This window comes from Nitrospira moscoviensis, from assembly GCF_001273775.1.
Taxonomy (GTDB): Bacteria; Nitrospirota; Nitrospiria; order Nitrospirales; family Nitrospiraceae; genus Nitrospira_D; species Nitrospira_D moscoviensis.
Map to the genome: position 1 here is coordinate 4,215,730 of NZ_CP011801.1, position 56,169 is coordinate 4,271,898.

The 56,169-nt window shown below is 62.8% G+C and carries 55 protein-coding genes (2 of these 55 cut by a window edge); 17 read left to right on the forward strand and 38 right to left on the reverse strand.

The window, feature by feature from the left end; all coding sequences use genetic code 11:
* Positions 1-35, forward strand: partial view of a DNA mismatch repair protein MutS gene (gene mutS, locus NITMOv2_RS20565; protein WP_053381637.1) — the end only. It extends 2,620 nt beyond the left edge of the window; only the last 35 of its 2,655 coding nucleotides appear in the window; its start codon lies beyond the left edge, outside the window; the stop codon is at positions 33-35.
* Between the two features lie 58 nt (positions 36-93).
* Here mutS and NITMOv2_RS20570 read toward each other — a convergent pair whose 3' ends face one another.
* The 15 genes from NITMOv2_RS20570 to NITMOv2_RS20640 all read right to left on the reverse strand — a co-directional run bounded on the left by NITMOv2_RS20570 (position 94) and on the right by NITMOv2_RS20640 (position 13,563).
* Complete coding sequence (locus tag NITMOv2_RS20570) at positions 94-750, reverse strand: hypothetical protein (protein ID WP_053381638.1); 657 nt, start codon at positions 748-750, stop codon at positions 94-96.
* A gap of 51 nt (positions 751-801) precedes the next feature.
* Positions 802-1,311, reverse strand: coding sequence for a hypothetical protein (locus NITMOv2_RS20575; protein ID WP_053381639.1), 510 nt, complete (start codon positions 1,309-1,311; stop codon positions 802-804).
* 333 nt (positions 1,312-1,644) lie between these two features.
* Complete coding sequence (locus NITMOv2_RS20580; RefSeq protein WP_053381640.1) at positions 1,645-2,898, reverse strand: M16 family metallopeptidase; 1,254 nt, start codon at positions 2,896-2,898, stop codon at positions 1,645-1,647.
* A gap of 5 nt (positions 2,899-2,903) precedes the next feature.
* Positions 2,904-5,021, reverse strand: a complete 2,118-nt coding sequence (pnp, locus tag NITMOv2_RS20585) for a polyribonucleotide nucleotidyltransferase (RefSeq protein WP_053381641.1) — start codon at positions 5,019-5,021, stop codon at positions 2,904-2,906.
* A 142-nt stretch (positions 5,022-5,163) separates the two neighbouring features.
* Positions 5,164-5,433, reverse strand: coding sequence for a 30S ribosomal protein S15 (gene rpsO, locus NITMOv2_RS20590; RefSeq protein ID WP_053381642.1), 270 nt, complete (start codon positions 5,431-5,433; stop codon positions 5,164-5,166).
* Between the two features lie 14 nt (positions 5,434-5,447).
* A complete protein-coding gene (gene truB / locus NITMOv2_RS20595) occupies positions 5,448-6,425 on the reverse strand; it encodes a tRNA pseudouridine(55) synthase TruB (protein WP_053381643.1) in 978 nt (325 codons plus the stop codon).
* A complete protein-coding gene (rbfA, locus tag NITMOv2_RS20600; RefSeq protein WP_053382183.1) occupies positions 6,422-6,817 on the reverse strand; it encodes a 30S ribosome-binding factor RbfA in 396 nt (131 codons plus the stop codon). The genes truB and rbfA overlap by 4 nt, the downstream gene beginning before the upstream one ends.
* 53 nt (positions 6,818-6,870) lie before the next feature.
* Positions 6,871-7,161, reverse strand: a complete 291-nt coding sequence (locus NITMOv2_RS20605; RefSeq protein WP_238590410.1) for a DUF503 domain-containing protein — start codon at positions 7,159-7,161, stop codon at positions 6,871-6,873.
* 18 nt (positions 7,162-7,179) lie between these two features.
* The gene (gene infB, locus NITMOv2_RS20610; protein WP_053381644.1) at positions 7,180-9,696 is read right to left on the reverse strand and encodes a translation initiation factor IF-2; all 2,517 of its coding nucleotides are present in this window, start codon (positions 9,694-9,696) and stop codon (positions 7,180-7,182) included.
* Between the two features lie 10 nt (positions 9,697-9,706).
* Positions 9,707-10,876: a transcription termination factor NusA gene (gene nusA / locus NITMOv2_RS20615; RefSeq protein ID WP_053381645.1), complete on the reverse strand. Its 1,170-nt coding sequence runs from the start codon at positions 10,874-10,876 to the stop codon at positions 9,707-9,709.
* A gap of 40 nt (positions 10,877-10,916) precedes the next feature.
* Positions 10,917-11,408: a ribosome maturation factor RimP gene (locus NITMOv2_RS20620; RefSeq protein ID WP_053381646.1), complete on the reverse strand. Its 492-nt coding sequence runs from the start codon at positions 11,406-11,408 to the stop codon at positions 10,917-10,919.
* A gap of 101 nt (positions 11,409-11,509) precedes the next feature.
* Positions 11,510-12,376 carry a D-amino-acid transaminase gene (gene dat, locus NITMOv2_RS20625; RefSeq protein ID WP_053381647.1) on the reverse strand — a complete coding sequence of 289 codons (867 nt, stop codon included), beginning with the start codon at positions 12,374-12,376 and terminating at the stop codon, positions 11,510-11,512.
* On the reverse strand, positions 12,351-12,695 hold the full coding sequence (locus tag NITMOv2_RS20630) for a protease inhibitor I42 family protein (protein WP_053381648.1): 345 nt from the start codon (positions 12,693-12,695) through the stop codon (positions 12,351-12,353). The genes dat and NITMOv2_RS20630 overlap by 26 nt, the downstream gene beginning before the upstream one ends.
* 4 nt (positions 12,696-12,699) lie before the next feature.
* Entirely contained in the window at positions 12,700-13,017 is a 318-nt protein-coding gene (locus NITMOv2_RS20635) for a Rieske (2Fe-2S) protein (RefSeq protein WP_053381649.1), read from the reverse strand.
* A gap of 33 nt (positions 13,018-13,050) precedes the next feature.
* The gene (locus NITMOv2_RS20640; protein WP_145976459.1) at positions 13,051-13,563 is read right to left on the reverse strand and encodes a DUF192 domain-containing protein; all 513 of its coding nucleotides are present in this window, start codon (positions 13,561-13,563) and stop codon (positions 13,051-13,053) included.
* A 181-nt stretch (positions 13,564-13,744) separates the two neighbouring features.
* Between NITMOv2_RS20640 and NITMOv2_RS20645 the strand changes: the two genes are divergently transcribed.
* Positions 13,745-14,092: a 4Fe-4S dicluster domain-containing protein gene (locus NITMOv2_RS20645; protein WP_053381651.1), complete on the forward strand. Its 348-nt coding sequence runs from the start codon at positions 13,745-13,747 to the stop codon at positions 14,090-14,092.
* Between the two features lie 179 nt (positions 14,093-14,271).
* Positions 14,272-14,607 (forward strand): hypothetical protein, encoded by a 336-nt coding sequence (locus NITMOv2_RS20650; protein WP_053381652.1) that lies wholly within the window; start codon positions 14,272-14,274, stop codon positions 14,605-14,607.
* A gap of 88 nt (positions 14,608-14,695) precedes the next feature.
* On the opposite strand, the gene NITMOv2_RS20655 is transcribed toward NITMOv2_RS20650, so the two are convergent.
* Both NITMOv2_RS20655 and NITMOv2_RS20660 read right to left on the reverse strand, forming a co-directional pair.
* Positions 14,696-15,175 (reverse strand): hypothetical protein, encoded by a 480-nt coding sequence (locus NITMOv2_RS20655; protein ID WP_053381653.1) that lies wholly within the window; start codon positions 15,173-15,175, stop codon positions 14,696-14,698.
* Positions 15,176-15,432: 257 nt separating this feature from the next.
* Positions 15,433-16,983, reverse strand: a complete 1,551-nt coding sequence (locus NITMOv2_RS20660) for a fused MFS/spermidine synthase (protein WP_053381654.1) — start codon at positions 16,981-16,983, stop codon at positions 15,433-15,435.
* Between the two features lie 214 nt (positions 16,984-17,197).
* Between NITMOv2_RS20660 and NITMOv2_RS20665 the strand changes: the two genes are divergently transcribed.
* Positions 17,198-18,514: a UDP-glucose dehydrogenase family protein gene (locus tag NITMOv2_RS20665; RefSeq protein ID WP_053381655.1), complete on the forward strand. Its 1,317-nt coding sequence runs from the start codon at positions 17,198-17,200 to the stop codon at positions 18,512-18,514.
* 9 nt (positions 18,515-18,523) lie between these two features.
* Here NITMOv2_RS20665 and NITMOv2_RS20670 read toward each other — a convergent pair whose 3' ends face one another.
* The 4 genes from NITMOv2_RS20670 to NITMOv2_RS20685 are packed head-to-tail and all read right to left on the reverse strand — an operon-like array spanning position 18,524 to position 22,243.
* Positions 18,524-19,231, reverse strand: coding sequence for a HEAT repeat domain-containing protein (locus NITMOv2_RS20670; RefSeq protein ID WP_053381656.1), 708 nt, complete (start codon positions 19,229-19,231; stop codon positions 18,524-18,526).
* A 29-nt stretch (positions 19,232-19,260) separates the two neighbouring features.
* A complete protein-coding gene (locus tag NITMOv2_RS20675) occupies positions 19,261-20,025 on the reverse strand; it encodes a HEAT repeat domain-containing protein (RefSeq protein WP_053381657.1) in 765 nt (254 codons plus the stop codon).
* Positions 20,022-21,119, reverse strand: coding sequence for a HEAT repeat domain-containing protein (locus NITMOv2_RS20680; RefSeq protein WP_053381658.1), 1,098 nt, complete (start codon positions 21,117-21,119; stop codon positions 20,022-20,024). Before NITMOv2_RS20680 ends, NITMOv2_RS20675 begins: the two co-directional genes overlap by 4 nt.
* Before the next feature lie 41 nt (positions 21,120-21,160).
* Complete coding sequence (locus tag NITMOv2_RS20685) at positions 21,161-22,243, reverse strand: HEAT repeat domain-containing protein (RefSeq protein WP_053381659.1); 1,083 nt, start codon at positions 22,241-22,243, stop codon at positions 21,161-21,163.
* 142 nt (positions 22,244-22,385) lie between these two features.
* Here NITMOv2_RS20685 and NITMOv2_RS20690 point away from each other — a divergent pair, with 142 nt between their 5' ends.
* Positions 22,386-23,624, forward strand: coding sequence for an LVIVD repeat-containing protein (locus tag NITMOv2_RS20690; RefSeq protein ID WP_053381660.1), 1,239 nt, complete (start codon positions 22,386-22,388; stop codon positions 23,622-23,624).
* Positions 23,625-23,824: 200 nt separating this feature from the next.
* On the opposite strand, the gene NITMOv2_RS20695 is transcribed toward NITMOv2_RS20690, so the two are convergent.
* Genes NITMOv2_RS20695 through NITMOv2_RS20705 form a run of 3 tightly spaced genes read right to left on the reverse strand, consistent with a single transcriptional unit; the run spans position 23,825 to position 26,669 of the window.
* Positions 23,825-25,189: a HEAT repeat domain-containing protein gene (locus tag NITMOv2_RS20695; protein WP_053381661.1), complete on the reverse strand. Its 1,365-nt coding sequence runs from the start codon at positions 25,187-25,189 to the stop codon at positions 23,825-23,827.
* 23 nt (positions 25,190-25,212) lie between these two features.
* On the reverse strand, positions 25,213-25,650 hold the full coding sequence (locus tag NITMOv2_RS20700; RefSeq protein ID WP_053381662.1) for a hypothetical protein: 438 nt from the start codon (positions 25,648-25,650) through the stop codon (positions 25,213-25,215).
* 5 nt (positions 25,651-25,655) lie between these two features.
* Entirely contained in the window at positions 25,656-26,669 is a 1,014-nt protein-coding gene (locus NITMOv2_RS20705; RefSeq protein ID WP_238590411.1) for an alkaline phosphatase family protein, read from the reverse strand.
* Positions 26,670-26,865: 196 nt separating this feature from the next.
* On the opposite strand from NITMOv2_RS20705, the gene NITMOv2_RS24140 reads away from it, so the two are divergent.
* The 4 genes from NITMOv2_RS24140 to NITMOv2_RS20725 all read left to right on the forward strand — a co-directional run bounded on the left by NITMOv2_RS24140 (position 26,866) and on the right by NITMOv2_RS20725 (position 31,377).
* Positions 26,866-28,110: a hypothetical protein gene (locus NITMOv2_RS24140; protein ID WP_187299295.1), complete on the forward strand. Its 1,245-nt coding sequence runs from the start codon at positions 26,866-26,868 to the stop codon at positions 28,108-28,110.
* Between the two features lie 4 nt (positions 28,111-28,114).
* On the forward strand, positions 28,115-28,681 hold the full coding sequence (locus NITMOv2_RS20715) for a hypothetical protein (protein ID WP_145976460.1): 567 nt from the start codon (positions 28,115-28,117) through the stop codon (positions 28,679-28,681).
* Positions 28,682-28,752: 71 nt separating this feature from the next.
* Positions 28,753-30,018, forward strand: a complete 1,266-nt coding sequence (locus NITMOv2_RS20720) for a hypothetical protein (RefSeq protein ID WP_053381666.1) — start codon at positions 28,753-28,755, stop codon at positions 30,016-30,018.
* A 234-nt stretch (positions 30,019-30,252) separates the two neighbouring features.
* Entirely contained in the window at positions 30,253-31,377 is a 1,125-nt protein-coding gene (locus tag NITMOv2_RS20725) for a glycosyltransferase family 4 protein (protein ID WP_083448264.1), read from the forward strand.
* 349 nt (positions 31,378-31,726) lie between these two features.
* Here NITMOv2_RS20725 and polA read toward each other — a convergent pair whose 3' ends face one another.
* Together polA and NITMOv2_RS20735 are read right to left on the reverse strand one after the other, a co-directional pair.
* Complete coding sequence (gene polA, locus NITMOv2_RS20730) at positions 31,727-34,363, reverse strand: DNA polymerase I (protein WP_145976461.1); 2,637 nt, start codon at positions 34,361-34,363, stop codon at positions 31,727-31,729.
* A 45-nt stretch (positions 34,364-34,408) separates the two neighbouring features.
* Positions 34,409-34,840: a PGPGW domain-containing protein gene (locus NITMOv2_RS20735; RefSeq protein ID WP_053381668.1), complete on the reverse strand. Its 432-nt coding sequence runs from the start codon at positions 34,838-34,840 to the stop codon at positions 34,409-34,411.
* A gap of 111 nt (positions 34,841-34,951) precedes the next feature.
* Between NITMOv2_RS20735 and NITMOv2_RS20740 the strand changes: the two genes are divergently transcribed.
* Positions 34,952-35,302 carry a hypothetical protein gene (locus NITMOv2_RS20740; RefSeq protein ID WP_053381669.1) on the forward strand — a complete coding sequence of 117 codons (351 nt, stop codon included), beginning with the start codon at positions 34,952-34,954 and terminating at the stop codon, positions 35,300-35,302.
* Between the two features lie 5 nt (positions 35,303-35,307).
* Positions 35,308-35,724, forward strand: a complete 417-nt coding sequence (locus NITMOv2_RS20745; RefSeq protein WP_053381670.1) for a hypothetical protein — start codon at positions 35,308-35,310, stop codon at positions 35,722-35,724.
* Positions 35,725-35,792: 68 nt separating this feature from the next.
* Here NITMOv2_RS20745 and NITMOv2_RS20750 read toward each other — a convergent pair whose 3' ends face one another.
* The 5 genes from NITMOv2_RS20750 to NITMOv2_RS20770 all read right to left on the reverse strand — a co-directional run bounded on the left by NITMOv2_RS20750 (position 35,793) and on the right by NITMOv2_RS20770 (position 39,208).
* Complete coding sequence (locus tag NITMOv2_RS20750) at positions 35,793-36,452, reverse strand: endonuclease III domain-containing protein (protein WP_053381671.1); 660 nt, start codon at positions 36,450-36,452, stop codon at positions 35,793-35,795.
* 65 nt (positions 36,453-36,517) lie between these two features.
* Positions 36,518-36,712, reverse strand: a complete 195-nt coding sequence (gene rpsU, locus NITMOv2_RS20755) for a 30S ribosomal protein S21 (RefSeq protein ID WP_053381672.1) — start codon at positions 36,710-36,712, stop codon at positions 36,518-36,520.
* Between the two features lie 57 nt (positions 36,713-36,769).
* A complete protein-coding gene (gene ftcD, locus NITMOv2_RS23100) occupies positions 36,770-38,245 on the reverse strand; it encodes a glutamate formimidoyltransferase (protein ID WP_083448265.1) in 1,476 nt (491 codons plus the stop codon).
* 98 nt (positions 38,246-38,343) lie between these two features.
* Complete coding sequence (locus tag NITMOv2_RS20765; RefSeq protein ID WP_053381673.1) at positions 38,344-38,589, reverse strand: sulfurtransferase TusA family protein; 246 nt, start codon at positions 38,587-38,589, stop codon at positions 38,344-38,346.
* An 88-nt stretch (positions 38,590-38,677) separates the two neighbouring features.
* Complete coding sequence (locus NITMOv2_RS20770; RefSeq protein ID WP_083448266.1) at positions 38,678-39,208, reverse strand: DsrE/DsrF/DrsH-like family protein; 531 nt, start codon at positions 39,206-39,208, stop codon at positions 38,678-38,680.
* Positions 39,209-39,469: 261 nt separating this feature from the next.
* Here NITMOv2_RS20770 and NITMOv2_RS20775 point away from each other — a divergent pair, with 261 nt between their 5' ends.
* Positions 39,470-40,480 (forward strand): Rieske 2Fe-2S domain-containing protein, encoded by a 1,011-nt coding sequence (locus NITMOv2_RS20775; RefSeq protein ID WP_238590412.1) that lies wholly within the window; start codon positions 39,470-39,472, stop codon positions 40,478-40,480.
* 40 nt (positions 40,481-40,520) lie between these two features.
* Here the strand turns inward: NITMOv2_RS20775 and NITMOv2_RS20780 are convergent, their stop codons facing one another.
* The gene (locus NITMOv2_RS20780; protein ID WP_053381675.1) at positions 40,521-42,521 is read right to left on the reverse strand and encodes a monovalent cation:proton antiporter family protein; all 2,001 of its coding nucleotides are present in this window, start codon (positions 42,519-42,521) and stop codon (positions 40,521-40,523) included.
* Positions 42,522-42,711: 190 nt separating this feature from the next.
* On the opposite strand from NITMOv2_RS20780, the gene NITMOv2_RS20785 reads away from it, so the two are divergent.
* Positions 42,712-43,428, forward strand: a complete 717-nt coding sequence (locus NITMOv2_RS20785; RefSeq protein WP_053381676.1) for an HAD family hydrolase — start codon at positions 42,712-42,714, stop codon at positions 43,426-43,428.
* Positions 43,429-43,579: 151 nt separating this feature from the next.
* A complete protein-coding gene (locus NITMOv2_RS20790) occupies positions 43,580-44,146 on the forward strand; it encodes a hypothetical protein (RefSeq protein ID WP_053381677.1) in 567 nt (188 codons plus the stop codon).
* 8 nt (positions 44,147-44,154) lie between these two features.
* Here NITMOv2_RS20790 and NITMOv2_RS20795 read toward each other — a convergent pair whose 3' ends face one another.
* The 3 genes from NITMOv2_RS20795 to NITMOv2_RS20805 form a co-directional block, all read right to left on the reverse strand.
* On the reverse strand, positions 44,155-45,177 hold the full coding sequence (locus NITMOv2_RS20795; RefSeq protein ID WP_053381678.1) for an NAD-dependent epimerase: 1,023 nt from the start codon (positions 45,175-45,177) through the stop codon (positions 44,155-44,157).
* A gap of 26 nt (positions 45,178-45,203) precedes the next feature.
* Positions 45,204-46,832 carry an MBL fold metallo-hydrolase gene (locus NITMOv2_RS20800; RefSeq protein ID WP_053381679.1) on the reverse strand — a complete coding sequence of 543 codons (1,629 nt, stop codon included), beginning with the start codon at positions 46,830-46,832 and terminating at the stop codon, positions 45,204-45,206.
* Between the two features lie 87 nt (positions 46,833-46,919).
* Entirely contained in the window at positions 46,920-47,348 is a 429-nt protein-coding gene (locus NITMOv2_RS20805; RefSeq protein WP_053381680.1) for a VOC family protein, read from the reverse strand.
* Between the two features lie 139 nt (positions 47,349-47,487).
* Between NITMOv2_RS20805 and NITMOv2_RS20810 the strand changes: the two genes are divergently transcribed.
* The 3 genes from NITMOv2_RS20810 to NITMOv2_RS20815 all read left to right on the forward strand — a co-directional run bounded on the left by NITMOv2_RS20810 (position 47,488) and on the right by NITMOv2_RS20815 (position 49,561).
* Positions 47,488-48,315, forward strand: coding sequence for a formylglycine-generating enzyme family protein (locus tag NITMOv2_RS20810; RefSeq protein WP_053381681.1), 828 nt, complete (start codon positions 47,488-47,490; stop codon positions 48,313-48,315).
* 2 nt (positions 48,316-48,317) lie between these two features.
* Positions 48,318-48,566 (forward strand): four helix bundle protein, encoded by a 249-nt coding sequence (locus tag NITMOv2_RS25225; RefSeq protein ID WP_202967279.1) that lies wholly within the window; start codon positions 48,318-48,320, stop codon positions 48,564-48,566.
* 221 nt (positions 48,567-48,787) lie between these two features.
* Positions 48,788-49,561, forward strand: a complete 774-nt coding sequence (locus NITMOv2_RS20815; RefSeq protein WP_187299296.1) for a uroporphyrinogen-III synthase — start codon at positions 48,788-48,790, stop codon at positions 49,559-49,561.
* A gap of 73 nt (positions 49,562-49,634) precedes the next feature.
* Here NITMOv2_RS20815 and NITMOv2_RS20820 read toward each other — a convergent pair whose 3' ends face one another.
* The 3 genes from NITMOv2_RS20820 to NITMOv2_RS20830 all read right to left on the reverse strand — a co-directional run.
* Positions 49,635-54,467: a multicopper oxidase domain-containing protein gene (locus NITMOv2_RS20820; RefSeq protein ID WP_083448268.1), complete on the reverse strand. Its 4,833-nt coding sequence runs from the start codon at positions 54,465-54,467 to the stop codon at positions 49,635-49,637.
* A 46-nt stretch (positions 54,468-54,513) separates the two neighbouring features.
* On the reverse strand, positions 54,514-55,503 hold the full coding sequence (locus NITMOv2_RS20825; RefSeq protein ID WP_202967280.1) for a multicopper oxidase domain-containing protein: 990 nt from the start codon (positions 55,501-55,503) through the stop codon (positions 54,514-54,516).
* Positions 55,504-55,718: 215 nt separating this feature from the next.
* Positions 55,719-56,169: the 3' portion of a sigma-54-dependent Fis family transcriptional regulator gene (locus NITMOv2_RS20830; protein WP_083448269.1), read on the reverse strand. The gene runs 1,187 nt beyond the window's last position; the window shows 451 of its 1,638 coding nt (coding positions 1,188-1,638); the start codon falls outside the window, past its right edge — the gene reads right to left on this strand; it ends in the stop codon at positions 55,719-55,721.

Genomic DNA, 56,169 nt, shown 5'->3' on the forward strand with positions numbered 1-56,169 from the left:
TTCTGCCGGACACCCGCACATCGACAGACAAATAAAAAGCGGCCGCCCCGTGAGGAGCGGCCGCTCTTGGTTCATCCGACTCTCGGACTTAGCTCAATGTCCCTGATTGTAGGATGCGGTCCAGGGAATCAACCCACCGACCGGCTTTCCTCCCGGGATCATCACGTCATACTGCATGCGGACGTTGTCGGCACCCTTGGGCGAAGTAGTGAGGCTCTGCTTGGCGCTTGCGCAAGCCGAGTCAAAGTCGCTTTTCCCCGCACATTCCTTGAGGCGAAGAGCGGAGATGCTCAGCGGCTTCCCTTGCGCACCCGCGACTTCCGGGAGCTTCTTCACCGACGTGATCACGCGGTGATTCTGCTCCGTCTCCTGGGCGACAAATTCGATCAGATCCGTCGTGCTGCTGGGCGGCACTTCTTTCGCCGCAGCGGGGCCCGCATGGACGCGACCCATCTTCTTCAGCTCTTCCCAGGCGCCCTTGTCGGCATAGAACTTCAGGGTCTTGCCCGGGTGGATCTTCTGCCAGAACAGGCCGCTCTCGGCGTTGCCGCCGAACACGGCGATATTGATCCACACCGCTTCATCGTACGGATCCAGCACGATCACGCGGCCCTGCAGCGTGGTCGGCTTGCTCATATCGCCCCATTCAAACCGCTCTTGGAACGCTTCGATGGCCAATGCGGTGGAAGCCATGCCGACTACCAGCGCAACGGCAGCCAGAACAGCTCCGCCTTGCTTCTGAAGCTTCATAATCGCGTCCTCCTTCAACAACATAAAAGAATGAAAGCTTGACGATATCGATTACTTAAGAACCTTGAAGCCGGTGATCGTCCGACCATCCAAGGTCACTTCCATCGCGACGAGGTCCTGGGAAGCCTTGATGATCTGGTCCATCAGCGCCTTGTCCTTCACGGCCAAGCGGACGGTCGTGGCGGCATGGTACCAACCGGAGTACGGGTTATTCTTTTCCGTCCCTCCGACGAAGCCCCACGCGCAGCAGCTGAACAAAGGATCCGGCGGCTTCACATCCAACTGCGTCGAGGAGCGGCCGGCCGGAGTGCCGGAGGCGGGCTCGCCGGAATTCCAATACTGGATCCCGAACAAGAGTTCGCCGTCGGGATTATCGGCCCACTGAGACCAGACACGGCCTTGGAGCGTCTTGGTGGCTTCTGCCTTGAGCGGCTTGCCGCCTACGATGGCGTCCGCTACTCCACCTCCGCCCGGGGCATCGGCTGCCACGGCAAATTCGGCCGATAGCAAGCCGAGGACAGAGAACACTGCGACAGCGGCTAGAACTACGACCCTCTTCATACCTAGTCCCTCCTTCATAAAAATGAAACTCACAACGGATGAACGCTCGCTTAAAGACGATAAATCAGAAAAACAATATCCGAAGCGCCGCTCGGCGAGAGAAAGTGTTAGATCCCCCTTTCTCTTGTTTCTCCTCCGCCGCGTCGCCTCGCCTGGATCTCTCTGTACCGGAAAACGTTGGCAATGGTACTTAAACCGCTAATTTGTGTCAAGCGATTGTTTGGCGAAACATCCACTTCTCAATTCACAGACTTTGTTCAATGTTTACATTTACTTACTAAAAGTCATCTGAACTGAGCGCCTTCGGGGAATCGAGATCGGATTAAAGATTTCTCATCTAAGAGACGCCAATTGCTTCGACGACAGCGGCCCCAATCCCGTGATCGCCATCGTACCAGGCGCCAATAGTTCTTGCGCCACGCGGAACACTTGCTCTTCCATCACGGCGTCAATCTCCGTCAGCATGTCCTCCAAGCTCGTATGGCATCCCGTGATGAGCTCGTCCTTCGCCAATTTGTTCATGCGACTGTGAGAACTCTCCAGGCTGAGCATCAGGCTGCCCTTCATCTGATCTTTCGTCCGCCTGAGTTCTTCGCGTCCGATGCCCTCCGTCGAAATACGCCTGATCTCGCGCCTGATCAGATCGAGCACTCGTTCCGCTTCCGTCGGTCGCGTGCCCGCATACACCGTCAACGTGCCGGCGTCCGAATAGCCGGACAAGAACGAATAGATCGAATAGGCCAATCCCCGCTTTTCGCGCACCTCCTGAAACAACCGCGAGCTGACGCTGCCCCCCAGCACACTGTTGACGACATACGCGGCATAGCGGTCCTTATGGCCTGCGGGCACGCCCTTGAGCCCGACGCAGAGATGCACCTGTTCGAGCCGCTTGCGCTTCATCAACCGGCCGCCGAACAGTTCCGGCGGCCATCGCGCGCTCATGGCCGCGGCCGCGCCCAGCCGGTGCTTTCCGAATTGACGCGCGATCGTTTTCTCCAGGCGGGACTGATCGAAATTTCCTGCGGCCGCAATGACGATGTCCTGCGGCCGGTAGTGCGTCTCGATATACGCGAGCAGATCGTGTCGCCGGATCGCAGACACCGTGGCGGCTTGTCCCAGGATCGGGCGACTGAGGGGATGGCGCCCCATGACCTGTCCGCTGTGAAGCTCCTGCACCAGGTCTTCGGGATCATCGAGGACCATGCGGATCTCTTCCAGCACCACGCGCTTTTCTTTTTCGATTTCCTTCCGGCCGAACCGGGACCGATGAAACAGATCGGAGAGCAGGTCCAGAGCTTGGAGCAGATGCTGGTCGAGCACCTTCACGTAGAAGGTGGTGGTTTCGCGGGTGGTAAAGGCGTTCATCTCGCCGCCCAGAGCGTCGATGTCCCGCGAAATCTGCGCAGCCGACCTCGTGGCCGTCCCTTTAAAGAACATGTGTTCGATGAAATGGGAGTAGCCGGCTTGCGCCGGCTCTTCGTCGCGGGAGCCGGTATTGACCCAGATGCCGACCGTGACGGATTTCAAGGTCGGGATCCGCTCGGTGACGAGGCGGATCCCGTTATCCAGGATGAGTTTGCGGTACAAGGCTGTTACCCGGCCGTGGGTTCCTTCGCGCCGCTCCCGGAGGGAGCCGGCATCGTCTCTTTCCGGCTGAGGCGGATTTTGCCCTGCTTGTCGATTTCGAGCACCTTCACCAGGATTTGATCCCCTTCCGCCACTTCATCGGAGACCGCCTTCACCCGATGATGGGCCAACTGGGAAATATGGACCAAGCCGTCCGTCCCCGGCAGCACTTCGACGAAGGCGCCGAAGTCCATGATCTTCCGCACCGTCCCGAGGTAGGTCTTCCCGACTTCGACCTCTTCCGTCAGCCGGCCGATCATGTCCTTGGCTTTTTGCGCCGAGGCTTCGTCGACGGACGCGATCGTGACGATGCCCGTGTCCTCGACATTGATCTTCACGCCGCACTCCGCGATGATCCCGCGGATGGTTTTTCCGCCCGGACCGATCACGTCCCGGATCTTGTCCTGTTTGACCTTCAGCGTGAAAATCCGCGGCGCGAACGGCGACAGATTGGCGCGAGGCGCGCCGAGGGCCTTCGCCATGTGACTCAGAATGTGGAGCCGGCCGGTGCGGGCCTGCTCCAGCGCTTGTTGCATCAACGCCGTCGTGATCCCCCCGATCTTGATGTCCATCTGAAGCGCCGTCACACCGTTCTTGGTCCCGCAGACTTTGAAGTCCATGTCTCCCAGATGGTCTTCGAGGCCGAGGATGTCGGAGAGGATCATGACGGCGTCCCCTTCCTTGATCAGGCCCATCGCGATGCCCGCCACCGGCTCTTTGATGGGCACCCCGGCGTCCATCATCGCGAGCGTGCCGCCGCAGACGGTCGCCATGGACGACGAGCCGTTCGACTCGAGAATTTCGGAGACGATGCGGAGCGTGTAGGGGAAACTCTCCTTGCCGGGAATGACGGGCTTCAGCGCCCGCTCGGCCAACGCCCCGTGCCCGACTTCGCGCCGGCCCGGCGACCGCAGCGGCCGCGCCTCGCCCACGCTGAACGGCGGAAAATTGTAATGGAGCATGAAGGTGCGCGTGTACTCGCCTTCCAGCGCGTCGATCCGCTGCTCATCCTCGGTCGTGCCCAGCGTCACCACGGCGAGGCTCTGGGTTTCGCCGCGCGTGAAGAGCGCCGACCCATGCGTGCGCGGCAGGACGCCGACCTCGATGGTGATGGGACGGATATCCGCGGGACCGCGGCCGTCCGCGCGCGAGCCTTTTTCGAGGATCATGTTCCGGACTTCCGTATACTCCAATCCATGGAAGACGATCTTGATGTGCCGCTCGCTGCTCGGTTCGTCCGGATTCTTGAGTTTCTCAACGGCATCGGACAGGATCGCATCGAGCCGCTCCTGCCGCGCCGTCTTGTTCGGGATCATGATCGCGTCCCTGATGGGCTGCGCCACGAGTTCCTTCACCTTGGCCGCCAGGGCGGGATCGATCGATTCGACCGCCACCTCGCGCTTCTTGTTGCCGACTTTCTTCGCCAGCTCCGAAATTTTCGCGACGATCTTCTTGATCTCGGCATGCGCGAGTTCCAGCGCCTCCAGCATCGTCGCTTCGGGCAGTTCGTCCGCGCCCGCCTCGACCATCATCACGGCGTCGGCCGTCCCGGCCACGACAAGGTTCAGCTCACTCTTCTCCATCGTGTCCAGATCGGGATTCACGATAAACTGGCCATTGACACGGCCGATCTTCACGCCGGCGACCGGTCCATTGAACGGGATATTGGAAATGGCCAGCGCGGCCGACGCGGCCGTAATGCCGATCACGTCGGACGAACCGGTCTTGTCGGCGGACAGGACCGAGGCGATGACCTGCGTTTCGAAGTAGTAGCCTTCGGGGAAGAGCGGACGGAGGGGGCGGTCGATCAACCGGCTGGTGAGCACTTCCTTCTCGGACGGCCGGCCTTCCCGCTTGAAGTAGCCGCCGGGAATCTTGCCGGCGGCGTAGGTCTTTTCCTGGTAGTCGACGGTCAAGGGGAGAAAGTCGACCCCCGGTTTCGCCGTCTGGGAGGCGACCGCGGTCGCCAGCACGACCGTATCGCCGTACGACGCCCAGATCGATCCGTCGGCTTGCTTGGCCACGCGGCCGGTTTCGAGCCGGAGCGTCCGGCCCGCCACATCGAGTTCAACAACATGTACCATCTATGGTCTCCTCATGTTAGGTCCCACAGATGCCCACAGAGATAGGCTCAGGCTTCGCCTGAGCCTATGTCCGTGTTCACCTGTGCGACATGCGAATCCACGCTGTCGCACGGGACGTGCGACAGCGGCTTGCCCCAGTCGGCTACTTGCGAATGCCGAGTCGATCGATCACGGCGCGATACCGCGCATCGTCCACGCCGCGGAGGTAATCCAACAACCGCCGTCTCCGCCCCACCAGCTGCAACAACCCGCGCCGCGAGTGGTGATCTTTCTTGTGCGTCTTGAAATGCTCGGTGAGGTACGCGATGCGGTTGGTCAGGACCGCGATCTGAACTTCGGGGGAACCGGAGTCCGCCTCATGCTGCCGATACTGCTTGATCAATTCCGTCTTCGCTTCCTTCAGTAATGCCATCGTCCCGCTCCTCTTCAATGAAGTGACTCAACTCCCGCCAATACTTTTTGAATCGTGATCGGTCCGCGCGATCCGCGCTCGAAGGCGCCGATGGCGAGCAGCCGCCCCTCTTCGTCCTTCAACCGAACGGATAGAGAGCCGGGCGCCGCCGCCGCCTCGCCACGGCTGTCGGAAGCGATCGGAGCTCCGTGCAGCACCCGCCCCGCCTGTTCCTTCGTCACCACCACGGCCGGCAACTGCGCGAGCGCCTGATCCAAACCGATCAGACAGCCGGGCAATGTCCCCATCGCCGAGCGGTCCGCGACCTGCTCCACCGTCAAGGCGTGATCGATCGACAAGCGACCCACGCGCCGGCGCTCCAGCGCCCACAGATGGCCGCCCACGCCCAGCGCGGTGCCGATGTCCGCACAGAGGGTCCGGATGTAGGTGCCTTTCGAGCAAACGACGCGCAACGTCACGTCCCGGCCTTGCAGGTCGAGAATGTCCAACTCGTGAATCACAATGGGACGCGGCGCGCGTTCAATCGTCTGCCCGGATCTGGCCGCCTTATACAACGGGCGCCCTCCGACTTTCACGGCCGAATACATCGGCGGCACTTGCTGCTGCGGGCCGAGGAACTTTGCAACAGCCGCGCGCACGACCGCTTCCTCAATATGGGCGGCATCGGCCCGCTCCAGCACCCGACCGGTGGCATCCTGCGTATCGGTGGTTTCCCCGAGGCGCAGCACCGCCCGATACTCTTTGTCCCAATCGACCAGATACTCGGCGATGCGGGTGGCGCGCCCTATCAACACGGGCAACACGCCGGTGGCGGCGGGATCGAGTGTGCCGGCATGGCCCACCTTGGCGCCGCCGAGAATACGCCTGATCTTGGCGACCACGTCGTGCGACGTCCACCCGGCTTCTTTCCTCACGATCAGTACGCCGTCGAGACGCGCGGCCTGTTCCATGATGTTCGTGCGATCCATCGTCGCAAGCATCGGCTTGGTCATTCCACCGGGCCTTCGGGCTTCGGCGCGTCGGGTTGCTCGATGCCACCGTGCAATTGATCGAGCAATTCCAAGACGCGATCGCCGCGCGGGCCGCTGACATCCTTCTTGAAGATCACTTCGGGAAGATATCGCAGTGTCAGGCGGCGGCCCAGCTCCGCTCTGACGAATCCGCTCGCCTTGGCCAACCCTGCGAACACTTCGCGCTCGGCCTCCTGGGTTTCCATCGTCGTGACGAAGACGTGCGCGATCCGCAAATCCGCCGTGAGCTCCACGTCCGTCACGGTGACGGACCGCACACGCGGGTCCTTGATTTTCCGCATGAGAATGTCGGCCACTTCCATCCGAATCTGATCCGCGACCCGGTCGGCCCGCTTGTATGTCGTCTTGGCCATAGTTCCGCCATTCGCCGTCATCGTCTCGCCCACTGCCAACATCGCGTCTGCCTCTATAACAGTTCCATCTGGCTCCGAACGATCTCCACCGTAGGAACGCCGCGGATCAGATTGAGCGCTTGTTCGAGCACCTGGTTGACGTGACCGCCTTCGTTCGCCACGCAGGCCATCCCGAGCACGGCCTTTTGCCACAGGTCCTGCCCCTCCACCTCGGCCACGGACAGATTGAACTTTCCACGCAGCCGATCTTTGATGCTGTGCAGCACCTGCCGCTTGTCTTTCAGCGATTGGCTGTCGGACATGAACAATTCAACGGTGCAGACCCCGACAACCATATCGGACATGGACCGGTTTGAGCATCCTCAGAGCTTGGCCGCGATCTTATCGACGGTATAGGCTTCGATCACGTCGCCGACCTTCACATCGTTGAAGTTCTCGATGCTCAAGCCGCACTCGTACCCCTGCTGCACTTCCCGCACGTCGTCCTTGAAGCGCCGCAGCGAGGCGAGCTTGCCTTGATAGACCACGACATTGTCCCGGATGACCCGTACCCCGGCGCTGGCGCGGGTGATCGTTCCTTCCAGCACATAGGAGCCGGCGACCGTGCCGGCCTTGGGGATGGTGAAGACCTGCCGCACCTCGGCCCGTCCCAAGGTCCGCTCCTTGAGGGTCGGTTCCAGCAATCCTTCCATGGCCGCTTTGATGTCGGCGATGGCGTCATAAATGATGGTGTAGAGCCGAATGTCGACGCCCTGCTGCTCCGCCAACGCGGCCGCCTTCGGCTCCGGCCTGATGTTGAATCCGATGATGATGGCGCGCGAGGCTGCGGCGAGCAGCACGTCGGATTCGGTGATGCCGCCCACGCCGTTGTGAATCACCCGCAGCTTCACCGATTCGGTCGGCAGTTTTTCGACGGCGCCGGCCAGGGCTTCGGACGATCCCTGTACGTCGGCTTTGATCACCAAGGCCAGCTCCTTCACCGATCCTTCTTGGATCTTGGCGAAGAGATCGTCCAGGCTCACCTTCGCGGGGCCGGCCAGCTCGGCGGCGCGCTGCTTGCGCGCCCGCTCTTCGGCGATTTCGCGCGCCACCCGCTCGTCGGACACCACTTGAAACACATCGCCGGCCGACGGCACGCCCGGCAACCCGATCACTTCCACCGGGATGGAGGGACCGGCTTGCTGAATTTTCTGTCCGCGATCGTTGATCAGCGCCCGGACTCGTCCGCTGAAGGTGCCGACGACGAACACATCGCCCGCTTTCAGCGTGCCGCTTTGCACCAGCACGGTGGCTACCGGACCACGGCCTCGTTCCAGCTTGGCCTCCACGACCGCGCCTCTCGCTTGCCGGTGGGGATCGGCTTTCAATTCCAGGACTTCGGACTGCAACAGGATCATTTCGAGCAACTGGTCCAGTCCGGTCTTTTGCTTGGCGGACACTTCCACCATGATGGTATCGCCGCCCCAAGCTTCCGAGATCAGCCCATGCTCCGACAGCGCGTTCCTGACGCGGTCGGGGTTGGCGCCGGGCTTGTCGATCTTATTAATGGCGACGATCAAGGGCACGCCAGCGGCCTTGGCATGGTGGATCGCTTCGATGGTCTGCGGCATGACGCCGTCGTCGGCCGCCACGACCAGAATGACGATGTCCGTCACCTTGGCGCCGCGCGCGCGCATGGCGGTGAAGGCTTCGTGTCCCGGCGTATCGAGGAAGGTGACCTGCTTCCCGTGCACGGAGACGGTATAGGCGCCAATATGTTGCGTGATTCCCCCCGCTTCTCCCTCGGCCACCTTCGTTTGCCGGATAGCGTCGAGCAGCGAGGTTTTCCCGTGGTCGACGTGGCCCATGATGGTCACCACCGGAGGCCGCGGCTCGGGACGTTCCTCGCCGCCCGTGTCCACCACGTCCTGCAACAAATCCTCTCCCGCTTTTTCCACCGCGATCTCGATTTTGATGCCGACTTCGTCGGCGATCATCGACGCGGCATCCATGTTCATCGGCTGATTGAAGGTCAGCATCTGGCCCATCTCCATCAGCTTGCGGACGATGTCCGCCGGTCGCTGACCGATGAGCTCCGCGAACTCCTTCACGGTGGTGCGGGGCGTGACCTTCACGCTCTTCTTGCGGGGCTTGGTGATTTCGCCGGGGGCGCTGTGATGGACATGCTTGGACCGGTCATCCCGCCGCTGCACGGGGATCGCACGAAGATCCGACCAGCGCGCGGCGTCTTCACGGAATTTGACGTCCTGCTCGTCTTTCGGACGGCCGGGCTTGCGCGCTTTCTTGAGCTTGTCTTTCTGGCTTTCCGCTTCGATCGCCTCGAACGCCATGCTCTTTTTCTTCCCGGTCACCGGCTCCAGCGTGACGCCGGCGCTCGGTTGCGCGGGGGCCAGCGGCTTCGCCGGTTCCACCGCCGGCGCGGACGGAACGGAAGCGGGCGGCGCCGGTTCGCGATGGACGAGCGGCTCTGCCGGCTGCATGTGGGTCGGCTCTCCAGCTTGAGGCTGGTGCACGGGCGCGGCGGGCGCATGCAAGCCCGCCGGAGCCGGAGCGGCTGCTTCGATCTCGCCGGTCGGAACGATGACGGCCGATTCGGCCGGCTCATCTTCCTTCTTGCGCTTGATGAGAATCCGGCGCTTGTCCGGTTTGGAAGGCTCTTCGACCGCTCCCTTCCCGGCGGCGCGCAAGCCGTGGCTCGATTCGTCCGCCGATTTGCCGGCTCCCTTCGTCCTCGGGGCCAATTTCTCCATGACCTTCTGGACCACGTCCTCATCCAGCGCGCTGCTGTGAGAGGCGACGGACACACCCATCTTTTTCAATTCGGGAATGAGATCCCGATTTTCCATGCCCAACTTCTTGGCGAGTTCGTAGACGCGCATAGCAAACAACCTATCCTGCCGACTCGGCGCCTGCCTCCTCGCTCGCCTCGGCCCGCGCGGCCAGCCGCGCTTCTTCCTGGAGCCGTTGCGCTTCGGCTTCTTCGGCGAGCGCCGCCTTGATTTCCTTGTCCCGCTCCACTTTTTCCTTTTCGTATTCCGTGGCGCTGATGATGTCGATCTTCCAGCCCGTCAGCCGGGCGGCGAGCCGGACGTTCTGGCCGTTCTTTCCGATCGCGAGCGACAACTGGGAGTCGGCCACGACGACCAGGGCCGATTTCTTCTCCTCGTCGATGCCCACTTTTTCGATCGTGGCCGGGTTCAGCGCCTCCGCGATGAAGACGCGCGGATCCTGCGTCCAGGTGATGATGTCGATCTTTTCCCCGCGCAGCTCGCGCACGACCGCCTGCACGCGGGAGCCCTTGATCCCGACGCAGGCGCCCACCGGGTCCACGGCCTTTTCACGGGACGTGACGGCGATCTTCGTCCGATCGCCCGGCTCCCGGACCACCGACTTGATCTCCACGATCTTTTCCATGACTTCCGGCACTTCCAGCTCGAACAGCTTCGCGACGAATTGTGGATGGCTTCTCGACAGAATCACCTGCACGTCTTTCGGCGTCCGTCGGACTTCCAGCAGCATCGCCTTGACGCGGTCTCCGCGCCGATACGTCTCCCGGGGAATCTGCTCCTGGATCGGGAGAATAGCCTCCGTCTTGCCGAGATCGACCAGATAATTCCGCCGCTCCATCCCGAGAATGATGCCGTTGACCAGATCGCCCTGCCGCGTCGAATACTCTTTCTGCACCGCTTCCCATTCGGCTTCGCGGACCTTCTGAAAGATGACCTGTTTCGCCGTTTGCGCCGCGATGCGGCCGAGCTCGTCCATTTCGATCAACGAGCCGATCTCGTCGCCGATCTCCGCTTCGCTGTCGTACTGCCGGGCCTCCTGCAGCGAGATTTCCGCTTTGGGATTGCTGACCGTATCAACGATCGTTTTCTTGGAGACGACCGAGATTTCGCCGGTCTTGGGGTCGATTTCGACTTGAATGTTTTCCGCCTGCCCGAAGCGCTTCTTCGCCGCCGTCTGCAGGGCGGATTCGATCGCGCCGATGACGCGCGCCTTGTCGATCCCCTTCTGGCGTCCGATCTCGTCGATGACTGAAATCAATTCTCGGTTCATGCGTCACGCTCCTGCCGGCCGCCGGCCACTCACCGGCAGCCTAAATGGCCACGACCAGTCTCGCCTCCGCGATCATCGGCAGCTCCAGTATCACATGCCGCGGCGGGGTCTTGTCCGTCGAGACGGCCAGCGTCACGGACCGCTCGTCGACCTGCGCCAACTCGCCGGCGACCCGCCACTGCCCATCGAGCGGCTGGCGGAGCTTGATGTTCACCCGTTTCCCCAGGGCACGCCGGTAGTCTTCCAGCCGTTTGAACGGGCGATCGAGGCCGGGTGAAGACACTTCGAGTGTATAGGCGTGCGGAAACGGATCCGCCACGTCGAGGGCCGGACCCAGCGCCTTGTGCGCCTGCTCACAGTCGGTGATGGTGACGCCGCCCGGCTTGTCGATGAGCACACGGACGATCGACCGAGGCCCCTGTCCGACACACAGCACTTCGACGAGATCCAACCCGAGGGACCACAAGATCGGAGAGACGATCTCCTGCAGCCGGTCGACGACCGACCGGGATCCATGCTCCGGCTTGTCCACCTCTTTCCTCTGCTCGACACCAGCTCAAACAAAAAAGTGGGCTTGAGGCCCACTTCCAGAGGCAGCACCATACCATGCACCCCCCTGCAAAGCAAGGGGCGTCACGCGGTCATGGCCGCCCATTGCGCCGCAAGCCTCGTCGTGATCGCGCCCGGCACACCGGCGCCGATTTGGCGGCCGTCGATGTCGATCACTCCCAGCACTTCGACCGTCGTCCCGGTCAGAAACACTTCGTCGGCGGCATAGAGATCGGGGAGGGACAGATACCGTTCTTCGATCGGGAACGCCTCTTTCCGCGCCAACTCCAGCACGACGTGCCGCGTGACGCCGGACAAAATCCGGGGCCCTTCGGGAGCCGTGACGATCCTGCCCTGCCGAACGGCCAGGACGTTGCTCACGGACCCTTCCGTCACCCATCCGTCCTTGACCAGGATCGCCTCGAAGACGCCCGCTCGCTTGGCGTCCTGCCGGGCGAGGACATTGGGCAGCAGATTGACGCTCTTGATATCGCACCGCCCCCAGCGGAGATCCTCCACGGTCTTGGCCTTCACACCTCGACTCCGTGTGTCGTCCGGCAACGGATGCAGCTCACGGATCGTCATGACCGTCGTCGGCCGAGCATCGGCCGGAAACGCATGGTCGCGCGGCGCGACGCCCCTGGTGATCTGGAGATAAATCTTGGCTTCCGGATATCCGGCCTGCTCGATCCCGGCATCGATCCACGCGCGCCAGTCAGCATGGCGATACGGCGAGGGGAGCTGCAGCTCGGCGGCGCTCCGGTCCAGACGCCGCAGATGGGCGTCCAGCTCGAACGGCATGCCGCGATAGGTGCGGATCACTTCATAGACGCCGTCGCCGAATTGAAACCCGCGGTCTTCGATCGGGACGGTCGCATCCTCCCAGGGGACGAAGCGGCCGTTGATGAACGCGATGTCCGGCACGTCATTCCCCCGCGGCGTCGGCGGCATCAATCTCGAACACGCGGCGATCTTCCGCGGTAAACTTCCATCCCATCCGCTTTTCGAACACGATCTGGTGCGTTCCCGGCTTGGCGGCCTGGAACTCGAACATGCGCTGCCCGTTGTCGACGGCGTTGTTGCCGGCGATGCGCAAATACTCGTCGCCCGACAGAGTCAGAGCCGCCGTGTCGAACGACGGAATCCACAGCTCCCCCCGCGTGCGATCTTCCCAGAGACGGATGGTGAACGGCCGTCCCACGTGCGCGGTGATCACCCGCCGATCGCCGACGCCGGGCGGCACGCGCGCGTCTTGGCCGGAGGTCTGCATGGCGCTACGTCTTTCGCCGGGGCCCGACGAGAATATCGGCGCCCTCCAGGCGGACCTCGTAGCTGCCGACACAATAGCCGCCGCCGTCGATCCCCTGTCCGTTGCGGACGTCAAACGCCAAATCGTGCCAGGGACAGGCGACGACATGACCTTTCAGCCGGCCCTCGTTCAGCGGCCCGCCCTCGTGCGGGCAGATGTTGTGGATCGCATAGTACTTACCCTCGAGATTGAACAGCGCGATGGCCCGGCCGTTGACCGTCACCACCTTCGACTGGCCGGGGGACACGTCCCCGACCTGGGCCACTTTCACAAATCCATCCATCCGGCGCTCCCTTTCGCCCGGCCACACAATCGCTCACATGCGCAGCGCATACTTCAGTTCGTCTCCGGTCGAGACGCCGGCCTTCCTGATGAATCCCGATTCAGCCTGGATCACATAGCGCGCCGGTCCGGGCGGCGGCCCGTAGAACGGGCAGGGATCATGGGAGCAAGGCTCGGCGTGCTCCAACAGATGGACCACGTGGTGGCTTTCATCGACCCAGAGGATGTCGATCGGAAACCGGTACTCTCTGGTCCGTACGCGATGCAGGCCGTTTTCTTCGAAGATATAAAGCATCGCGCCGTTGGGAGGCAACCCGTCGCGAAAGGCGAGGCCGAAGAGCAGCTTTTCCGGCGTGTCGGCCACCTCCGCTTCGACCTCCGCGCCGCTCGGAAACGTCACGACGATGACGCTCGATTCTTTGCGCTCCACGAGAAAGACGGACACGCTCATAAGGAGCACGGCCAACAGGATCATCGTGATGATCCGTTTCTTCTTTTGCTCGCGATCGCCCGACGATGATTGCATGGAAGCCGTGAATGCCGGCAACGTCCCTCTCCCTCCGCTGGGCCCAAGGGCCCATAAATCCGCGCGATCTAGGCCTTCTGAGCGGGTCGGTTCTGTTGACTTGCAAAAGAATCAGAGAATAGAATGCCGATCAATTACCGCGCACTATTGTCAGGGCGGCGGGAACTTGTCAATATCGATGCAGTGAGAGGAGGCGTGGGTCATGGCACTGTTGATTACCGATGAATGCATCTCCTGTGGGGCATGCCTTCCCGAATGTCCCAACGAGGCGATTTTTGAAACCAGAAGCGACGCCGAAAGCAAAGGCAACCACGTCGGTGACGGCCAGGGCGTCGGTGACAATATCTACGTCATTACCCATGACCGCTGCACCGAGTGCGTCGGTCACTTCGATGAACCGCAGTGCGCGGCCGTCTGCCCGGTCGACAACTGCTGCATCTCCGATCCGGCCTATCCGGAAACGACCGAGACGTTGCTGGAAAAAGCTAAAACGTTGAACCCGGACAAGACCATCGATCCGGCCAAAGTGTGGAGCGGCGTCCGGAACTGATCGCTCCCGCGCCCTCGTTGTTTCCTGTTTTTGCCGGCCTCGCTTCAGAAGGAGCGAGGCCGGTTTTCTTTCTCTCCGTCGCTCCGATCCCGCGCTTTGCTGGACTTGCGGCCGGCTGAAGACTAGAATTCAGTCGAGCAGCGATCGAGTCCTCTCACTCCCACTCTGGAGGTGCAGTCATGCCTCACCGATGGATCCTCCGCAGTATCATGGCCCTGACCCTGGGATTGCTCTCTCCTCAGTTCACCCATGCGAGCACCGGAGATCTCGGCGCCATCATCGAAGGGTTCGTGACCCGTCACTTTCCCGAGGCCACCAGCCATCTCTGGATCGTCAACGACACGCAATGGGACGGAGACGAGATGGTCGTGGATGTCCACACCATCGTCATGGAAAAACAGCAGACCGAGGCCACGGTGAATCGCTATTTGCTGCTGATCGTCGAAGGCAAGCTGGCGGCGGCGCAGCGGGTTCCGCTGGAAGACGGTCCGGATTGCAAGCCGGAAGAGGCCTAACGGCCGCACACATGGCCGCGGCCGGAAAAGAAAAGGCCCCGCGGAGCTGCCCGCGGGGCCTTCGTGTTTTCGGCCGGGAACGACTCGACTACTTCAGCATCACCAGCTTCCCGCCCACGTGCGCCGGGTGCAGATGGCACTTGTACTTGAGCGTATTGCCCGTCGTCGCATAGAACAGATCGCTCGTCGGGATCCCGATATACTTGCTCTCCCCCGGCTTCAGGACCACCTGGGCCCGGAGGACGGTGGGAGCGGCTTGGTTCTCATCCGCGGTAAGAAGGAACCCGTGCTCGCCTGACGAGTTGTTCGTCACCTTGATCAAGAACGGGCGCCCGGGACGGACCTTGAAATCGATGACGGTCACAGGCGGATACCAGGTCTTCATGTTGCCGATTTCGACGGCGTAGAGTTCGGCGTCCACTTCGAGTTCTTTGAAGGGCTGGCCCACGACGGATCCGGTCTCCAAATCACCGACCTCCACGCCGCCGGCCTGGAGTGCAAACGCAGCCGAGGCTCCCGCCACGACCATCCCGAGGCCAAAGAGGACCGATAACATCGTCTTACCCATGACCTACCTCCTTAAAAAGAAGAAGAGATGTGATTAGGTTGGTAAATAACTCCCGCCACGCTCCGAGAGCCTTGACTGCCCCGCCGAATTTCCACCTTGATCATGCTGAGTCGCACGTTTGACTGTCGGCCGTAAGGCGATCCTTATAGCATAGGGGTCAAAACGGAAGCAAGCAGGTTTTGGGCACAGCCGGCGAGGCTGGAAGTCGACGGCCTTCCTTCAGAACCCTTCGCCTCTTCAACCGGTTAGCTCACTCCCTAGTCAGGCTGCGACCGAATCGCCTCCCGTCCAATGAGCAGGTCGTACGGCGCAAAATCGTCGGTCAACACGACGCCGCGCGCCCACGGCTCGGCGCGGCGGGTCGCGAGGAGCGCGATCGATTCCATCGGCAGCCGTTCGTTCAGCGCCATCTCGGTAACTTTGGCGGCCAGCCGATCGGCCTCGCCCCGTTCGATCGGCCCCCCGCCGAAAAAGATCAGATTCTCGGCTTTGTCTTGTCCGCCCTTCCACGGGCCTTTGACGGCATACGTCTCGATGACCGGAAACGCCCGGCTCATCGTGCGCGCCACGGCTTGGGCGCGGGCGGTGTCTCCCCCTTCGCCCGACGACGCCAGGTTGACCGCCACCACCCCGTCCGGACTGAGACGCGCCCGCACCGTTTCAAAAAACTCGGCCGTGGTGAGATGGAAGGGAATCATGTGCCGCGCGAAGGCGTCGATCCAAATGACGTCATAGACATGGCCGGTCGCATTGAGGAAGGCGCGTCCGTCCTTCACGAACACGTGATGATTGGCCGGCGGCCGATAGCCGAAATAGGCCTCTGCCATCCGCACCACGACGGGGTCGAACTCCACCACGTCCAACTCGAGCGCCGGATGGTAGCGCGCCAGCCATTTGGCGAGCGATCCTCCGCCATGGCCCAAGATGAGCCCACGTTTCGGCTCCGGCGTCATCGCGAGCGACGCCACCATCAATTGGCTATAGGGAAGAAAGAGCGAGATCGGATCCGCCTTCCACATGACCGCGTGAAACGTCCGGTCCAAGACCAGATACCGAAACAGCTGATCGTCACGGATGCGGACCTGCTGGTACGGACTGTCTTCTTGATAGACGGGCGGCTGCAGTTTCTGCACCGGGCGCAGGGCCAACGCTCCCAATAAGAACGACAGCAGGGCGCCAGCCGCCATCGTCGCCGCGAAACGCACGGGCTTGGCGAGCCACAGCCACCACAGCCCAAGCGCCACCTGGACCGTACCCAACCAGGCGACCAAGGCTTGGCTGCCGATCCATGAGAGCAGAAAAAACGCCGTCCCCCAGGTTCCCAACAGGCTGCCGACCGTGGACAACGCGATCATCCGGCCGGTGTGTCGGCCCAGATGGTCCATATCCGCGACGGCCAGGCGCAGCATCGCCGGCAGCACGCCGCTCAGGCCGAAGGCCGGAGGGGCCAGCAGCACTGTCGCGGCCAACGTCGGCCCCCACCGCGGGTCTTCAATGAGTTTTTCAACCTGGAACAAGACCGGCTGGCTGGCCCAGGCGACGAGAAACGTCCATCCGCCGGAAAACAGCAAGAGTCCCGCCAACACCGCGCCGCCTCTGTATCGATCGGAGATCCATCCGCCGAACGCGTAGCCGCTGCTCATGGCGGCGAGAATCACCCCGATGAGCGCGCCCCACACAAACAGCGAATTTCCGAACACCGGCGCGAGGAGCCGGCTCCCGAGGATTTCCAGCGCCATGACCACGGCACCCGTCACCAGCGCGGTGAAGAGAAGAAACGTGCGCGAGATGCGTGGAGTGTCTGCCATCGTACGTGTGGATCAACAGGCGGTCACAACAGGTGAGCGGCCGGGCCGGAGATCGTGAATCGTCGGTTTCGCAAGCGCCGGGAATTGTACTGAACCCGTTTTGCCGGAGTCAATGAAACGAGCGGCGACAAGGAAGGGATCACTCTTAAATTGCCCCCACCGCCGCCCGTTGCTATACTCGGTTCCGCTGGCATGACGCGAAGGAGATCGTCCCATGCACATTAGCGTGATCGGAACGGGATATGTCGGACTGGTGACGGGAGCCTGCTTTGCGGAGTTCGGCGTCAACGTCACCTGCATGGATAATGATGCGAAACGGATCGCGCGCCTGGAAAAGGGCGACGTGCCGTTCTACGAACCGGGCATTACGGAGCTGGTCGCCAAGGGACTGAAGGAAAACCGCCTGTCCTTCACCACCGACATCGCCAAAGCGGTCGACAAGGCGTTGGTCATTTTCATCGCCGTCGGCACACCGCCCAAAGAAGACGGCTCCGCCGATCTGTCCTTCGTGGAAGAAGTCGGGCGGGGCATCGCCCGGTATATGACGGGCTACAAAGTCATCGTGACGAAATCCACCGTGCCGGTGGGCACCGGCGAGGCGATTCGCGCCGTCATCAAGAAAACCCAGCAAGAGCCCATCCGGTTCGACATCGTGTCGAACCCCGAGTTTCTCCGCGAGGGCTCCGCGATCGAGGATTTCATGCGGCCGAACCGCGTGGTGATCGGCGCCGACAGCGATCAGGCCGTCGCCATCATGAAGGATTTGTATCGACCGTTGTACCTCATTGAAACGCCATTCGTGGTCACCGACGTGCCGACGGCCGAATTGATCAAGTATGCCTCCAACGCCTTTCTCGCGACGAAGATTTCGTTCATCAACGAGATCGCCAATCTCTGCGAGAAGGTCGGCGCCAACGTGCAGATGGTCGCAAAGGGAATGGGCCTCGATCACCGGATCGGCTCAAAGTTCCTCCATGCCGGGCCGGGATTCGGGGGGTCCTGCTTTCCGAAAGATTTGGCGGCGCTGATTCAAACGGGCGAGCGAAACGGCTTGCCGATGCAGATCGCCTCGGCCGCTTCGCGGGTCAACCAGAACCAGCTCAGGCAGATGGTGAAGAAGATCCGGGAGGCGACAGGAGACGTCGCCGGGAAAACGCTGGCGATGCTGGGGCTTTCGTTCAAGCCCAACACCAACGATCTACGGGAAGCGCCGGCGCTGGCGCTCGGGCAGGAGCTGCTCGCGGCCGGCGCGGCCGTCCGCGTCTATGATCCCGCCGCCCTGGAAGAAGCCTGCCGCGCCTTGCCGAAGCTGCAGGCCTGCCGGGACGCCTATCACGCGGCGGAGGGCGCCGACGCCCTCATCATCGTAACCGAGTGGAACCAGTTCAGGAATCTCGACTTCGAGCGACTGAAATCCGTCATGCGGCGGCCGCTCCTGCTCGATCTTCGGAACGTCTACGATCCACAGAGAGTCGCGGCGGCCGGCTTCCGCCACGTGTCGGTCGGGCGGCCGCCGCTCGATCCGCAGTGAGCCGGCTTCCTATGAAAGTTTGGGCAACTCCACCTTGGCTTCGTCCTTGACCTTCGGTTTATAACCCATCCGGTCCAGCACCTTCATGATCCGGCTCTTCAGCCGGTCGTCGGCCTCGGTGAGCGCCGTCGCCATCGGCTCGACGGCCGGCTTGCCGATTTTCCTGATGATCTCGGTTGCCGACTGCCGGATTTCGTCTTCCTCCGACACCAACAGGGGAATGAGCGACGGCACGGCCACGCCGCCCAGCTTGATCAATGAATCATAGGCCCGTTGCCGGACGTCGCCGACTTCATCCGTGAGGGCCGCGACCAGCGGCTCCACGGCGCGCTCGTCTTTCAATTCGCCCAAGACTTCGGCCGCGTATTTGCGATTGAGCCAATGCGGGTCTTTCAGATCCAGCAGCATCGCATCCGCCTTGGCGGCGTTGGGATCCTTCGCGCGGATGCGGAAATTCTTGGCGACGCGCTTGCCGCCTTCCTCGACGACACGGATCGTCGCGCCGTCTCCGACCTTGAGCTTTTTGAGATCCTCGAGCGCCTCCTCCGCTACCTCAAGGACGACCGTCTTCCCGTCGTAGGCCAGCAGCTCCACTTCGACCTGCTTGGCTTCGGGATTGACGGCCACCACGCGTTCGGTGACGAGATTGAAGCCGTCTTTTTTCTCGCCGCCTTTGGGACCGATTTGGATCAACTTCACCGGAGCGTCGTCTGCCATGTCAGCTATCCTTTAATAAAGGTGAACGATTACTGAGCGGCTTTCCATCCGAGGCTGGCCAGGACCCCCTCGACCGTCTCCTGCACCATCGTATTTTCGTCTTCCAACAACGGCAGCAGCGGTGGGATCGCTTCCTTGGCGCCCAGCCGGGCCAGCGACTCGGCCGCATTGCGGCGCACGAGCCAGTCTTCATCTTTCAGCGATTCGATGAGCGGCGGCACGCCGCGCGGATCGCCGATCTTGCCCAGCGCCTCCGCCGCATGCCGGCGCACCATCCAATTGTTGCCGAGCAACCCGTCGATCAACGCCTCGACCGCCCGCACGTCGCCGATCTTCTTGAGCACGCGCGCCACGTCTTCGCGCAGCGTGCTGTCGCCCAGCGCTTCGACCAATCCCGGCACGGCGCGCGGATCGCCGATCCGCTCCAGCGCCCAGACGGCCGCCGTGCGGACCGCCCCGTCCTTGTCTTTCAGCGCCTTGACCAGCGGCTCGACCGCCCGCGGATCTTTCAATTTGCCGAGCGCGGAGGCGGCCTGCTCCCGAATCGCCCATTCGTCGTCCTCCAGGGCCTCCAACATCGGCGCGAGAATCGAAGGCCCGATCCGCACCGCCGCGCTCGTCGCCGCTTCCCGGATGACCACGTCTTCGTCGGCCATCAGCCCGATCAGCCGCGGGATGGCGTCGGGTCCCGCCTGTCCGAGGCTCGCGATGGCATGGTCCCGCAGCGCCTCGTTCTCGTCGCGCAGCGCGGAAATCAGCTGGTCGATCCGGTCGGATTCCGTGTCATGACTCATGGCGATGGGTTTCCTTCCTGTCCCGTCATCTGCACGGCGGACAAGGCTTCCAGTTTATCGGCGATCAAGCCGGCGTTGTAGGCGACCAATCCGTCGCGGTCGGTGCGCAGCCGGTCGAACAAATCTTTATGCGGGCGCAGCACTTCCACATCCTTGATCTTCGCGAGCGCCTCCATCGCATAGACCCGGAGCGGCCGGATGGGAATCGCTTCCAAGTAGAGCGGGGTCGGCCGGGCGTCGCCGATCAGGCCCAGCGCCTTGATCGCGAGCTCCTTCACGCCCGTGTCCTTGTCCCGCGCCAGACGCTTCATCAACGGTTCGACGGCCCGGACGTCCGCGATCTTTCCCAGCAGATCGGCGGCCGCTTCCCGCACCAACCAATCCTCGTCCTCCAGATATTCGATCAGGATCTCAACGCTCGGCCGTCCGATGCCCAGGAGATCGATCACCGTCGCCATGCGCGCTTCTTCCCGCTCGCTCGCGCCTTCGACGTTGCGCAGCTCGTTGAACGCCGCATCGATCCGTTCGCGGATCGCCTGGAGCTTCTTGAGCGTGCCGACCGCAATGTCGCGGACGGCCGGCTGCCCCATGGCATCGATGAAGGCGTCGACCGATCGGGGATCAAGCAACTGATCCAGCATCGTCGCCGCCGTCACCTGCGCCTCCGGATCCGGATGTTTGAGCATGTCGCACAACGGCGCGACGGCCGTCGGGATCGCGCCGATGAGATGCGTGACGAGCCGGCGCATGTCGCCGTCCGGCATCTGGGGCAGCAAGGCCACCAGCGCCGCCGCCGTCTCCATATCCAAGACACCGGCCATCTGCTCCAAGGCCGCGGCGCCCGCTTTGCGGACGGCGTCATCCTCGTCCTGCAACAGGCCCACCAGCGCCACGCCGGCCTGCGGGTCTTTCAACCGCGCCAGCATGGCCGCCGCTTCCCGCTTCAACTCGGGCGAGCCGCTCCGCAGCGCCTCGATCAATGCATGAACGGCCCTGGGACCGCCTGCCACGCAGGCCGCCGTCGCGCGCATGCGCCGCCAATCCTCTTCGTGGACCAGCTCGGAGACCAGCGTTTCGATCGTTTCCTTCGACATGGCCGATTACATTTTTACCCTTGTACTTTTTCCTTGTGCCGTCACATCCGCCCCGCTCTCCATCCCACCAGCGCCAGCGTCTCCTTCACATGATACCGGAGGTTCTCGTCCTGCGAACCCGTCAGCAGGGGCAGCAGCAGCGGAATCACTTTCGAGCCGAACTTCGCCAATGCGGCGGACGCTTCCGCCCTGGTGAACGTGGGTGCCAGCGCCGCGACCAGCGCGGGCAGCGCGGCCTCGTCGCCGATCGCCCCCAACGCCCGCACGGCCGCGCCCTGCGTGATGACTTCCTCATTCCACCGGTCGCCGCACCCGGCGACGGCGCGGGGCGCATCCGGAGGGTTCGTGCCGGCCACCACGTCGATCAAGACGGGCACCGCCCGGCGGTCCCCAATCCGGCCAAGCGCTTCTACCGCGAGCGTGCGGAGTGCGGGGTCTCTCATGGCGATGAACAAAAATTCCACCGCTTCAGGATCGCCGATCTCCCCGAGCGCCCGGATCGCGTCTTCGCGCACGGCGGAATCCGCGTCGTTGAACAGGACCGACAGCAGCGGTTGGACCGCCGTCCGGGAGCGCGTCTTGCCTAACGCCTCCACCGCATGCAACCGCACCAGCCACTCATGATCTCGCAATGCATCCACAAGCGCCGGAATCGCGGCTTCGCCGATCGCCGCCAGCGCGGTGGAGGTTTCCTCGCGTACGGCTTTGACCTTGTCCTGCAAGAGCGGAATCAGCGCCGGCACGGAGCGGGGATTCTTCAGGCGCCCCACCGCCTTCGCCGCATGCATCCGGACGATCCAATCGCCGCTGGCGACCGCCCGCAGCAGAGGCTCCAGCACCCGGTCGTCGGCGATGGAGGCCAAGACGGCCGAGGCGGCTTCCTGGACGGACAGATCCGGATCGGCCAGGCAGCCCCCCACGGCCAACACGGACGGTTCCCCGATAGAGGTCAGCGCGGCGATGGCGGCCTCTCGCACGGATCGATCCCGGTCTTTCAACGTTGACACGAGCGGATGGACGGCCCGGCTGTCTTTCAGGCGGCCCAGGAGCAGGGCCGCTTCTTCACGGATCGCCCAATCCTCATCTCGGAGGGCGGCAATCTGCTCGGCAACTTGATCCGCCACGCGGCACCTCTCGAATCGAGCCGATAACCCTAACACAGGGTTTTTCGCAGGGTCAACGAAGTGACACCCGCTCAAGCCGGGTCTGGAAACGCGCGCCAAAAAGGTTCACTATTGTGCCGATCTTTCACGAAGGAGGGCCATCATGAAGAGCTTGCGACTCCCCGCCCTGACGGCGGCCTTGTTCCTCATCGTCTTGTTGGTACTGCCGGCCGGACCGGGACAGGCCTATGAAGTCTGGCTGACCGACCAGTCGGATACGGGCAAAGAGAGCGGGGGGTTCCTGTACATCTATGACGGCGCGCAATTAGCGGCCAACCCCCCGGGTGCGAAGCCGACGCAAACCATCGACTTCTCCGGCGAGATCGGCAAGTTCTGCGAAGAGGCCACGAAGAAAGCCGTGCGCCGCCCGCACATGTTGTTCTTCAACGCGGCCCAGGACCATGCGATTGTTTCCTTCCTGAGCGGACAGGTCCTCTTCATGGACGCCGCGACGAAAAAGCCGGAGGCCTGCCTGTCGATGGGGAAGAACGTGCACGCCGCCTGGCCCACGCCGGATCAAAAAATGGCGATCGCCGCCAACATCGCCGAGAAGAAGTTCATCCGCATCTGGACGGATTATAAGGCCCACAAGTTCAGCTTCGATCCCGAGAAAGACGTGATGAACTTGGCACCGATGGAGAGCGGCGAACGGCCGGACACCTCCCCGATCTGCCCCATCACCGAGGCCTCGAGCCGCTACGCCTTCGTGACGCTGCGCGGGGGCGGATTGTTGGTCGTGGATGTGACCGCGACGCCGATGAAGGTCGTCGCCACGCTGAACAACAATCAAGTGCATCCGGCGGGCTGCGGCGGCGTGCAAGCCGGCGGCACGATGTACATCAATTCCGGCGGCGGGTGGCCCATCGCGCCCTTGTCCTACGACGTCTATGCGTTGGATCTGTCCGATTTGCCCAAGGGAATCTCGGCCAGACTGGTGTCCCAGCGGGACGACAAATTCGCAGACTCGCACGGAATGGTGGGGGTGGGGCGGTACGTCTGGAGCGCCGACCGGGCGGGCAACAACGTGGAGATCATCGACACCCTCTCGAACCTCAGCGTCGGATCCGTCGACCTGGTGACCGACAAGAACCAAGACCCGGCTCCCGACCTGATGGACGTCGCGCCGGACGGGCAGTATGTCTTCGTCGGCCTGCGCGGGCCCAATCCCCTCACCGGCAACGACAAGACCGTGAACAACGCCAAGGGGACCATTCCCGGCGTCGGCGTCATCCATGTGGATGCGGGTGGAAAAATCGGGCACTACAAAGGCCAAGCGGCGATCACGAACATGAAAGACGGCAAAGAAACCGCCGACACGCATGGCATCGCGGTGAGGAGATAGAAAGAACTAGCTGCCGGACGTGCCGGCTGGCCAAAAGGCTGGAACGCAAGGCCGCTTCACGAGTGAGTGTAGCCGAGGAAGACCCACAGAAAGTTTTCCAGGCAAGGCCGCAGGAGCCTGGCGACCGAGGCATACCGTTCCGGTATGTCGCAGGGAGACAGGCGACGAGAACGCCGCCTGGGAAGCTTTATGGGGATCGGCTAGTGGGATTTCGCCATGTCGCCGGAGGGGCCGAACCGCCCCGTGTCGCCGAGCGGACGGTCGACGCGCAGATTATCGGCCTGGCTGGAGCTGATCTCGACTTCTTCGGCCGGCGGAGTCCAGCCGAGCTTCTCCAACGTTTCGAGGACGATCAACCGCAAGGCGTCCTTCGCGGTCAGACGGACGGACGCATAGGAAAGCACCCGCTCGCCTTCGGCTTCGACCTCGGACGCCTTGGGGTCATACAGAAAGGCGATGAGGGGCTCGATCGCCGTGTCCCCGATCACCGTGAGCGCCGCCGCCGCTTTTTCGCGGAGCACGCCGTCTTTCAGCAACATGATCAGGTCGGGAATGACCCGGGGATCGCGGAACTGGCCGAGCGCGGTCGCCGCGGCTTCCTTGATAAAGGCGTCCTCGCTGACGATGCAGCCCGGCGTCGGCGACCCTTCCTGCTTGATGCCTTTGCCCTTGAGCGCGTCGAGCACGGCCGGTAAGGCGCGTGGGTCGCCGATCATGCCCAGCGACGCGATCGCATGCCGCTTCACCGCCCCGTCCTTCATCGCTTCGATCAGCGCGTCGATCGCGCGCGCGTCGCCGATCATGCCCAGCGCGATCGTCGCGTCTTCGCGGACGGCTCGGTCGGGATCCTTGAGCGCCGCGATCAAGGCATCCACCACCTTCGGATCGCGCACCCACGTGCGGCCGATCTGGTAGTCGGTCGTCATCCCGCCCAAGGCGCGGGCGCAATGGCAGCGCACGACGAAGTCTTTGTCTTTCAGCCCCTCGATCAATGGATCGACGGAGGGCTCGCCGATGTAAACCAGCGCCGTGCCGGCAGTCTCGCGCACGATCTTGGAGGAGTCGCGGAACAGTTTGATCAAAACCGGCACGGCTTTCGGATCGCCGATCTTGCCCAGCGCCTCGGCGGCCGCGCTCTTGACTGCGCCGTCGCGGTCGCGGCACGCCACCACCAGCGCATCGACCGCTTTTCTTTCCTTGATGTTGCCGCAGGTCTTGGCGGCATGCTCCCGCACCCGCCAGCGCTCATCCTTCAGGGCGGCGATCACGCGGTCGACGACGGCCGGCCCCATCTTGGTCGCCGCGTCCACCGCTTGGTTGCGGACTTCCATGATCGGATCGTTGAAGAGCCCGACGAGAGCTTCCACGGCTTTCGGGCCGCCGATCTTGGCGGCGCCCCAGCCGGCATAGGCCCGGACGGACCAAAAGTCGTCGCCGCAGGCGCCGATGAGCGCGTCGAGGGTCGAAGGATCGCCCAGCTCGGCCAGGGCCTTCGCCGCCTCTTCGCGCGTGGCGTCGTCGACGTCTTCCAGAGCCTCGAGGAGATCTTCCAGTACCTGCGCCATAATTGCTTTATGAACTTATGTCACTATGGTTGCTGGTCGTAATACGAATCGCGCTGGCCGCCATGAGGGTACATCCGCTTGCACCGCACTACGAGGGTTTGCGTCCCGCGCCCCTCGATGCACTGATCCAGCGATTTGGAGAAATCGAGCGTGCCGTCCAGATTCACCGTGAAGGGGAAATCGAAGGTGAAGCTGATGAATTTGTACTTGCCCGGCTTCAGTTTCAGCTCCCGCTTCTCCGATGTTTTCGGCGCATCGAGCGAGTCCGGGTCGGAATTCCAGATCGAGGGAGTGACGCCGGGAACCTGCCACCAGGAGGCCGGAACCAATTTGGTGGCGTCGATGGTGATCGTGTGCTCGCGCAAGTGGGCGGCGGGAGGTCCGGCGAGAACCGGCGAGGCGGACAGCGCCAGCAATCCGACAATCAGCCAACAGCGGTAGTTCATGACTTGGACCGACATGGTGGTTACTGTTTCTTCGATGTGGCGGCGGAGACGGCGGCGGTCTTGAAGATCTCCTCGACCGGCTTGCTCTCCCATTCGGTGTGCGTTTCCAGCCCGAGGATGCGCATGACCGTCGCCCCGGTATCCAGGATCGACACGGGCTGGCGGATGACCTGGCCGGGCTTGATCCCGGCACCCGAGACGATCCAGGGAACGGTCGGCTGATCGGTCGTCGGCGCGTCCGCTCCCGGATCCGTCCCTTGGCCGCTGAGCGCGGTGACCATCACCGTCGTCCGATCGAGCAGTTTATATTCCTTGAACAAATCCAACACGGATTTCATCGCCGCATCGACGGCCCGCAACGCCTCCCGGTATTCTTTGGAATTCCACCCGTGCGCGACACCGGCGCGTCCCGCTTCCGGCAGATGGACCACCAATAGATGTGGCAGCGAGAGAATGGCATGTCCGTAGCCGTGCCCGCTGGTCGCCTTCTTAAAATACTGCTGGATGTAGGAGACGATCTTTTCCGGACCACATTCGGGTCTCAGAGCCCCGCACAGTTGGTAGTCGGTATAGGGTTCGGGCCGTGCCAGCTGATAGAGGGACTCGTCCATGTAGAAAATCGCGCTGTCCCGACCGCCGCTCAAATCCAGATAGTCGAAAAGGCTCGGCTGGCGGGGATAGCCACGGCTGAATTCGAAGGTGTTCCACGTGATGCCGTGTTTCTCGACCGGCATGCCGGTAATCAAGGAAGCCATCGTCGGCAGCCGCAGCGCCGGCTTTACGCCGGTGGCGGACCAGGTGACGGCTCCCTCTTTGACCAACTTGCTGAGATGCGGCATGGTCCCGCCTTTGAGCGAGTCCTGGCCGAACCCTTCAAGCACGAACAGGATGACATGTTCGGTGGCGGCGGGAGCGGCGACCTTGCCTTCGGTCGGAGCGGCTCCGGCTGGAGGAACGCCCGCAAGGGTCTCAAGCGTCCAGAGCGCCGCGCCGACAAGAAGGATGAGCGGCATGGATCGGGATAAGCGAGCCACAGGAAACCTCGTCATGGGATACCTCAAAATCGGGAGTGGTACCTTATCACGCGAATTTTCTGGAAGGCAAGGTGGCCGGCCGCCGGACTCCCGCTGGCGAAAGGGGTTGGGCGGTGGTAAGCTGACCTCGTTCGCCCGCTGAACTCTGTCAACCAACTAGGTGCGGATGCGTCGGTCTTCGTAAGGGGTGAAGGCGATGCGCAGGCGGCCGAAGCAGCAGTCCGGAGCCCGCCGTGCCTCCTCACACCGCCTTGGGCTGGCGATCCTGTTTCTCTTTGTCTCCCCATTCAGCGATTTTGTCTTCGTAGTCGACTCGGCTCAAGCCGAAATTCGCGTCGTCACGGCGCAAGGCGAGCATCGTATGGGCGACCGTGACACACGGGAAGACGCGGTCCGGCTGGCCACGGAAGCCGCCAAGCGGAACGCGCTCGAACAGGTCGCCACCTACTTGGAGAGCGTCACGGTTGTGGACGGCATGGACATTACGAAGGACGAGATCCATACGTATACGGCCGGCTTGGTCCTCGTGCTGGACCAGCAAATCAATACCGCACTCGACGGAGACACCGTCGTGATCCACGTGGACCTCATCGCGCAGATCGACACGGAAGAAGTCGGCCGGGCCATCGCGGCGCTCCGGGACAATGAAGACGCCCGTGTGCAACTCGTCGCGTTGAAGCAGGAGAACGAACAGCTGCAGAAGGACCTCGACGCCGCCAATCAGGCCCTGGCGACCGCCACGACGCCGGACCAGGCGCAGCAGGCCGCCCAGCAGCGGCAGGAGATTCTGAATCGCGTCCAATCCAACGCCATCGTGTCCCAAGCCTGGACCGATTGGGTGCTGGTGTCGCCGGTGGTCTATCCCAATCTCTGGATCGGCCTCGCGCAGACGCAGGCCTTGCTCAACGTCGCGCGCGGGTTGTACCCGAACAGTCCCCACATCGCGACGGCGCAGCAGGTGATTACTACCAGACAGCCGCCTGCCCCGCCGCCACCGCCGGCTCCTCCCGCGCCGGGCTCGGGCCTCCAGACGATGCCGAGTCATGAGATCGTCCCGTCCCCCGGCTCGCAGACCGTTCCGCGGACGTTGAACGAGATCACCCATCGGACGCCGACCGCACCGCCGCAGATCGGCAATCAAGCCGGCTCGCGTCAGCTGACGGATGTGCACCAGCTCAATCCTTTGCTGCCCCCGTCCGCGGGACAGCCGTCGCCCTCCCGATCCACAACACGACTGCAACAGTTCCTCCAACAAGGTGAACGCGGCGGCCGGCCGCCGACCATCAATCAAATCCATCCGCCGATCCCCCATCAGGTCCCACGGGTTCCCCATCGGTTGGCGCCGCGATCTTACGGTGCCGGTCCAGGCAACGGCGCCCGCGGTGGAGGAAGCGGCGGAGGCAAAGGCGGCGGGGGACGCGGCGGCGGACGAGGGAGGTAAGCCGGTGCGGATTCGATTCTTCCAGGCTGCGCTGATGTTGCTCAGCATGGCAGGCTCTACTGCCTGGGCGCCGCAGGTTCTGCATGCCGACGAGCCGAACGATGTCCGATCGCACGCGGACCGGTCCTTCGACCGGCTCGCACAGCAAAGTGAAAGCCAGGGCTCGAACCGTCCGGGCGCCGGCAGAACCAACCCCGATGACATGAACGGCGGGTACTCTCCGGACCTGTACTGGATCGGCAGGGGCCAAGGGGATTTGACCAAAGGGAAGATCGTCTGCCAGCGCGTCTCCGAATTGTCCGCGCGGACCGATGTGGCCAAGCAGATTCGCGTCATGGTGAAAGAGCACATGGTCGATCGCGTCCGAGAGCGGATGGGGCGCGAGGCTGAGCAGGATATCGAGCTGACCAGGGAAGAAATCGTACAGGAGTACCTGCACGGCGTGAAGATCGTCGACCGCCGGATCGACGAAGAGCAAAAGATCTGCACCGCCACCGCCGTCATGCCGAAGACGCCCATGCCTCATAAGCAGACAACCGATCCCGACACCGGACCTCCGACATCCCGGTAAAGGTTGCCTTCTTCCCGTTTCACCTTCCCCTGATTGCACTTCCGCGTTCACTTGCGGTAAGTCTGACTGCCATGCCGATCGAGAACAATTTTCAGCACGACGAGCTCTCTCGCAAGAACCCGGGAGATCGGTTGTCCACGGCGGAACTGACGGTTGGGGCGCAGCCGGAATCGCCGGCCTGGTTCGAGGCCATGGCAGACGGCGGAGCCGCGCTCGCTCAAGCCGGAGTCCACGCCGTCGTGTTTCTGCATGGCTCCATCCACGGCACGGACGTCTTCGGTATCCAGCGGTTGGACGAAGTCGGCGGGCTCAAGCGCGGCTACTCGCGCGGCGTGTCCGGGCTGGACGCGCTGCTGGCCGCCATGCGCGAAGGCGAAAACGGCATTCCCCCTCTGCCGGGGCTCAAGCCGCCTCTGCCCGATGACGAAGCGACGAAGGCGCTGGTCGATCAGCAGGCCGGTGATGCAGGCAACTTCACCCATGCGTATGTGAAGCTGTTCGAACAGGCGATCAACAAGCGCCTGTCCCAGCCGATCTCCTGCACGCGCATCCTCTGGACCTGCGAGCACCATCACCTGGGTCGCGCGATGGCCGCGGTGCGCTTGCTCAATTCGTTGCGCACTCTCTGTGAACAGTATGCGCTGGGACAGGGGAAGCGCCTGCTGGTATTCGCACATGGCCAGGCCGGTTTGGTGCCGGCGCTCGCCTCGAATCTGTTGTGCCCCAGCCCTATCACCGGCCGGCCGAAGCTGCTCGGGCTGCTGCGCGACTACGCCGGCTCGGCGAATCAGCCGCACTTGGGGGCCGCTATCTCGACCATCGAACCGCTCTTGAACGCCGGCACGCTGCTCAACGGCGCCTCGTTGGATGTTGTGACGCTCGGCACGCCGGTCCGCTATGGCTGGGACCCGTCGGGCATCGGGACATTGCTGCATGTCGTGAACCACCGCAATCTGCGGACCGACGGCAAGACGTGGCTCGCCAAAATGGAATTGCCCCAAATCACGATGGAGATGCCGATCGCCTGGGGCGGCGACTATGTCCAGGAACTGGCGGTGGCCGGGACCGACGCCGTGCCGGCCACCGACGTCGCGAAGAGCGCCAACAAAGCGGTGTGGGAACTGGTCGAACCGTACGACGGGTTCGAACGGTGGTTGGAATGCGCGCGCCGGGCCGTCCGCTTTCCCAGCGATGGACGCTGCCTGCTGGTCGATTACAAAGACTGCACCGGCTCCACGAACGTGCGCGACCACTACTACGGCCACGCGGCCTACACGAGACTGAACGCGATGCTGTTCAATCTGTCTGAAGTGGCCCGAGTCTTCTATCGTTCCTAATCTCTGTCTAATCCTTTCCACTCCTCGCCGGCCCGCTTCTTCTGCGAAGACGGAAATCCGTCGTTCGTGCTGCTTTTCCCATACAGAGTGAAGGCGCCCAGTGCTAGTGAAACCTCCAGACCCTGTAGAAACGCGCTTGGAATGCCGCTTCTGCAAGCGTTCTGACATGGCATGTCGCGTGCAACCTACCCCGGCGTGTTCGCGGGCATCACAACCAGAAAGGAACCACGCCACATGAAGATCGCGCAGGTCGCTCCACTGTGGGAAAGCGTGCCGCCCAAACTCTATGGAGGAACAGAACGCGTCGTCTCGTACATCACCGAAGAGCTCGTCCGCCAGGGCCATGAAGTGACCCTCTTCGCGAGCGGCGACTCACACACGACGGCCGACCTCAGGCCGGCCTGCCCGCATGCCCTTCGGCTCCTCAGCGGGCCCGTGAATCGCGACGCGCCGCTCATTCTCATGCAGGAACAGGCCTTGGGCGCCGAGGCGGAGGAATTCGACATCATCCATTCTCATTTGGATTTTTTAAGCTTTCCGATGAGCCGCCGCTGCGCCACGCCGGTCCTGACCACGCTCCATGGCCGGCTGGATCTGCCCGAGCTGGTCCCGATCTTTCGCGAGTATGCCGAGATGCCGGTGGTTTCCATTTCCGACTCGCAGCGCCTGCCGCTGCCCGATGCGAATTGGCAGGGCACCGTCTATCACGGCCTGCCGGATCTCTATGAGTTCCATCCCAATCCCGGCTCCTATCTGGCCTATCTCGGGCGCATCTGTCCGGAAAAGCGACCGGATCACGCCATCGAGATCGCGAAGCGAGTCGGCATCCCGCTGCGGATCGCCGCCAAAGTCGATCCCGTCGATCGCGACTACTTCGAAACGACTATCGAACCGCTGCTGGATCACCCGCTGATCGAATATCTGGGCGAGATCACGGATGCGGAGAAGTGCGATTTTCTCGGCGAGGCGGCCGCGGTGCTCTGTACCTACGACTGGCCGGAACCCTTCGGCATCGTGTTGATCGAAGCGCTGGCCTGCGGCACGCCGGTCCTCGCCTACCGGCGCGGTTCGATCCCGGAGATCATCGAAGACGGCGTGACCGGATTCATCTGCGACAACCTGAACGACATGGTCGCGAAGATCGATCGGCTGCCGTTAATCCAACGCCGGCGCTGCCGCGAGTCCTTTGAGACGCGCTTCACCGTCAAGCGCATGGTGGAAGACTATCTCGCGATCTACGAACGGATGGCGGCCGTGTTGGCGAGACCGAGAAGGTTCCTCAATGGCAGGTCGAGGAGGAGCAGGCTGTCGCGCATGAATCCGACTGGCTTGGCCATCCCTCAGGCTGGAACAGCGTGAAAAGTCCTCATTGAGATTGAGATAGAGCTTGATAGCCACCGGCTGGATTAGTGATCTCTCGATTGATCTCCGCCTGCCTGTCCTAGTAGTAGGCCAGGGCGTCGTGGACCTTAGCGAGGCTTAAGTGTGGAAACTTCGCGATCAGTTCCTCTGAATGCCATGAATAACAGCGCTTCCGCACAGATCGTCGGATCGCTGCCGATATGATGATTAGCAGTCTTTGGCGTTCCGTCTCCTACATAGCCGTGCAGGAGATATCAAACTGAAGGCCAAGAATATCGGCAGGCGGCCGGTCTCGGGACGCCGCACCGGGGCATCAGTTTCACCGCCATACCGTGCTCCAACACGGCTAGGGATGCGCTGCCCGCCAGTTCTTGCCAACGCCTAAATCTACTTTGAGCGGCACCGATAAGTTGAGCTGCTTCCCGACGGCTTCCATTTCGCTCTTCACCAGCCGCTTGGCTTCGTCCAGATCGTGCTCCGGCACTTCGAAGATCAGCTCGTCGTGGACTTGGAGGATCATCTTCACGTGCGGGAGGTCTTCGTGCAGCTTCCTGTGGACATTGATCATGGCGAGCTTGATCAAGTCGGCGGCGGAGCCTTGGATGGGGCTGTTCACCGCCATGCGTTCGCCGACGCCGCGCTGGACCGGATCGCCGCTGTGCAGTTCGGGGATCGGCCGGCGGCGGCCGAGGATCGTCGTGGTGTAGCCTTTGGTCTTCGCGTCCGAGATATTCCGGTCCATGAGCTCACGGACCGCGGCGAACTTTTCAAAGAACGTCTCGATGTACTTCTTCGCCTCCGCCTGCGACACGCCGATGTTCTGTGATAGCCCAAACGGACTGATGCCGTAGACGATGCCGAACACGACGGTTTTGGCCGCCCGCCGCATCTCGCGTGTGATCTGGCTGGACGGCAAGCCGAAGATTTCCATGGCGGTCGCCATGTGAATGTCCTCGCCCTTGGCGAACACGCCGACGAGCCGGGGATCCTGCGAGAGGTGGGCGAGGATGCGGGGCTCGATCTGGCTGTAGTCGGCGCAGAGCAACTCGTGGCCCTTGGGCGCGATGAAGGCTTCGCGGATTCGCAGGCCGTAGTCGCCTTTCACCGGGATGTTTTGCAGATTCGGCTCGGTGGAGGACAACCGTCCGGTCGCGGCCACGGTTTGATTCAGCGACGTGTGCAGCCGCTTCGTGTCGGGATTGATCAGCTCGGGCAGCGCATCCACATAGGTGGACTTGAGCTTGCTCAAGGTCCGGTAGTTCAAAATCTGCGCGGGTAGCTCGTGCTGCGCAGCCAGCTGGGTGAGCGTGTCTTCATCGGTCGAATAGCCGGTCTTGGTTTTGCGGATCGGCTTCAAGGCGAGCTTTTCGAACAGGACCGCCGCCAGTTGCTTCGGCGAATTGATGTTGAACTCCCCACCGGCTAATCGTGCGATGCTTTCCATCATCCGGTCGAGCTCGCGCTCCAGTTCCTTGCTCAGCGCGTGCAGCCCGTCGACATCCAGCAAAAAACCGTTTCGTTCAATGTCGGCCAATACCGGGACGAGCGGCATTTCCACGTCTTGAAACAGCTTCAGGCTACCCTGCTCCCGTAACCGTTCCTGCATGAGGGGCGCGAGCTTCGCGATGGCGGCGGCACGTTCGGCGGCCTGTTCGTGCGAGCCGGTTTCGACTTCGAACAAGGATGCAGCGGGAGCCGGCTCGCTTTCCCGCGCCCCGAGCCGATGGTCCAGCAGTTCCAAAGCCAGCGTATCGAGCCCATGGTCCCGCCGGTTCGGATTCAACAGATAGTCGGCGATCATCGTGTCGAAATAGGGCCCGGCCAGCGTCACGCCGATCCGGTGCAACGCCAGCAACACCGACTTCAAATCGTGAACGGCCTTGGTTCGCGTGGCGTCGTGAAACAACGCCGTGATCGGGCGCATGTACCCATGCACGTCCAGCGGGATGAAGGCCGTCCTGGAGGCCGCCGACAGCGCGATCCCTTGCACATCGGCCCGAACGCCGGGCGGACCGGAAAGGAGACAGTGCACCGCGACCGTCTCCGTCTTTCCCATCCGGTCGACGAAGGCCCTCGCCGCCGATTCGCTCTCGATCGTTTCGACGGCGGCATCATGGATCGACGCTTGCGGCGCCGACGGCTGCACCGATTTCAACAGGGAGGTGAATTCGAGCTCGCGAAGCAGCTCGACCAATCGGTCCTCGTGCGCCGGCTTGACGTGCAGCGCCTCCGCGTCGAACTCCACCGGACTGTCGGTCTGAATGGTCGCCAGGCGCCGGCTCAGCCGGGCGTTCTCGGCCTGCTCGATCAGCATGGTTTTCGTCCTGGCGGGCGTCACGTCCTCCACCCGCCGCAACAGCTCTTCAATCGTGCCGAACTGGCCGATCAGCTTCGTAGCCGTTTTCTCCCCGATGCCCTTCACGCCGGGAATGTTGTCGATGGCGTCGCCCATGAGGCCCATGATCTCCGCCACCCGCGCCGGCTCCACCCCGAATCGCTCGCGGCATTCCGGTTCGCCGATCCACTTGTCTTTGACCGGATCGTAGATCCGCACGCGGGGCGTCAAGAGTTGGTACATGTCCTTGTCGCTCGTGACGATCACCACGTCGTGCCCCGCCTGCTCCGCCTTGCGCGCCAGGGTGCCGATGATGTCGTCCGCTTCATGGCCGGCCAGCCGAATGGCGGGGATCGCCAGCGCTTCCACCACCCGGTGAATGTAGGGCACTTGCGCGCTCATGGCGTCCGGCATCGGCGGGCGCTGGGCCTTGTAGGCTTGATACTCCTCATGCCGTTGCGTAGGACCCTTCTCATCGAAGACCACCGCGACCGCGTCCGGGCGGTGTTCCCGCAGAATTTTGAGCAGCATGGTCGTAAATCCGTAGACGGCGTTGGTCTGGAAGCCTTTGGAATTGGAGAGCGGCGGCAAGGCAAAGAACGCCCTATAGATGTAGGCGCTGCCGTCGATGAGATAGAGGGTCGGCATGGGCGACGACACAAGGAAACAGGCCAAAAGGGAACAGTAGGACGTTCAGGGATCCGGCGCAATCGTCAGCGGCGGCTTGCCGAATTTCTCGCGCATGCTGTTGATGGCGCTGAGGACGGTCGGCTGCCCGATCATCTTGGCTTCCAGCTTCCGCTTGCCCGGGAAGTCCAGCATGGTCACTCCGATCAACATCGTCAGGATGCCTTGGCCGGGCAGGAACAACATCAAAAACCCGACGAACACAAATACGGCGCCGACGACGTTCTTTACCAGATGGCCCAGCCCCCGAAGCACCGGGTGGTGATCGGCCATCCAACGTCGCGGCACCCGCGTATCGAAAAAGTCGGCCGGCAGCCGCACCAGGATAAATGGGATCGCCACCAGCGACCCGACGAAAAAGATTAAGGAGAGGACCGTGAGGGCGACGAGTGTATCGGTTGAAACATACTGGTGAACCGCTGCCAGGAGAGCGTCCATCGGTCGGGCATCCTAACATGGGCCTCAGACACCCTCAAGGCGAACGGCGGCGCACAGCTCTGTTTACCCGGCGGGAGGCCGGGGCTATAATCAGCCGCACGAGGTCGAGTCATGGTTGTGACTGTCTTTCGGTGGCTATTCCTCCCCGCGGTCCTTGCGCTGGTTACCTTTTCCGACCCCGTCGGGCAGGCGGCCGATCTGCCCGGCGCGGATGAGCTTCACATCGAAATCTCCAAGAAAGGGCTGGGGAAGGAAGTGGTGATTACGCGCGGCGCGCAGGAATGGTTCATGCTGATCGAGGTGACGCCGGAGAACACCGTGGTGGTACGGCAGGAGAAGGACCAGGACCGTTACCTCGTGGACGAAAGCGAGACGCACGACCGCCCGCTGACCGCCGGCGAGGTGGACGCCGCCATCGCGGATTACGTCAACAGCGTGAAAACCCGCGCTCAGAAAAAGTAAGCTCCATGCCGAAACCCAAGTTCGTGATCTTCGCCCACAACGCCACCTACGATAAGCTTCACCAAGTCGCCACGCTCGGCATGACCGCCGCCGCCATGGGGAAAGAGGTGATCGTCGTCCTGCTGTTCTGGACGATCAAAAAACTCGCGGACGGGAGGATCGACGAGCTGGACTTCCCGCCGGAATATGCCGCTTCGGCCGACCAGGTCGCGCGCCTGCTCAAGGAAAAGAAAGTGCCGAAGATTTCCGAGATGTTTCAAGACGCCAAACACGTGGGAAGCTTTCGGCTGATCGCCTGCAGCGCCGGCCTCGAGTACATGGGCGTAGACGGTGCGGCGGTGGAAAAGAACGTCGATGAAGTGCTGGGCCTGCCCGCCATTCTGACACTCACCGCCGACGCCGAAACGAAGCTGTTCATCTGAAATCCGTGACGGGTGACGCACGACCAGCGAAATCGCGGGCCAACCTTGTCACCGTCACAGGTCACGCCTCACCGTGACGTGGTCACTCCGACCCGATCGCAGTACTCGATGATCTTGCAGCGGCTGCAAAACGGAGAGACGGGCTGGCAAAGGTTCTGCCCGTACGGCACCAGCAGATCGTTGAAGGTGATCCAGTACCGTTTCGGCAGCTTGCTGCGCAAGGCCTGCTCCGTCTGTTCCGGTGTGGCGGTTTTCACATAACCCCATCGGTTGCTGATGCGGTGGACATGGATGTCCACGCAGATCCCCGGCTTGCCGTAGCCGACCGTCACCACCAGATTCGCCGTCTTCCGGCCGACGCCCGGAAGCGTGACCAGCTCTTCGATGGAATCCGGCACGGTGCCGCCGTACTGATCGATGAGCCGGCGGCAGATCTGGTGAATGGCTTTGGCTTTGGTGCGGTAGAAGCCGACGGGATAGATGGCCTTTTCGATGCGCTTCAGCGGAACCTTGAGCAAGGTCTCCGGCGTATGGGCCAACGCAAACAGGCGCGCACTGGCTTCACTTGTCGTCTTGTCTTTGGTCCGGAGACTGAGGAGACAGGAGATCAGGATCCGAAAGGGATCACGGGCGGACTCACGGGCGACGACACCGACCACCGGCTCCTGCCATTGGCGGATTTCGCGCTTGACGATCCGAAGGGCCGCGTGGATCTGGTCCTGACGCATCGAGCGAGGAGTCTCGAAGTCGGCGCACAGAGGGATGGGGAGGGCTCGAGCGGCGTGGTTGCCCTCTACTCAGGCTTCCGCTTCGCCAGCCACTTCTGCCGGCGCCGTTGAGCCTCGCGCTGTTTCGCTTTCTTTCTCACGCTCGGCTTCTCGTAATACCGGCGGCGCTTCAGCTCCCGGAACAGACCTTCGCCGGCGAGCTTCTTCTTGGCGACCTTCAGGGCTTTTTCGACGTTGTTGTTGAAAACTTTGATTTCCATCCGATCCGACTTTCTACTTTCTCAGGCTGCGCCTGTTCTGGGGCTGTCACCACGTCTTCAAGACGGCGGAGTGTAGCATAGCCCCCGGAGTTCCTCAAGACTTCGAGTCACGGCGGCGATCCGACCTTCGAACATCGCCCGCACTTCTTTATTTTTCAATAGCTTGATATTGACTTTGGCAGTATGGAGTCCGGCCTCGGAAGAAGCGAGAGCCATGATCAGCGCCACGGTCAAGTCCGACCGGACGGCCGGCTTGGCGGCGTCCCGGTAGGCCGCCACCGCCCGGCCGACCGCACAAGCCGCCTCGGCAATCTCCACCGGCACCGCCGTCGCCCGATGCATCGCCGCTTCCATGTGATCGGACCGCTCCGGCCGCTCCTTTGGAACTTTGCCGGCCCGCGCCACTTCACCATAGGCTGCCATATCGGCCTGGACCAGCCCCTGCAGCCGCTCGGCGAATCGGAGCAATGTTTGTTCGGCCTCGCCTCGCTCCGCAAGTCGTGCGCCCATCACTCCCAGCGCCGCGGCCAGCGCCCCGACCAGCGCGGCCACACTCCCTCCCGCCGGCGTCGGGTTTGGCGCAGCGACGTCGCGGAGAAAGCCGGCCAACGAGCTGCCGTCCGCCCCCGCCATCGCCGCCCTCATGCGCGTCTCAAGAATCTGCGCCGGGTCGAATCGCTCGCATTCGAGAAACGCAACTCCCACCTGATTCAACGCCTCCTGCGGGACGAGTCCGATGAATTCGCTCCCGGCGATGTCGACGCCGTACTTGGCGGCTTCGGTCTTCACCGCTTGAAATGCGGCCTGCAGGGGGGTGACGCGATAGTCCGTAAGATTCATCGAGACCTGGACCAGACCGCGGCTCGGCAACGGCACGCCGATGGCCTTGAGCGACGGCAGGCCGCCGGTCGACTCGCGGACGGCCCGCGCGATAGCTTGGGCGATCGGAAGGTCCTGGCTCTTGAGGTTCACGTTGAAGGCGATGAGCGTCGGCCTGGCGCCGATGACGATCGCGCCGGCGGTGTCGTGCAATGTCGGGGGGCCGTAATCCGGCGTCCACGACGGGTCGGATTCCATCCGCGCGCGCAACCCCGGCAGTCCGCCCTGTCGGATGCGTTCCAGTCGCACCCGTGTTGACGTCGTCGCCGCCCGCTCATAGAGAAAGACCGGGATTCGCAACTCATCGCCGACCCGGCGGCCGAGCCGGCGGGCCAATTGGACACACTCGTCCATCGTCACGCCTTCGATGGGCACGAACGGCACCACGTCGGTCGCTCCCACGCGAGGATGGACGCCGCTGTGACGACGGAGATCGATGAGCCTGGTGGCCGTCTGGATTGCCCGCCACGCGGCTTCCGCCACCGCCTCCGGAGAACCGATAAACGTCACGACGGAACGGTGGTGGTCGGCGTCCATGGAATGGTCCAGCAACCACACGTCCGGCACCGACGTCACGGCCGCGACGATGGCGTGGACCGTCGCCGGCTCGCGGCCTTCGCTGAAATTCGGCACACATTTCACGATCCGGTTCATCGGCGCGCTCGCGGCGGCTCATCAAACAGAAAAGCCGGAGGGAACGCCCGTTCCCTCCGGCTCCATCGTAATGGATTCATGAGGTGGGTGAAGATCGGTTACTTGGCCTTCTTCACGAACGCTTTGTAGATGCGGCCGGACTTGGCTTGTTCTTCTTCCATGCCGAGCATCTCATGGCCGGTGGTTTCGCACCACGCCGGCATGTCTTTCTTGATGCCCTCGTCGTCCGACACCACTTCCAGCACTTGTCCCAGCGCCAGCTCCTTGATCTTCTTGGAGGTCAGGATAATGGGCATCGGGCAAAAGTACCCCAGCGTATCGAGCTTGATATCGGCTTGCATCATAGAATCCCGTTTCTTTGGTTTGTCTGGTTTGTTTGGTTTTTCTGGTTGCGAATCCCCTGGCACCAGACAAACCAAAGAAACCCATCAACTAAATGAACAAGTTCACGCTCCCCTGCTTCGCTTCGGCCAGATAGGTCGTCACCCCGGCGAACTGATCGATTCCGTCGATGAGCGTGTCTTTCGTAATCCCCATGAGCCCCATCGTCGTGGTGCAAGCGATGAACCGGACGCCGAGATCCAGCGCCGTCTGCATCAGTTCGGGTACGCCGGGCATCCGGTTCTGCTTCATCACCTTCTGCATCATCTTCGTCCCGATGCCGCCGAAATGGAACCGCGACAAGGGCAGGGACTCGGCGCCGCCTTTATTGAGCAGGCCGAACATCCGGCGGAGCCAGTCCTTCGCGGAACTGGTCGCGCCGTTTTTGCGGATCGTGTTCAGGCCCCAGAAGGTGAAAAACACCGTCACTTGCATGCCCATCGCGGCGGCGCCGGTCGCGATGATGAACGCGGCCATGGCGCGATCGAGATCGCCGCTCAGCAGCACGATCGTGACCTTCTCCGGCTTCGACTCTTGTAAGTGGGCCAACGTGGCGGTCGGCTCTATTTGCGTGGCGTTCATGATGTCACCTCGGTGAGAACCCGCGATTTTTCTGCGTGAGACAGAATAGTATGGGGTTCCTCGAAGAGTCAAGAAACGCTCACCGCGGGCGCCGATCCGCCGTTCGCTTGACCTTGCTCCGATCGGCCGTTATAGTGCCGGCCAACTCGGTATCCACGCATCGCGGCACCGCATTTCCTTCCTCGGTCTATGAACGTACAGCCAGCGCACGATATCGTTTCAGTCAAGGGAGCACCCCTTCTCGGGTTTTGGTACCCCGCCGTGCCGAGCGACACATTGCGCCGGTCGTCGATGCAGGCCGTCACCATGCTCGATCTGCCGATCCTGCTGTGCCGCGACCGGGAGGGCCGGCTGTCCGCCATGCGGGACATTTGCCCCCACCGCGGCATGCCGCTGTCGTTCGGGCGATTCGACGGGGAGCGAGTGGAATGTCCCTATCACGGCTGGCAGTTTGACACGAACGGCCGGTGCCGCCGCATCCCGGCCCTCGTGCAGGGCGATACCGTACAGACCGACAAGGTGCGGCTCCCCACCTACCCGGTGGACGAAACCGACGGCATGATCTGGATCTATGTGGCCGACGACCGCGGGCATAACGGCTCCCTGCCGCCCGTGCCGCGCCTGCCGCTGCCGTCGGAGCCGCAGCAGTCGTTCCATATCTCGCTGACCTATACCTGCACGCCCGACGACGGCGTCATCGGCCTGATCGATCCGGTCCACGGGCCCTACGTCCATTCCTGGTGGCGGAGCGACGCCCGCATGCACGAAAAAGCGAAAACGTACGAGCCGATCCCGAACGGCTTCCGGATGGTCGCGCACCAGCCGGCCAAGAACAGCGGGCCGTTCCATTGGCTGCAGAAAATTTACGGTGGGCCGCTGACCACGACGATCGACTTCGTGCTCCCGAATCAACGCGTCGAGCTGATGCAGTGCGGCACGTTCTGGGTCGCGAATCGTCTCATGGCGACGCCGGTGAACGAGATGGAATGCCGCATCCACTTCAGCGCCTTGTGGCACGGGTTGAACTGGGTGCCCTTCGGCAACTTCATCTTTCGCACGCTGACCAAAATGTTCCTGGGCCAGGACGAACGGGCGATGAAGAACCTGGCCGTCGGCCTGCGGCACAAACCGTCGTCGATGTTTCTGGGCGACGCCGACATGCCGGCCAAGTGGTACTACAAGCTGAAGGCCGCCTACCTGACATCCGTCCAAACCGGCCAGCCGATGGACCATCCCCTCAAAGAGCGAGTCACGCTGCGGTGGAGAAGCTGAATTCGACGCCCGTCCCCGACATGGCGGGCTCCGATCGGGGTCATTCCGAAGCCAAGATCAACCCCATAGCCCGTCGGATCTGATCACGGCTGCCCAGCAGCACGATGATATCGCCCGCCTGCAGCTTCGTCTTTTCGGACGGATTCGATTCCGTGACTCCCCCTCGGGTCCAGGCGATGATCGACGCGCCGGTGCGCGGCCGGACGGCCAGTTGCGCGAGCGTCTTGCCGGCCGCCGGCGAATCCTCCTCGATACGGCAGGTTTCCACTTCCACATCGCTCAGCGTGCCGCCGCGCAGATGGTGCGCGAGCTCCGGCAGCTCGCTCCGCCGCAGCAAGGCATAGCCCTCCCGCCGGATCTGCTCGGCTTTCCGCATCACGAACTCCTGCGGCATATTGTAGGTCCGCAGCACCAGCGCGAAAATTTCGATCGAGGTTTCGAACTCCTCCGGGACGACGTCGTCCGCCCCCAATTGATGCAGCTCTTCCAGCTCCCGCAAGTACCGGGTGCGCACCACGATATGGATTTTGGGGTTCAGCCCCCGCGCCACCTGCACCGTGCGGCGCGCCATGAAGGGATCGGAGATCGCCACGACCAAGACCTTGGCGTCTTCGATCTTCACGTGCCGCAGCACGTTGGGATTCGTCGCGTCGCCGTAATAGAGCGGCACGCCGTGCTGCGTCTCCCGGCGCACCGTGTCTCCGTCCAGGTCCAGGGCGATATAGGGAATCTCGGTTTCGCCCAACACCCGGGCGAGGTTCCGCCCGTTCAGCCCATAGCCGACGATGATGACGTGGTCCTTGATGCGGAGATGCCGCCCTTCCGCTTCCAAGACGTGGGCCGTGGTCCGCGTGGGAAACCACCCGCGCACCCGCTGCACGGCCTCGACCCGCCGGGCGAGATGCGGCGACCACTGCATGAGAAACGGGGTGATGATCATCGAACAGACCGAGACGGCCAGAAACACCTGATAAGGCGCTCCAAGCAGCAGCCCGTTCTCCTGCCCGACCTGCGCCAGAATAAAGCTGAACTCCCCGACCTGCGCCAGTGCGACGCCGGCCATGACGGCGGCCCTCGGCGGCGCCGCGACGGCGAGCACTGCGCCCGCGCCCGTGAGGAACTTGACGACCAGGATCACGCCCAACAAGCCGGTCACCACCAAGGGATACTGAAGCAACACGCGCCAGTCCATCAGAATGCCGATCGAGACGAAAAAGAGACTGTTGAAGCTGTCGCGGAAAGGCAGGACTTCAGCCATGGCCTGATGGCTGTACTCGGACTCCGAAATGACCAGGCCGGCGATGAACGCGCCGAGTGCGAGGGACAACCCGCCGAGCGAGGTGAGCCAAGCGATGCCCAAACACAGCACGATGATGGTCAAGAGAAAGAGCTCGCGGCTGCGGCTGCGGACGATATGCTCGAGCAATTTGGGGACGGCATACCAGGCGGCGGCCACGACGAGGGCCACGACGGCCGCCGATTTGGCGAGCGTGAGCACAATCGATACCGCCGCCCCTTCGTTGGGACTGGCCAGAATCGGGACGAGCAGAATCATGGGCACGACGGCCAGATCCTGAAACACCAGAATGCCGATCGTCGCCCGGCCGTGAATGGAATCGGTTTCCCCGCTCGCCGCCAAGGCCTTGAGGACGATCGCGGTGCTGCTCAGAGACAGGAGGAATCCCCAAAACACGGCCTGCTGCCACGCCAGTCCGGCGGTCATCGCGGCGATCCAGACGACCAGGACCACGCCGCCGACTTGGATGGGCGCCGCGATGAACAACAGCCGGCGCAGCGAGGCCAGTTGGACCAGCGAGAACTCGATCCCGATCGTGAACAACAGGAGGACGACGCCGATCTCCGCGAGGGTCTGCACCGTCCCGATATCCGAGACCAGATGGAAGCCGTGCGGCCCGATGAGCGAGCCGGCCACCAGAAAGCCCGCAATCGAAGGCAGGCGAAACTGATGGAACACGAACACGACCGCGATCGACACCGCGAAGATCACCAGCAGATTGCTGAGCACCGTGTAGTCGGTCATGGTCAATCGTTACCCATCGCCGGCCTACGGCGGGCGACGGCGTAAACCGAAGCTCCACATCACACAATCACGAAATCACTACCTCGTACTTCCATGAGGTACGCAGGATACCCTAGGCCTGTGAGCGCGACAAGGCAAAGCTGCTTGTCCTCCCGCCGGTTCTTGGTTACAGTGCGCGCGGCAGGCGCCGATGATCCAGGCCATCCTCTTCGATTTCAACGGAGTCATTGCGGACGACGAGACGTCGCACTTCGTCTGTTTCCAGCAGGCGCTGGCGGAATTCGGCCTCTCGATCACGGCCGACCGGTACTATGGGACCTATCTGGGCATGGACGAGCGCACCTGCACGGCCCTGTTGCTCGCCGCCCGCGACGGCCGAGGCGATGCGGCGCGCGTTCGGCCGATCATGGAGCGCAAAGCCGCACTGTTCGCCGATTACACCGCACAGCACCCACCGTCGCTGTTTCCCGGCGCGGCGCAGTTTGTCGAACGGGCGCGGGAGCACTATCGACTCGCCCTCGCGTCCGGCGGCAGGAGAGCCCAGATCGACCGCGCCTTAAAAGGGACGGCGATCGAGCGCGACTTCGAGGTGATTGTCTCCGCAGAGGATTGCCCCATCGGGAAACCGGATCCCGCCATCTATCTGCTGGCCTTGGAGCGGTTGAACGAGCAGGCGGGCCGCAGGGCGCTGAAGCCCGAGCACTGTCTGGTGATCGAGGATTCGAAAGCCGGCATTCGGGCCGGCCGCGCAGCAGGCATGACGGTGCTCGCCTTGTCCACCACCTATCCGGAAGCCGAACTCGCCGAAGCGCACGCCGTTCTGTCCGATCTCGAGCGAGCGCCTCTCCCCCTTGATGTCCTCTTCAGCAACCCCGGGCGGTCGGCGATTTCACCCTTGTCCGGATGACATTCGTTCAAACCGGCCACCAGTCTGGATTTCCCCCTCCAAAGAGGCATAGACTGACAAAACGGGCATTGCGTAGGGTGTGCCTGCCACTCACGCGAACACCAGGGGCGATCAGGCCATGCGCTCTTCGCCACAAACTTGGAGGTGCCCGATGCGATTCATGCACCTGTCTCTGTTCTCCGCCGCGCTTGCGCTCCTGACGCCGCTCTCCTCGTTCGCCGATACGCCGCCGGTCCCGAGCGAGCCGACGACCACGTGGGAATGCCCCCAAGCCGATGGGACATCGCTCTACACGAACAAGGAAAAAGCCGGCTGCCGCGCCATGGTGCTGAAGCCGCTGTCCGTGGTGCCGAGTTTGGAGCACATGCCGACGATTCCCCGCCCCGTATCCGCGCCCCCGCCCTACCAGATGCCGGCGTCCCCGCTCGGACCTTCCGGAGCGGATCGCCAGCAGGTGCCGGATTGGGCGCGCGACTGGTATGCCCGCATCGCGCCGTCAAGCTCCGTGCAGGAAGAAGTCTGCTCGCTCTATTCGGAGTGGCTCCATCTCGTGCAGAAGACCCGCGGGGGATTCTTTTTCGGCACGGATCCGAACTACGGGGGGGACGTGACGGGGCGCAACCAGCGGGGGCCGAGCTACTCGTTCTACGACAACGCGCGCTACATCGCGTTGAACAGAATATTCGGTACGGGATTCGTGCCGATCGGTTGTCCGTAGAGCGGCGGTCAGACCTTATAAAACTCCCGGTACCACTTCACGAACCGCGGGATTCCCACCTCGATCGGCGTGGCCGGCTTGAATCCAACGTCGCGCGACAGGTCCTCGATGTCGGCATACGTGGCCGGCACGTCGCCGGGCTGCAGGGGCAGGAGTTTCTTCTCCGCCTTTTTCCCGATCGCCTCCTCCAACACTTCGATAAAGCGCAGCAGCTCCACCGGCTGATGGTTGCCGATGTTGTACACCCGCGCCGGCGCGGCGCTGGTGCCCGGATCCGGCTTGTCGCCGGACCATGACGGGTCCGGCGCGGCGGCGCGGTCCAGCGTGCGCACGACCCCTTCGACGATATCGTCCACGTAGGTGAAATCGCGCTGCATCTTGCCGTGATTGAACACCTCGATGGGCTTTCCTTCGAGAATCGACTTCGTAAAAATGAACAGGGCCATGTCGGGGCGGCCCCACGGCCCGTAGACGGTGAAGAAGCGGAGGCCGGTGCAGGGCAACCTGTACAGATGCGCGTAGCAATGGGCCATCAACTCGTTCGCCTTTTTGCTCGCGGCATAGAGGGAGACCGGATGGTCGACGTTGTCGTGGATGGAAAACGGCATGTGGGTATTGCCGCCGTACACCGAGCTCGACGAGGCGTAGACCAGATGTTCGATCCGGCCATGCCGGCATCCTTCCAGGATGTTCATGAAGCCTTCGATGTTGCTCTCGGTATAGGCGTGGGGATTCACGAGCGAGTAACGCACGCCGGCCTGCGCGGCCAGATGCACGACGCGGCTGAACGGCTGCTCGGCGAAAAGGTCCCGCATGCCGTTGCGGTTGGCCAGGTCGAGCTTGATGAAACGGAACCGCTCATGCGGCGTGAGCTGCGCCAGGCGGGCTTGTTTGAGGCGGACGTCGTAATAGTCGTTGAGGTTGTCGAGGCCGACGACCTCATCGCCCCGGTCCAATAGCCGCTGAGCGACGTGGAACCCGATGAACCCGGCCGCGCCGGTGACCAGAATCGGAGCCTTCGACCCGCCCATATCTTCTCCTTGGAAAGGGAACGATCTTATGTCCGGCCGCTCTGCTTCATAAACGGCGGCTCGCCATGGTCCAACCGGAACAGAGCCAGCGGCGACAACCGTTCACCCGTCGCCACTACCTGCATACGGCCCTCACCGGCCGCCCGATACACATCGAACGCACGAGCGTAATGATACGCACAGCCCTGCGCTTCGAGAAGGCCTTTCAGTTTTTCGGGCGGCTCCCAATGGGCGGTGAGCAGCGCCGTCCGGGCCGGATTCCGCCGGCTGAACATGAAGGACAAATGGTCCGGATACCAGTCGGCGCCGCCGGTGGCGTAGGAGACGAAAAGCCGGGCCCCCGCCGCGGCGCAGACCTCGGCCAGATAGGCATTGGTCAGGTAGCCGTTTTCGCCCACATCCAGCCACTTACCCGGATGCGACAACGGCGCATGAGCCGCATAACTTCTGAGCTCGAGCAGCTGTTGCTGCGAAGCGCACACGAGCGGGACGGGTCCGTACTTGTCCGCCAACTGTCGGATCACTCCGTCCTTGAGCGCCGAACGCCCATCGTTGGTCGGCCCGCTGTCGGCGTGCACGAGCACGTTATGCCCGCGATCGGTGACGAGGTAACAATTTCTTGGCATCTCCAGATCGCATGGGTCTTCTCCATAGAAGGGAACGGAGATGACCGCACCGCCCTCGAAGGGATAGCTGTCGCCGTGCGCCAGTTCGACGATGCGCCCGAATCCCAATTCGCGCAGCAAGGAAAGATAATCGTAATAGAGCTTCTTGCGGTTGCGGCGGCTGGGGACGACGATGGGCGTCTCCTTCGGCAGATGCAGCAGAGTGCGCGGGTCCACATGATCGTCATGATCGTGCGTGAGGAACACGGCCGCCGGCTTCGGCAGGAGCCCGCCCCACAATGAAGGCAGGGACGACTCGGCGAACCAGGGCAACAGCCAGGGATCGAACAGGAACACTTGGTCGCGCTGCCGGTACAAGAGGGCGGCATGGCCCAAATGGACGAGGTCTTGATCCTGGACGACGTCGAACCAGTGTCGGCGAATGGAGCTCGTCGGCGCGCTCACCAGGCACTCATACTGGGAGAGCGATTCCATGAGCCGGATCAGCACGGCCTGCGCCTCACGCGGCGCGGTCACGACGACGGTCTTGATTTCTTCCGTCCGGTGCGTCCCATCCAACAGCCCCAGGACCTTGCCGACGAGGGGACCCAGCGGCCGCTGATCGAAGCCGAGGGGAATCGCCTGGCGTTTGACGGAATGGAAGATCCGCAGCCCGCCGTTCGTCACCGTGGCGGACTTGGTGGGGTCGGTCGGAAATTCCCATTGAAACGTGCCGTCCGGTTTTCGCCCGCACCGGATGTGCTGGCGCAGGTAGGGCCGCGCGCTCACCAGCTCGGCATAGGCGTCTTCGAGACGCCGTTGGCGCTCGGGATCGTCCAGCGGAGCGCGCTTCGAAAACACGTCGCTGATCGCCGTGTCGATGGAGCTGGCCAAGAGACGATGCGCTTCATGCAGGGCGGCGACGACCTCCGGGGCCACGCCCGCGACGAAGGGAAAGGGGCCCGGCGCTTCCCCGCTTTCGAATTGCACCCAGCACCAGGGGGCCAGGCTCACATAATGCTGTTGTGGCAGTCGGTCCCAGATCGTCATGGTCGTGATGCGTGACGCGTGACGCGTGACGCGTAAGGCCCCGGCATCCGTTCATGTCTCAGCTGGTCACCAGTCACGTGTCACCCGTCACTTCCACTCCAGCTTGCTGATCGTCGGTTCATACAGGGCTTGAATGACATTGCCGTCGGGATCGGAAAAATAGAACGAGTAGCTGCCGTCCCGGTGTTGCTTCGGCGGCTTCACGATGCGGCCGCCGAGCTCCTCTATCGCAGGCGACACCGTCCGGTACATGCGGTCGACCGCCTGCGGCGTCTCCAGGATCACGCCGACATGGTCCAGCAACTGGCTTCCCGGCGGCCGGTAGGACGGCAATTCGTGCGGCGCGATCTGATGCAGCGCCAGGTTGTCCGAGCCGGAGCTGAAATACACGTTGTCGGGATCCGGCTCCCAGACCACGTTCATCCCGAGCAATTGCTCATAAAATCGCCGGGACTTCGGCAGGTCGGTTACACGCAGCGCCAGATGGCGGAGTCCTTGATGCAGTGGGTTGGCCATAGTGTCGTCGCCGCCGGTGAATTGTATAGTAGGGAGCCCCGCCGCCGCCCGTCAACGGAAAATCCGCCTCTGTGGCCGAGCCGACCGGTGTGGTACGATGGCGTTCCTCAACGCCACGCCAACAAAGGAGATCGGTCTCATGTATGCGTCGATTCGAGCAGTGACGATGGCCACGGTAGCCGGGATATCCACGTTGTCGCTCGCCGCGGGACTCGAAAAGGAGATCACCGGCAAGGACGGGGCGCCGATGGTGCTCGTGCCGGCCGGTCCGTTTCCCATGGGCGTCCCGCAAGGGGATCGCGACGGGGGGCGCGACGAATATCCGCGTCACGAGGTCTTCGTCGACGACTTTTACATCGACAAGTACGAAGTGACCAACGGCCGGTATGTGCAATTCGTCACGGCCACCGGACACCGCGTCCCGCAGAATCCCAAGAACCCGACCCGCAATCTCTGGCAGGGCGACCAGATTACCGAGTCGCTCGCTGAGCGCCCGGTCGTCAACGTGGACTGGCACGACGCCGAGGCCTACTGCAAGTGGGCGGGCAAGCGGCTGCCCACGGAAGCCGAATGGGAAAAGGCGGCCAAGGGCACGTCCGACCGCCGGTTCCCCTGGGGCAACGTCGAGCCGACCAACAAGCATTTGAACTTCAACCAACAGTGGATCGGCGAAAAAACGCTGATGCCGGTCGGCAGCTACGAAGCCGGCAAGAGCCCCTACGGCGCCTACGACATGGCCGGCAATGTCTGGGAATGGGTCCACGATTGGTACGACCCCCGCTACTACGAGAAGAGCCCGGCCAAGAATCCCAAAGGTCCGGAGACCGGCACGAAGCGCGTCCTCCGCGGCTCCGGGTGGCAGAACGAAACCCCCACCGTCCGGATTTTCACCCGCGTCGAGAGCGAGCCGACCGTACGGAATGAATCGACGGGATTCCGATGTGCCGCCGATGCAATTAAAAAGTAAAAATGCAAAATGAAAAAACTCGTACAAGCCGGGATATCGTTGAACGCACATTCTCTTACGCGCTTCAGATCATTCAGCTTTGCAGACACATTGAACAGAAATCGGGCATCTCTCGGGGTCTCGTAATCCAAGTTCTTCGATCCGGGACATCAATAGGTGCGAACGTCGAAGAGGCTCAGGCTGGTCAAAGCAAAGGGGATTTCGTCAGCAAGATGGCTATTGCGCTAAAAGAAGCGCGGGAGACGCGCTAGTGGCTTCGCTTGATCCGGGAATCAGGCCGCTCGATATCCTTGTCAAGGAAGCAGCAGAGCTTTCCAACATCATCGGAGCAATTATCGTTAAGACGAGAAGGGCGTCTAGCTCTTAGCCTTTTGAATTTTTAATTTTCCATTTTTCATTCGCCGCCATGAGCGGAAACCAAGGTTTCAACGGAATAGCTGTCGCCGCATTCGAATCCCGCATGGCGGCCGAAATGACGCGGCTCATCGAGCGCTACGGCGGCCGGCCGCTCGTGACACCGGCGTTGCGGGAAATTCCGCTGGAGGACAATTCGGCGGCGCTGAAGTTCGGCGTGCGCCTGACCACCGAACGCATCGATATTCTGATTCTGCTCACCGGGGTCGGGACCACGGCTTTGTTCGATCTGCTGAAATCCCGCTATCCTTGGTCCACGATCGTGGCGGCTCTCAAACAAACCGTCATCGTGGCACGGGGACCCAAGCCAGTCGCCGCTCTCAAGGCCCTGCAGTTGCAACCCACCTTGACCGTCCCGGAGCCGAACACCTGGGTCGACCTGATCTCCACGTTGGATGAATACCGGCCCGTGAAAGGACTGCGCGTCGCCGTGCAGGAGTACGGCGTCAGTAATCCGGAATTGTTGGAGGCGCTGAAGGAGCGGGGAGCCGAGGTGTTCCCGGTTCCCATCTATAAATGGGCCTTGCCGCACGACCTCGAGCCGCTGCGGCGAGCGCTCGACCGGATCATCGCCGGTGAGGTCCCGGTCCTCCTGATCACCAATGCGGCGCAAGTGGAGCATGTGATGCGGGTGCTGGAGCAGGACGGGAAGGTCGAGCCGTTTCGAGAGGCGTTGAAAAAGACGGTCGTGGCCTCCATCGGCCCGACGGCCAGTGAGCGGCTCCGCCAGCACGGCTGGCCCATCGACCTCGAGCCGTCCCACTCGAAAATGGGCATTCTCGTCAAGGAAGCGGCTGAGCGAACCGCCTCGCTGCTTCCGGGCCAATCCTGACCGACATAATTCAGGGGAGGCCCGACCTAGATCGGGCCTCCCCTGTCTCTCAGCACCAGGCGAGGCCGGTCACCTAGCGATGAGAGACGGACACCACCGGCATTTCGCCATCAGCGCCGGCGTCCGCCTGCCGGGCGCCGGGCTGGGCATCGACCAGCGGTTTCAAGCGCTGGTCCCCGATGGGCAGCACCCGCAGATAGCCCCATTGTCCCGACTGCGCATAGGGCAACCGCTGGTTGCTCCACACATAATCGCCGGGCATCCGGAAGGGGCCTCCGGCGCTCGGGATGAAGGCGTCCAGCGCCTCCGACCCGGAGAACTCGACCACGCTGATCATGTCCGCTCCCTTCATGAAGGGCTCGATCGGCCATTCGTGGCGTTCGACGCTGAACATGCCGTTTTGTTCATTGCTCGCGCCGAAGACATGGATGCGGACCGGGTCGCCGGCATGCGCCTCGATGATCGGCGTCACCGGATCTTCCGGCTTGTCGACGACGCAGGGTTGAAACACTTTGCCCAACGTGCAGCCTTTCTCTTCCCGGAATTTGTACGGCTCCGCCCGATAGTTCACCGCCGTCAGACCCGCAGTGTTCTGCACGTAGGGCATGAAGCTCGTGCCGATGATGTTGTCCTCATCCTGGAAGAAGAGGGCCACGTCGCGATAATTGGTGCGATGCTCGTAGCCCTGGATCGTGCGGTCCACGATGACGTCGGCCACCCAGCTGTTGCGGTTTGAAAGATCCGCTCCTGTCCGGGGGTCGCGGTACTTGGCTCCCTTCGGGCCGATCACCAGCGCTCCGTACAGGCCGTTGCGTGGATGGGTCATCACGTTGCCCCAGTCCCACACCAGCGAGGCGGTTTCACCGAGGAAGGGATCGGCATAATAGGTGTAGGTCCGGCTCTCTCCCGGCGCGACCGTCTGATCGCCGGGATTGTTCCCGACGTTCGCCCCCAACGAATCCTTGGGATCGAAGGCCAGGCCGATGGCCGAGAACGACGCCCGGCCCTCCTTCATCCGATTCGTCAGCTTCACCTTGATGCAGTCCCCCACGTTGGCCCGCAACGTGAGCGGCATGGGCTGCAAGCCCGTCGCCACGGTCGCGGCCTCTTCTTCCAGCACGTAGATCTTGGCTTGCGGGTTGACCATGGTGATCGTCCGCTCGAAGTCCACCTCGATGGCGTCCGGCGCTTTCGGATTCAACTTCATGCCGGGGTAATCCATCGCGACGACGTTGAAACTCTTCACCGGCGCATCGGCCGGACAGACCGGCAGCGGCTTCGGAATCTCGTTTCGCCGGCTGTACCCGGCGGGCAGCTTCTGCAGATCCGGCGCTTCCCGGTCGAGCACCCGCAGAATGCCCCAGGCGCCTTCCGAGAACTTGGAGGCGCGGCCGTTGAAGTGGATGTAGTCTCCCGGCTGCAACCGCGGCCCGCCGGCCTGCGGCACCACCAGATCGTACCGTTCGGCGATCCCGATATGGATCGAGTTCTTCCGGTTGGCGTCGCCGGCGTAGCGTTCGGTGAGATAGGTGTGGCCGGACAAGGTCCAGACCATCGTCTCATTCGCCATGGTTTGCAGCAGGCGGAACACCACCGTGTCGCCCAGATAGGCGCGGACCAGCGGCGTGTAGGGGTCGCCGTGCACCGCGCTGCTGAACAGCTTCGAGGGATCGGGGTTGGCCGCAAACCGTCCCGAGATCGGCTCCGCCTTGAAGTTCAGGCCGCCGCCGGTCGTATGCGTGCCCCCGTTGAGGAACGGCATCGGCGTCATCGGAATGTGCTCCGGCATCGGGAACGAGACCGTCTTGCCGGCTTCCAGCGCCACTTCGATGGGCTGGCCCGGCGGATTGCCCTCGGTGACGATGTTGACCGTGTGCGGTACCGTATCGTTGAGCTGCACGAGCAGCTCGCGGAAGCTGCCGTTCACGCCATACCCCACCGGCTCGGCCGTCCGGATGTCGGCGAGCGGGCCGCTGCGGATCTGCTTGCCCGTCTTCGGATCATGATACGTCGAGCCGACCGGCTCGATGACGATCGTGCCGAATCCGCCGTGCGGCCACGTGACCCGCCCCAGCGCATGGTCGTGCCAGAAGACCGTCCCCACGTCGGAATCCACCCAAAACCGCTGCCGGACAAACTCCACCGTGACGATGTCGTTCACCGGATGGTTGTGCGCGAGCGGCCGGTAGAGCTTGATCCGGTTGCCTTGGATGGATTTCACCCGTCCGATCTCGTTGCCCTCGACGTTATCGGCCCCGATCAGCAGCTCGACGTTGGGATGGTATTGCGCGGCGTTCTTGACCGTGATGACCCGCTCGCCCTTCTTCGCGGGCTTGGTGAAGACCGTATTCATCGGCACCGGCAGGCCCTTCTTGACCTTCTTTTCGAGCATCGTGAAGGGCCGCACCGACTGCTCGTAGGAGAAGCCGGTGATGACGCCGTCCGACGATTGATTGTCGAATTGGAGGAAATGCCAGTGCGTGTTGATCTTGGACGACTGGAAGTTGATGTGGTCGTCGTCCTCCCATTCGCTCGTCAACATCCAATCGATGCAATCGTAGATGTTGGCGCGCACCACGAGCGGGTACTTGATGTCGCTCGTGCGGACCTGGGCCTCTTCCTCATGCAGAACGTAGATCAAGCCGTCGCGGTCCACGATGGCCGGCGTCTCGCCTTGCTTATCGGCGAGCTTCATCGGCGTCTGGATGAAATGGACGTTGTACTTCTTGGAGCCCGCATTTTCCGGACACATGCTCCAGCGGCCGTTTTCACCCGGCTTGGCCGGATAGGAACTGGGCATTCCGTCCTCGTCCAGATGGATCATGTCCAGCCAAGGGGACGGATTGTGGTTCTGCGAGAACGGCACGCGCCGGCCGAAGTGCGGCTTCAGATGCGGCCAGGCAATCTTGCCGGTGGCCGCCTCGAACACGATCGGCAGCCGTTCTCCGGGGTGCGGCGATTGGTAGCGCGGGTTCAGCACAGTGTTTTCCGGCTCCGTCATCGCGCGGGATCCCTGCCAGGCCCAGTTCAACACGCTCGCGTCGTAGGAGCGCGTCTGGTCCATTTCATGATCCTTGTGCCCGGGTTTCCCCTGCGGCGGCAGCTGCATCTCCACCCAATCCTTGATGGTGACGACAGCCGGGTCCGCTTTCCAATCCGTCTTGCCCTTCTCGATGATGCGGAACTGCTTCCCGAACCAGTCGACCGTCTTGCCGATCAGCTGATCGGACGTCACGCCCGGCCTGATGCGGCCGGCCCGGTCCGGCAGCTCGCGCAGATCAGGCATCGTATCGTTGTGATGGTCGCCTTGCTGGAGCGTGTTGTAGACGCGCCAGTAGCCCCACATGCCGGCGATGTAGTGATGCGCGACGTGGCAGTGGAACAGGAAATCGCCGGCCAGCTGCTGGCACAGGCCCGACCCGCATTCCGTTTCCAGGTCCATGCTCTCCGACGGGCCGATCACCTCGACGTCCACGCGATCCGATTTGGTCCGGATCACGGGATATTTCACCGGCCCGTTCTTGGCCGCATGCCACAAGGGCATTTCATCGATCGCGCGCGGGCTGCGCGGCCAGCGGATCGAGCCGCCGTGCGGATGATGCGAGTGGAAGACTTCCGAGCCGCCGTGCACCAGGCGGAACTTGGCCGGATCGCCCAAGTAACTGCGCGGCACAGTCGTCGCCGGATCGCCGAACGTATAGGCGCTGTAGGCCATGGACTCGTCTTCGAAGCCGAAGTATTCGTGCTGCGTCTGCATGTTGTCGACGCCGAACGGCTCGCTCCGGTAATTCAGCGCCCGGGCCACGGGTCGGTACACGTCGGTCAGAGGATCGCGCTGCGGGAGGAAGTCGCCCTTCTTGTTCAAGGGCCGGAAGGCCTCGTCGCCGACCTCGTGATACATCAGGACGAACTCGCGAAAGTCAGGCCCCGCTCCGTTCTTGATGATCGCCTGCCAGCCGCTCTTCATCGGCGCCGGCTCGCCGGTTCCCAGCGGGTCGAGATATTCGGAGCCTTTCGGCTCGACGACGAAGGTGCCGAAGAGGCCCATGACGGTCAGCTCGCGATCGTTGCTGTACGAGTGGAACTGGCGCCCGCCTTCCTGTTGGGTCGGCGGAATGTACCATTCCAGATCGACGGCCTTGCCTTGCGGTGCGATGCTGTCCGGGTTCGTGGTCGTCGCCGGTTGGCCGGTCGAGGCGACCACCATGCTGGAGCCGTGGATGTTCAGGCTGACTTCCTCTCCGCCCTCCAATTGGTTGCGGAGCGTGAGCTTGACGCAATCGCCTTGGTTGCCGCGGATGACGAGCGGCTGAATCCATTGGTTCTGCAGGCCGTTCGTCACGGCGCCCGGATCGTGCCCGTCCTTCTCGCGGGCCTCGCGGTTCTTCGCTTCCTCTGCGCGCACCTTGTCGAGATGCTCCGTCAGCACGTACATGTAGCCGGGGTAATAGTCGAGCCACATGTTGAGGGAAATCTCGACGTTGATCGCCGAGATATCGTAGTGCCGGACCGGCGCCGACGCGGGACAGCGCCCGCCCGAGAGCGACACCGGCTCGGCGCCCGGATTCGACATGAGCAGCACGTCCTGATTGCCCGCACCGTATTGATGCATCATGCTCAGGTTGTTGAAGTAGCCGCCCGTGCGCTGCGCCGCGGCGTCCTGCTCCATTTGCTGCATGATACGGTGATGCTGGCGCTCCACCATGGCCGTCCGTTCGGGACGGCCTTCCAGCGTATCTTCGACGATCGTTTGGCCCTTCAGCCGCTCCGCCCAGGCCCCAGTCGGCGCGCTCCCGCTCCGCTCATGATCCGGATGTTGAGCGCCCGCGATCCCCGCCAAAGCCAGCATCATGGCGCAGGCGACGTATGCAAATCTGCGATGATGTTGGACCGGCCTCCGCATCATAATGTCTCTCTCCTTGCTCGTGTTTCTGTTGTTCGACCGCCGCCGTTCAACGGACGACGGGGTTCGCCTGCGCCAGCGTGTCTGCCTCCGCCGGTTCGGCGGTGGTTTTCTGCGCCTCATCCTTCTCGACATGGATGACGCCCAAGGCGCCGGTCAGCGCGTCCTGCAACGAGTGCGTGACCATCGGGTACATTCCTTCTTCCGGAATGATCAGATCGAACGTCGCGCCGCCGCCCGGAGGCAGGGTGTAGGTCTGCACGCCGTACTCGACGTTCTTGGGATTGCCGCTCGCGTAGACGCGATCAAAGATGGCGCCGATGACGTGGAATGCGGAGAAATGGTTGGGACCCGCGTTGACCACGTGCAGACGGATCAACTCGCCGGGTTTGGCTTTCAGCGGCTCATCGAGGTAGCGGTTCGCCCGCCCGTTGAAGACCACGAATTTCGGCTTGCCGGCCATCATCATGTCGACGTCGTAAGGCGTGGGGTAGATTTCGCTCTGCACGATCACGTATTCCCGATCCGGCTTGATGATCGGCTGGCGGGGCTCCACGATGACGGCGCCGAACATGCCGTTGGCGATGTGTTGGATCATCGGATCGGTCCCGCAGTGGTAGTAGAAGACGCCCGGAGAGTCCGCCTTCCATTGGAACGACGCTTCGGAGCCGGTCGGGACTCCCTGGAAATGCAAGTTCCACGGGGTGCGGGCCGCATGGAAATCGATGGAATGGACGCGATCCGCCTCATTCTTGAGGGTAAAGTTGACCACGTCGCCTTCTTTCACCCGGATCACCGGGCCCGGGAAGGTCTCGTTGAAGGTCCAGGCTTCCCGCTGGTCCCCTTTGGCGACATCCAGCGTGACGATCTTGGCGCGCAGCTCGACCGCCACCGGTTCGGCTCTGCCGACTTCCGCCCAGCAGAGCCCGGCGGCGGCCATGATCGCCAACGACCAGCCCAGCCGATACATCCGGGCCTCCCGTTCAGATCCCGATTCCATCGTCCGATCCCGCTCAGTCCCATACTGTTCGTCGTCCACGTCGGTCCTCCTGGTGAAAGGCTTCATTCAACCTGAGTTGTGCGAAGGGATCAGCAACCGGCGTGCCGTGGCGCAGTCGAAGGGCGAAGAACGGAAAGGCGAGCAAACGTGACGCGATTCGAAAGACCGGATGAAAAGTCGGAAGCGAGGACCGCGAAGGGTCGCGGCCGGTCGCGAGATTTCACGGTGATGAGGCGCGGGAGCGGCGTTGAGAATCAGGCGATGGGCAGGTTCGCAGGCCGGGTGACTCCCAGCTTCTTCATCCGGCTCCGAAGTGTGCTGGGATTCATGCCGAGTTGGGCCGCCGCGCCTTGGGGTCCGTAGATGCGCCAATGAGTCGACTCCAGGACCCGGACGATGTGCCGGCGCTCTATATCGGTGAGATTCGAAGACGGTTCCGCCGGCGAAGCCGGGGTGCTCAAGAATTGCGGTTCGATATCGACCACGGGCGAGCGGGCCAGGATGACGGCCCGCTCGATGACGTTCTGCAGCTCACGCACGTTTCCCGGCCAGGCATAGCGGGTTAACCGATCCATCGAATCGGCGCTCAACTCCAATGCCGGCCGCTTCAGTTTCACCCGGTAGGCCTCCAGGAAATGCCGCGCCAGCAACGGGATGTCCTCGCGCCGGTCCCGCAGCGGCGGCAGGAGGATCGGAAACACGTGC

Excerpts from the sequence above, each read along its gene's own strand:
- rpsO (WP_053381642.1), bottom strand. The coding sequence starts at position 5,433 with ATGGCATTACTGAAGGAAGCGAAGACGGAATTGATCAAGCAGTATCGG.
- infB (WP_053381644.1), bottom strand. The coding sequence starts at position 9,696 with ATGCGCGTCTACGAACTCGCCAAGAAGTTGGGCATGGAAAATCGGGAT.
- NITMOv2_RS20725 (WP_083448264.1), top strand. The coding sequence starts at position 30,253 with ATGAAGATCGCGCAGGTCGCTCCACTGTGGGAAAGCGTGCCGCCCAAA.
- NITMOv2_RS20795 (WP_053381678.1), bottom strand. The coding sequence starts at position 45,177 with ATGGGCGGGTCGAAGGCTCCGATTCTGGTCACCGGCGCGGCCGGGTTC.
- NITMOv2_RS20780 (WP_053381675.1), bottom strand. The coding sequence starts at position 42,521 with ATGACCGACTACACGGTGCTCAGCAATCTGCTGGTGATCTTCGCGGTG.
- NITMOv2_RS20770 (WP_083448266.1), bottom strand. The coding sequence starts at position 39,208 with ATGAACGCCACGCAAATAGAGCCGACCGCCACGTTGGCCCACTTACAA.
- NITMOv2_RS20805 (WP_053381680.1), bottom strand. The coding sequence starts at position 47,348 with ATGGCCAACCCACTGCATCAAGGACTCCGCCATCTGGCGCTGCGTGTA.
- NITMOv2_RS20745 (WP_053381670.1), top strand. The coding sequence starts at position 35,308 with ATGCCGAAACCCAAGTTCGTGATCTTCGCCCACAACGCCACCTACGAT.
- NITMOv2_RS20670 (WP_053381656.1), bottom strand. The coding sequence starts at position 19,231 with ATGGCAGACGACGCTCCGGTGAAGTTGATCCAAATCGGTCCCAAAGGC.
- polA (WP_145976461.1), bottom strand. The coding sequence starts at position 34,363 with ATGCCGACCCTCTATCTCATCGACGGCAGCGCCTACATCTATAGGGCG.
- NITMOv2_RS20785 (WP_053381676.1), top strand. The coding sequence starts at position 42,712 with ATGATCCAGGCCATCCTCTTCGATTTCAACGGAGTCATTGCGGACGAC.
- NITMOv2_RS20680 (WP_053381658.1), bottom strand. The coding sequence starts at position 21,119 with ATGTCGAAGGAAACGATCGAAACGCTGGTCTCCGAGCTGGTCCACGAA.
- NITMOv2_RS20645 (WP_053381651.1), top strand. The coding sequence starts at position 13,745 with ATGGCACTGTTGATTACCGATGAATGCATCTCCTGTGGGGCATGCCTT.
- NITMOv2_RS20735 (WP_053381668.1), bottom strand. The coding sequence starts at position 34,840 with ATGGACGCTCTCCTGGCAGCGGTTCACCAGTATGTTTCAACCGATACA.
- NITMOv2_RS24140 (WP_187299295.1), top strand. The coding sequence starts at position 26,866 with ATGCGCAGGCGGCCGAAGCAGCAGTCCGGAGCCCGCCGTGCCTCCTCA.
- NITMOv2_RS20810 (WP_053381681.1), top strand. The coding sequence starts at position 47,488 with ATGTATGCGTCGATTCGAGCAGTGACGATGGCCACGGTAGCCGGGATA.
- NITMOv2_RS20660 (WP_053381654.1), bottom strand. The coding sequence starts at position 16,983 with ATGGCAGACACTCCACGCATCTCGCGCACGTTTCTTCTCTTCACCGCG.
- ftcD (WP_083448265.1), bottom strand. The coding sequence starts at position 38,245 with ATGAACCGGATCGTGAAATGTGTGCCGAATTTCAGCGAAGGCCGCGAG.
- truB (WP_053381643.1), bottom strand. The coding sequence starts at position 6,425 with ATGACCAAGCCGATGCTTGCGACGATGGATCGCACGAACATCATGGAA.
- NITMOv2_RS20650 (WP_053381652.1), top strand. The coding sequence starts at position 14,272 with ATGCCTCACCGATGGATCCTCCGCAGTATCATGGCCCTGACCCTGGGA.
- NITMOv2_RS20665 (WP_053381655.1), top strand. The coding sequence starts at position 17,198 with ATGCACATTAGCGTGATCGGAACGGGATATGTCGGACTGGTGACGGGA.
- NITMOv2_RS20690 (WP_053381660.1), top strand. The coding sequence starts at position 22,386 with ATGAAGAGCTTGCGACTCCCCGCCCTGACGGCGGCCTTGTTCCTCATC.
- NITMOv2_RS20570 (WP_053381638.1), bottom strand. The coding sequence starts at position 750 with ATGAAGCTTCAGAAGCAAGGCGGAGCTGTTCTGGCTGCCGTTGCGCTG.
- NITMOv2_RS20635 (WP_053381649.1), bottom strand. The coding sequence starts at position 13,017 with ATGGATGGATTTGTGAAAGTGGCCCAGGTCGGGGACGTGTCCCCCGGC.
- NITMOv2_RS20700 (WP_053381662.1), bottom strand. The coding sequence starts at position 25,650 with ATGTCGGTCCAAGTCATGAACTACCGCTGTTGGCTGATTGTCGGATTG.
- NITMOv2_RS20575 (WP_053381639.1), bottom strand. The coding sequence starts at position 1,311 with ATGAAGAGGGTCGTAGTTCTAGCCGCTGTCGCAGTGTTCTCTGTCCTC.
- nusA (WP_053381645.1), bottom strand. The coding sequence starts at position 10,876 with ATGAACCGAGAATTGATTTCAGTCATCGACGAGATCGGACGCCAGAAG.
- NITMOv2_RS20720 (WP_053381666.1), top strand. The coding sequence starts at position 28,753 with ATGCCGATCGAGAACAATTTTCAGCACGACGAGCTCTCTCGCAAGAAC.
- NITMOv2_RS20740 (WP_053381669.1), top strand. The coding sequence starts at position 34,952 with ATGGTTGTGACTGTCTTTCGGTGGCTATTCCTCCCCGCGGTCCTTGCG.
- dat (WP_053381647.1), bottom strand. The coding sequence starts at position 12,376 with ATGCCGCCGACGCCGCGGGGGAATGACGTGCCGGACATCGCGTTCATC.
- NITMOv2_RS20790 (WP_053381677.1), top strand. The coding sequence starts at position 43,580 with ATGCGATTCATGCACCTGTCTCTGTTCTCCGCCGCGCTTGCGCTCCTG.
- NITMOv2_RS20655 (WP_053381653.1), bottom strand. The coding sequence starts at position 15,175 with ATGGGTAAGACGATGTTATCGGTCCTCTTTGGCCTCGGGATGGTCGTG.
- NITMOv2_RS20765 (WP_053381673.1), bottom strand. The coding sequence starts at position 38,589 with ATGATGCAAGCCGATATCAAGCTCGATACGCTGGGGTACTTTTGCCCG.
- NITMOv2_RS20815 (WP_187299296.1), top strand. The coding sequence starts at position 48,788 with ATGACGCGGCTCATCGAGCGCTACGGCGGCCGGCCGCTCGTGACACCG.
- NITMOv2_RS20750 (WP_053381671.1), bottom strand. The coding sequence starts at position 36,452 with ATGCGTCAGGACCAGATCCACGCGGCCCTTCGGATCGTCAAGCGCGAA.
- NITMOv2_RS20695 (WP_053381661.1), bottom strand. The coding sequence starts at position 25,189 with ATGGCGCAGGTACTGGAAGATCTCCTCGAGGCTCTGGAAGACGTCGAC.
- NITMOv2_RS20605 (WP_238590410.1), bottom strand. The coding sequence starts at position 7,161 with ATGTCCGATATGGTTGTCGGGGTCTGCACCGTTGAATTGTTCATGTCC.
- pnp (WP_053381641.1), bottom strand. The coding sequence starts at position 5,021 with ATGGTACATGTTGTTGAACTCGATGTGGCGGGCCGGACGCTCCGGCTC.
- NITMOv2_RS20800 (WP_053381679.1), bottom strand. The coding sequence starts at position 46,832 with ATGACGATCTGGGACCGACTGCCACAACAGCATTATGTGAGCCTGGCC.
- NITMOv2_RS25225 (WP_202967279.1), top strand. The coding sequence starts at position 48,318 with ATGCAAAATGAAAAAACTCGTACAAGCCGGGATATCGTTGAACGCACA.
- NITMOv2_RS20630 (WP_053381648.1), bottom strand. The coding sequence starts at position 12,695 with ATGCAGACCTCCGGCCAAGACGCGCGCGTGCCGCCCGGCGTCGGCGAT.
- rbfA (WP_053382183.1), bottom strand. The coding sequence starts at position 6,817 with ATGGCCAAGACGACATACAAGCGGGCCGACCGGGTCGCGGATCAGATT.
- NITMOv2_RS20675 (WP_053381657.1), bottom strand. The coding sequence starts at position 20,025 with ATGAGTCATGACACGGAATCCGACCGGATCGACCAGCTGATTTCCGCG.
- rpsU (WP_053381672.1), bottom strand. The coding sequence starts at position 36,712 with ATGGAAATCAAAGTTTTCAACAACAACGTCGAAAAAGCCCTGAAGGTC.
- NITMOv2_RS20820 (WP_083448268.1), bottom strand. The coding sequence starts at position 54,467 with ATGATGCGGAGGCCGGTCCAACATCATCGCAGATTTGCATACGTCGCC.